Raw genomic sequence first — 54,323 nt, forward strand, 5'->3', positions numbered from 1 at the left:
CAAACGCAACACCATCAATCAGCGCCGCTTGCAACACTTCAGAAAAGCGGCATAATCAAATCAACGACGAACCAGAGCCTCCATTAATTTATAAGCTCACGTGTTCCAATTTATCTGACGACGGACAGAGTTATTGCGCCTTTCATGCGTTGAAACGAATTTACTGCAACAGAGTGGCTGAGCCAAGATAATATGGCGCTTTTGAAGCAAACATGGGCGGCTCTGGCTGTTTTGGGTTGGGGATCAGCCTCGATCGCAGGCAGTTGCCTGCCACCAGTGTCGCCATGGATGCCCACCGATCCCGATGATGTCAGGGCATATGCTGACCTGTTGAGGCGTGATGCTGAGGCGTATTTTGCCGAAGTCGAGCAGTACTTCCGTTGTCAGGATCAGGAGCGGCGAGAGGTCTTCGAACAAGCGCGCGAGGTCAGCGAAGGTTACGCGCGCGTTTTGGAGCTTCAGGGCCGCGTGAGGAAATGACGCCCGTCCTCACTGTAGAGAAAGCTGCCGTTCAAAAACGCGGCGGCGAAGGTCGCCAAGGCGGACGAAGCGCCCTTTCGCGGCGGTTGCGCCAAGGTCGGTTTTGAGGGTTTAGTCTCCGTCAAGAACGGTTGTTTTCGCCGGTGACAGAAACGTATGGGTTTTGGCTATCCAGCGACAAACAATGCGTGCCCGGCGTTCATTGCAAAGAAGCACGCTGACCCAGTCATGGCCATCAACATCAGTATAGCGATGCGCGTTGTGCTGCTGCGACGGAAACGCGCCCATCTTGTTTCGCTTTCCTCTCGATACTCTTGCTGTCCTGACAATGCCCATCCTCGCCATGCCCAGTACAATGCTAAGGCGAAAGCAAAGATTAGCAGGCTTGTTGATCCCAAGCGCGCCGAACTCGGAATTACGCCCACCAAGAACAGGAACACGCTCAGGACTAGAGCGACTACAGCAACGGCTATCGTCGGGAGGCTAAATCCAAGATACCTTCTGAATTCATCGATCCACGTTTGATCCGGCCTTCGATAGGCTAGAGCTGCCCAACTCGCATCGAACACATCGAAAACAAAAAGACCAATGACAACAGTCATTACGATCATCAAGCCTGACAGAACACCGACTTCGCTCCAAGTACCCGCGAGTATGGCCGTGACGAATGAAATCAAGACCCCAAGAACGAAGCGGATCGCAGCATGGGTGCGAGCTCCTGTATCCCAGTACGCCTTCGCTCGCGCCCCGAGATACAGAACCATAAGAACAAATACATCGCCCCAGTGTTCTGAAAGCTCGATATTTAGATTGAGAAATTGAGCGATTTTTGCAGCAATGAGCTCGGCAATTGGTTGCAAAGGTGACATCAAGGCTGACCTGAACCATTCATAGTAGTCGAGAACGATTTGCAGAGCTGGAGCAAGTCCAACATCTAGAGAATGCTGAACAAGCAAAGTGATCGACAGGGCTCCCGCCAAGAGACCCATCTTTCCAGCAATAGACCAAACAGCGTTCCACATTGTCAGTATATGGTGACGAGCATGAGGCCTTGCAAATTCTGACTAGCCCCCCCTGCCACAACTGGTGCGCCAAAAACGGTCGTTTTTGTCATATTTGATGCTGACGCCGGAATTGCTGAAAAATCCTGTGCCACAAACCCTTGGCAAAACTGCCTTTGATTTTGTCACGTTTTTGGCCACGCTCCACGGAGCAGACATTCGTGCATCATGCAGCATCCGGTAAAGTGGGCTCCATCCGGTCATTCTCCGCCTTGCAGCATCTTGGCCTCCGGTAGCGATATTGGCTGACACTCACGGCCCAAACCGGCCGTTGCCGCTGGCGTCAAGCGCTGCAATGCAGCTTCACCAGACCGGACCTTCGCTGCGATTGCATGATCTAGGTGCCATCGAACCGTCAGTCTGCAGGACAAAGCGCCAATTCGCTGAGTAGGCGCCAATGGCTGGTCTTGGCAGTTCACGACATGCGGGCCAGAAGCATACCTCAGCTATCAATCCCGATAGCAAACCCAGCCTTTGAATGTGAAGCCAGCATAGAAGAGTTGGACATCATCAAAACCGGCTTCGCGCAGGACGGCCACATCCTCTTCGGGTGAGAGTACTGGAAGACGTTCTTTCATGACCTGGATACCCTTCTCAGCCTTTGCAGGGTCGGCACCGCGCGAAATTAGCAGATCAGCATTGCGGCGAAGCCACAAATCGCGCTGTTGGTGCGATTGCGGAAAGCTGTGATGCGCCACAACAAATGGCGCGCCCGGTCGCAGGCGGCGGTGCACATCGCGCAAAGTGCGCAAACGTTCCTTCCGGTCGAGAAAATGCAAGGTCAGCAGACATGCCGCGCCGTCAAAAGGACCATCGGGTGCGTGCTGGATATAGCCTTCATGAAAGGTAACGCGACCCACTTGGTCGCCCAAAACGAGGCGAGCCTGATCGATCATGTCAGCGGCAGGGTCTACACCATCGAACCGCCAGTCCTGTTGCATGTCGACAAACGCACGCAGTTCGAGGCCACCGCCCGCACCCAAGACCAATACCCGACCATCCGCAGGGACACGCTCAGCCAGCAAGAGACCGGCCATATGGTGCATATCGCGCAGGCCCGGAATGTGTCGCGCGACACGGTCCCCATAGCCAGATAAGTCATCAGAATTTGTATCGACCGCCATCATTTCTCTCCATCAATTTCCATATTGGGCACTAGCGGCCAACCGTGACATCGAAACCGAAACGCGTCGGCAGCCTTGCGTTCTGGGATCTAGTTTAGCAAGCCATCGACAAGGCAGCGGAACGCTTCGACGGCCTTCGGATGAACGGCCTTCGGATCGTCACTGCCAGCAATCCACAACGCAGCGTTCAAGGCAGCACCATTGATCAGACGCGCAGCGGCCTCAGGGTCAATCGGCTTCATGATACCTTCGGAGACAAGCCGCCCAACCGTCTGCTCGGTCGTCCGAAGACAGGCATTCTGACTGGGCCACTGCGACGGATCTCCCAGAAACGCCGGTCCATCAAGCAAGACAATGCGCTGCACTTCGGGCTCAAGAGCCATTTCGATGTAGGCCGCACCTTCCGCCAACAAACCATTCCAGTCATCGCCTACCTTATGACCGATCTCCCAGGCGCGCGATGCCATTTCGCCATCGATCTGGTTGACAACTGCTGCGAGCAACCCGCGTTTGTCTCCGAAGTTGTGATAGAGCGCACCGCGCGTGAGTCCGACGTCCGCCGTCAGTTCATCCATTGACGCCGCTGCATAGCCTTTGTCGGCAAAGGCCTTTCGGGCGGCCGCAATCAGCTTTGAGCGATTCTCTTCCATCAGTTCGGCGCGCCGTCCAGCCATCCCATACCCCCATTTCTTCACATACGTCACGTATATGGATTGACATACGCCGCGTGTGATTCTACTTCATATACGCCACGTATATCAAAATTGAATGCTGCCTGTGAAGCTCTTCGAGCGTGAAACCGCGAGCCAGCACATCAGGCTGAACAAAAAAGGAAACCACCATGACAAAACCACACCCCGTTTTCCAGAAGGTCGGCACGCGCTCTACGAGGCGCACGGCTATTCCGCCGCTATACAGTCCGGCGACCTGCTTTTTGTCTCGGGCCAGGTTGGCATACGACCTGACGGAACTCCCGAACCTGTATTCGCAGATCAAGTCCAGCGTGCCTTCGACAATCTCAAGGAAACACTGGCCGCGGCTGGGTGCACTTTCGATGATATCGTCGATGTCACCTCGTTCCATACTGATCCTGAAAATCAGATGGAAGATATGATGTCCGTGAAGAACCGGATCTTTGGAAAGCCGCCTTTTCCAAACTGGACCGCTCTCGGCGTGACGTGGCTCTCCGGTTTCGATTTCGAAATCAAGGTCATCGCCCGTATACCCGAAACGAGCTAAGTAGAGGCGCAACGGCCGGTTTCCTGCGGAATTGGTCGTTTGCACACCGCCCAGAATCGGTCACTCTGGGCTCACTCCAGACCTTCTCCGCAATGCAGGATGTGCCAAAACTCAACCGTTTCTGTCACCTGCGGAATCAACCGATTTTGGCTCAAAAGTTCTGTGAGGGGGTTTATGTTCGCTGAGCGGACTTCAGTCGCTTTCGCCACATAATTCCCCAACCGCTGCTTATGATACGATCCTGCCCCCTCCCGGAATCGACCCCTTCCAACGCCCAACGAATGCGCATATCACGGGCGAAGGCCGACGCCCTTGTCAGGGGAGGTCTTGAAGGCAGTGATTGTCGGCATCTTCGACCCTCAGCCCTTCATACTTTGGTTTTCTGTATGCGCTTTGAAATTGTCGAGGATCGCTTGCCAGCCGTCACGCTGCATGTCGATGGCATTTTCGGTTTCGGCGTCGAAGGTGGTTGTAACCTTTGTGCCCGATCCCGCCGCCTCGAACGTGGTGCGTGCCTTACGTCCGTCTGTCATCGCCAGCGTCAGGGCCTTCTCTGGTTCCATTTCCTCGTATGTCGCCTCGAAATCGAAACCCATGCTGCCGTCTTTGGCTTCCATCCGTGCCCGGTGCGCGCCGCCGATGCGCAGGTCGGTTTCTGCACTCGGGCAACACCAGTCATCGGATGCAAAATTCCACTGCATGATGTCGGCAGGTGAAGTGTAGGCCTGCCAGACATGCGCGACCGGCGCGTTGACAGTGGTGCTGATGGTGATCTTCTGGTGCGTCATGGTCATGCCTCATTTTTTTGAGGTTTGTTATTAAGATCAACGACCTGTTCAAAACCGCCAAAGATCATCCGCGCGCCATCAAACGGCATCGGGTTTTTTGCGGGATCCATGCGTGGATCAATCTTTTCAGGGGCATTCATCCATTCTGCAATTTTGGCATGTGCGGCGTCGCGCGTTGCCTTGTCGGGCCATTCGATCCAAGCAAATGCAACTGTTTCGTCAAGCGTGGCCTGCACCGCTTTGGGAAAATCCGTGACCTTGCCGTCTGGAACATCGTCGCCCCAACACTCGACAACACGAAGCGCACCAAGCTCGACGAATATGGGATCAATCAGGCTGGCATGATCGATAAATTTTTGCCGGTTTGAAGTTGGAACGGCGATTACAAAACCCTCTACGTATCCCATGTTGGTCCCCCGTCAGCTGCTTGCAACCGCCGCTTCCAGCGCGGCAATGTCGATCTTGTGCATGGTCATCATCGCCTCGAAAGCGCGCCTAGCCTTGTCAGCGTCATCGCCAGTCGTCAGGTCCAGAAGAAGGCGGGGCGTGATCTGCCAGGAATGCCCCCAGCGGTCCTTGCACCAGCCGCAGGCGCTTTCCTTTCCGCTGTTTTCCACGATGGCGTTCCAGTAGCGGTCGGTTTCTTCTTGCGTTTCGGTGATGACCATGAACGACACGGCTTCGTTCGGGGTGAATACCGGCCCACCGTTCAGACCGACAAATCGTCGTCCGCAGACGGTGAACTCAACCGTCAGCTCATCGCCTTTCTTGCCGCCCGGAAAATCGGTGGCAGCAAGGTTTATGCGCTCGACGCGGCTGTCGGGAAAGGTTGCGGCGTAAAAGTCGGCGGCCTTCTTTGCTTCGCCGTGGTCATACCACAGGCAGTTCACGAGTTCGGGCATGAATTTCCTCCATTGTTAGGGGTAAGCAGCGGTTTCAGCCTCCGATGGTTGCTGACTCGGCGGATGGTTGCCAAAGTTCTACAGGATTGCCTTCCAGGTCGTGGATACGCGCAAATTTGCCCACTTCGCTGTTCCATTCTGCCTTCTGGAAAACCTGGATATTGTTCGCTTCAAGCTGTGAAATCATCGCGGACAGATCATTGACCCGGAAACAAATCATCCATTGCTGGGTCGATTTCCCGAAATAGTCTGTCGCCGCGTCGAAGGGAGAGAAAACCGTCTGGCCGCTTTCCTGAACCCAGGTTCTTTTCGAAATATCGACACCGAGGTTCCTTTCATACCAGTCAATGAGTGACTTTGGATCATTTGCACGAAAGAACACACCGCCAATACCTGTAACCTTCTGCATATTGTCGGTCCTCCAATCTCTACGATCTGCATCATTGTGCTGATAGACTCGTTGCTTCAAGCCAGTTTTTTCAACAGCTTGTCGAGACCGGAGAGGGTGGCTTCCATGCCTTCCTTCATGCCCATATCTATGACCTGTTGCAGCGCCTCGGGAGTCTCGTAGGTCGAGATTATCTGCACGAGTGTGCGCGGGGATGTGTCCTCGAACGTAACATCCCAGGTCGAGACGGGCATGTCGCGATTGATGCCGCCATCCACGTCGCTGAAAGCATCCTGCGCGTGATAGCCGTCTTTCGGCGTGATCGTCTTGTAGTCGAAGCGAACCCAGTGTTCGTTTCCGTCTGGATCGACCATCGCAAAATGCCAATGCCCGCCTTCCTCGAAAGCCATGGATTTGGTTTTGGCCGTGAAAGGCTCGGGGGCGAACCACTGATCCAGCAAGTCGGCCTTTGTATAGCAGTCCCATACCAAATCCTTCGGCGCATCGAATTCGCGCCGGATCGTGAGCCGGTTGGTCTGCATATCGGTTTGAAATGTGTAGTGGAGGTCGGGTTTCATCTGTCTTTGTCCTTCAGTTGTTCGAGCAGGTTATCGAGTTTTCGGTAACGCGAGGTCCATTGCCTGCGCTGTTCCTTGAGCCAGTCCTCAACGGCCGCATATCGCTCGGGGTTGAGTTCGCAGGTTCTGACGCGGCCAACCTTTTCGGTGGTGATCAAGCCTGCATTCTCCAGCGTCCTGATGTGCTTCATGAACGGAGGCAGTGCCATGTCGAAGGGAGCGGCTAGGTCGCTGACCGAGGCCGGACCATCACCAAGCCGTCGCAAGACCGCCCTGCGGGTGCTGTCCGCGAAAGCAAGGAAAACGGTATCAAGTTCGGGGCTATTGTTATCCATGGGGGTAAGTATAGAGTGATTCATTACTTACCACAAGAGGTAAGTTTTGATTGTAGTTCCAAGAAACAACACCAGCCATTCATGTCCGCCGCAGCATCCTGCAATTTGGGCTCATTCCGGCTCTTAGCCGCGATTTGCACCAAGGTCCGGTCCTGCCTGTTGCTCTGGGCAGATTGTCGATCGAAGCAGGCCGTCTTCGTGCAGCGCGGCCTGCGTGTCGCCGTTATCCCACAGATAAAGTAGGCCGATTTCGACGCCTGTTTTGATGCACGTAATGCGGCCGATGGCTTCGGCTGTTGTGCGACCACTCTCAAATTCGGGCAAAACTAGCCCCTCTCGTTAAACAATTTCTTGGGAGCGACCTCGAGAGCATGCGCGATCCGCTCTAGAACATCGATCGATGCTGAGAATTTCGCGAGCTCGATCTCGCTGATATAGCTGCGATCCAGGTCAGCAGCTAAAGCTAATTGTTCTTGGCTCAATCCTCTGGAATTTCTTAGATTCCGAATATTTAACCCTACTGTTTCCCTCAATTTCATGGCCTGTATTCGGCCAGATCACAAGAATTGCTCTACGGAATATATTCCACAAAATGCGCGCGAGTGGATCTAATCCCTTGCTCGCATATGGTGTGCGGGGCGAAGTTGGGCAACAACCATCAATATTATAGTAATGAAGTCGAAAGGCGCTTATTGATATGTGGCTCAAATCCATCCGAAATTTGCTTGGCGGGGTCGCCATAAGTGTCGTTTCCAGCTTGGCTCCGCAGGCAGCAAAAGCCTACCAAGTTGATTGCGCCATTCTGCTTTGCCTGGCTGGCGGGTGGCCAACTTCAGCAGAATGTGCCCATGCTCGTGCGGTTTTCATTAGGCGGATTACGCCTTGGCCGATCGAGCCGCCGTTGCAAATTTGGCGCTGCCCGATGGGTGTTTCTGAGCGGGTGCCTTTGCAAAGCACGGCCCCAAAGATCTGGGAGGCCAGCAACCAAACAGGTCAGACGCTCGGCCAAGTCATTCTGGCACAGATGGCTGAAGGCGGTGCCGATATCGACATCAGTGGTCTGGAATTCGATTTCGTGCGCTCGATCCGTGTCTGGGATGTTCGATACTACAGCCATCGCGAACGCGGTCGCGACGATGACTGCTCTGAGAGCTACAATATTCGCCTCGGGACCTATGGCACGCAGGGCGAATTCGGATGGCAACGCACGACACCGGCGGCCGCCCCGCAGTGGGTGCTGCCGTCGCGGCGCTGTTCGTCATCGAATTGGCGACGCGGGGTTGGCGTTGAATGGGAAGATCACGAAGGCAACCATGGATACGAGTGGGTGGCCTACTAAGGCTATTCCCCGATATCCTTCATGCGTTCCGATATATCGCCCGCAATACGCTCGTATAGGGCGGCTTGCTTGTCTCTGGGTGAGCCCGGTTGCGGGCTTCTCCGTCGGATTCGTTTGGCGAGCCAGAATAGCATTCGGGCTGCGGGGTCGCTAATGTTTTCCGGGACCGGCGCGGGGTAGTTTTCTTCAAGGACCGCAACGACCTCAGCGTTCATGCTACGGTGGTTGCTCTCGGCTGCAAGCCGTATCCGGTCACGAAGGCCATCCGGCAATCGCACGATGAACTTGTCCTGATTTTGAGCACTTTGTTCTGACATGGTGGCACTGTGCCATAAAATTCGATTGACGCAATAGTGGCTAAGTGCCACTAACGGGACATGTTTTCAACCTGGAGGCGTTTCATGAATAGTCGTAAACCAATGCAGCTTCGGCTTCCGCAAGAGCTCAAGGAGTGGATCAAGGCGGAGTCCGATCGCAATGGCAACTCCCAAAACTCTGAAGTTATCCGAGCCATTCGCGCGGCGAAGGACAGGCGTTCCGCACTCGGTTCAATTGGAAATATCAATATGAATCAGTGTGATAATGCGCGTTGTTAACGAGGTGAGAGAGGTGTCGAGACGATGACCAAAGCAAGTGCACAGACAAAAGCGAAACAAGCGGCCTCAGCCTTTATCCGCGAGGCGCGGGAGGCAGGTTGGCAGCGCGCAAAGTTCGAGATCAAGCCTGATGGCAGTGTCATCGTCGATGCGAATATGGTCGCGCCAGAGGCCGCCGACGACTTTCTCAACAGCGACTTGAGAATGGGCGAATGACCCGCAATAGCCTGCCAAAATACGTCTATAGTGACAGGGGTTACCTACGGTTCATCCGGCGATCGCGCGGCATCTCCGTCATGATGCACGAGGAAGCGGGCACACCGGAATTTTGGGATCACTACAATCGCTTGCTGAAGGGAAAACCAGCGCCTGCGCCGGTGAAGCGCAATTTTGAGGCGTTGATTCTTAGCTACTACGAGAGCGACGCCTACAAGAAGCTGAAGCCCCGGACGAGATCCGATTATCGGCGGTACATCAGCCACATTCGCGAGATCTGGGCCGACAAAGACCCGGCTAGGATCGAAACCCACCACATTTATGAACTGCACCGGGCAAATGCGGATCACTGGCGGCAAGCCAACTATCTCGTCCAGGTCATGGTCGTCTTGATGAACCACGCCCGTCTGATTGGTTTTATCAAGAAAGAGCATGGCAATCCGGCGAAGGGCATTCCGCTCTTCAAGCAGCAAAGCGACGGGTGGGAGCCTTGGCCAGACGATGTTCGAGCAGAGTTCGAAGCGCTGGCTTCAAAGCGTGCGCGGCTGGTCTATGAGCTTTGCGTTGGTACAGGTCAGCGCATTGGTGATGTCGTGAAGATGAAGTGGGCGCACTTTTCGGATGAGGGATTCGATTTCACTCAAGGCAAAACCGACAAGCCGCTGTGGATCCCGCTCACGGATCGCCTCAAGACCCATCTCGACGGACTCGCGCGAACGGATGGTACTGTCGTGACCGACCCCAAAGGTCGACCGGTGAGCTACCGCATCGTTGCGGAGGAAATGCGCACCATCAAAAAGAAGATGAAGCATGAGAAGGCGAGCTACTACAAAACCCACGGGCTCAGGAAAAATGCGACGATCGAGCTCTATCTAGCTGGATGTGATGACGAGATGGTCAAGGCGGTCACCGGGCACTCAGGCGTTGAGATGCTGAAAAAGTACGGCGGACCGATCCGGCAAAGGGAGCTCGCGAAGCGCGCTCAAGAGGCGAGAAATCAAATGGAACGAAGCAAGAGCGAAACGTGAAAGTTTCAACGGTTGTTTCAAAAATGGCAGTGAAGGAGAAGAAGGATGACGCAAGTCATTGATTTTAATGGAGGCGAGTACCGGAATCGAACCGGTGTACACGGATTTGCAATTCTTGTACACTTTGAATTGGTCCAATAAAATAAGGGCGCAATAGTCACGCTATTTTCATGTGTACATAATTGTGTACAGATTTGTTGGTGAAGTTTTGCAATATTTAGCTCTGCTGTCGACTAACAAGGCGGTTCAAAATAAGCGATGTGGCGAAGTGATTTGGAAGATCCTTTTAAGGATATAGGGCCATGTTCGACTCCGTTTGCTATAACTATAACGGACTTTTTTTCCATAAATAGTTCAGTCAAAAACTTCCACCGATCTTTGTCCCTTTCGGTTGGACCAAAACGCAAGGCAGCTTCATATCCTAAAATTTTATCTGCGTTGTCGTTGATGCCATACATCGGGCCAATATATAATTCGTTTGAATTGTCAGGTACCCACCGCACGGTTTTCCCAGTGTCAAACCTAAAGAGAAGTTCAGCCTGTTTAGTTTGTGGAAGAGGTTTTGAAATATAAGCAGTAAACGTTGGCCCTAAAAAATCAGAACCAGGTGGAGGACAAGCAAATGAAAGACTTTCATCGCCGGAAAGTGCAACTTGATTTTCGAACGCGTTATGCCAATTTGCAAACGCTGTATTTGAGAAAAACAAAGCTGAACTAATGGTTGCTATTGAGAGAAAATTAATGTGCATCTATAATCCTTACTTTGAAGTCCAAAAAGTTTATATTGCGACATTAATGACTTAAGTTGGCCAAAAGCAATATAGGTGAAAAGGTTTTAGTATTTAAATAAAGTTATAAATTTCGCCAAACGAGCTTAACCTCGCATTTATGGATGATCCGCTGCGAAGGAAGCTGGATTTCAAATTACCCTACCCAGCTAAAGTAGCGAGCGATGTTAAAGGGCAAGGAAATATTAATTGGTTTCTTTTGCAGGGTGCTTTAATAGCTATACGACTTGATGATCTAAAAATTGACGCGGACGAAATGGCACCCATATTAAGCAAAAACGAATTTATCAACAAAATTCTCGTCGGAGATGCAGTGTCTACAATGAAAAAACTTCCGCAAGGATGTGTGGATATTGTGGTGACATCGCCTCCTTATAATTTGAAGAATTCGACGGGTAACGGAATGAAAGATGGGCGTGGTGGAAAATGGTCTAACGCTGCACTGATGGATGGGTACGCCAATTATAACGACAATATGCCACACGATGATTATGTAGCTTGGCAACGCAAGTGCTTAACAGAAATGATGCGTGTTGTAAGCGATGATGGAGCTATATTTTATAATCATAAATGGCGTGTACAGGCGGGATTGCTGCAAGATAGGAGTGATATAGTTGAAGGTTTTCCAGTACGCCAAATTATAATTTGGCGTAGAAAAGGTGGATTTAATTTTAATCCGGGATATTTTGTACCTACTTACGAAGTCATTTATTTGATTGCAAAAAAAGGTTTCAAACTTGCCAAAGGTGGAAACTCGCATGGAGATATATGGGAGTTTACGCAAGAACAAAAAAATCCGCATCCGGCTCCATTTCCAGTCGCGCTGATTGACAGAATAATAACGTCCACAAATGCAAAGACCGTTTTAGATCCTTTTATGGGTTCTGGCACTACGGCCATTTCTGCAAAATCCCACAATAGAGATTACGTTGGAATTGAGCTTAGCGAAAAGTATGTTGTGCACGCAGAAGAACGAATCAAAAATTATTTTGATGAGGCTGATGAAATAAGCACAGGTCAAAAATAGCGAACCAAGTGTTTGCTGGCGCGTTTAACTATTGGGGTGTCTATTTGGCGACACTTAGTACAAGTAGTTCATGTCGTTTTTTACAAAATACTTTCATTCTACCAAATTGTTAGTACCTTTTTTTAAAGCAAAGCTTTTTAAAGAGATACTTTATGCAACAAGATAATGAATTTTCGAAACAGAAATTATTAGCCAAGCTAGATGAAATTGTAGGGGTCTGGCATTCAGGTACACGAGAAGGAAACGATGGAAATGCTGGGCATACCTTCGAAGACTTAATGGGAATAACTGAGAATAACCTTTCAATACCAGATTTTGGGATATTTGAAATTAAGACCCGACGGGTAGAAGCTGGTAGTTTGATAACCCTATTTCACAAAGAGCCTAAACCAGCTGCAACTATTCCAAAGTTAATAGTCGCAATGGGATGGCCGCATAAAAATCCAAATAATAAATATCCGGCTGGAGAAATGAGTTTTCGCTCTACTACGGCATCAGATCGGTATTCTGTGCGTGGCTTTAGAGTAGTGTTGAGTGAGGGGCGGATATCCTTAGAATTTAATAAAAATAAAGTAGCATCTGACACGATCGACCAAACTGGGCAGTACAAAACGTATGGTGATTGGCTAAGCGACATTGAGCAAAGGAACCCTCATTATCAATCCTTATTCCCTATATTTTGGGACGAAAGCAATTTCATTGCGAAATGTGTTGAAAAATTAGACAATACACTTTTTGTTCAATGTAAAAGTAAAAATGTAGGCGGGCGGATGATGTATATGTACACTGAAGCTGTTCTTCTAAAGGGGTTTAAACCAAAACGATTAATAGAGCTATTTACCAGCGGAGGATTATTCATAGATTTTGACGCACGTACCGGCCACAATCATGGAACTAAACTGCGAGTTAAGCTTTCTAAAGTTGCTGAACTGTTCGAAACACATGAGATAGTAGGGTGATTTGCAGGAGTCACCTATTGTTCAAATAAGTTCAATAGCGCTACGTAGTTTGTTCTCATTGAAATCAATGTAATTCATAGTGGTGCTTATGTCTTTATGTCGCGCTAGTGCCTGAACGACACGTACACTAATACCTTTATCCGCTAACTCAGTTAAGAACTGTCGTCTGCCGCTATGAGAACTTGCACCTCTAATGTTTGCGAGTGCGTAGAAACGTGCAAATAAATTGACAATGGTCTGTGGGCTGAAACCACCTCGTTTGGCGCTGAAAAACAGCGCTGCGTTAGGTGATATGATATGCTGTGGGTATTGGGCAGCAAACAGACACAGAGCTATTGTCAGGCGCTTGCTGACTAGCACGGTGTTTCCCTCACTACCTTTTGTTTGTCCCGCTTTTAAATAGATGGTGTTGCGTACTTTTCCGGTTTCATCAAATACATCACCAACTCTTAGTGAGGCAATTTCACATGCCCTAAGTCCGGCTAAAAAACTAAAAGCAAATATCGCATGGTTTCGTGCGCTGTAGCGGTGTGAATTGATTATTGCGGTAAGTCTTTTTTGTTCCGCTTGAGTTAATAGTTTTGCTTGTTTCATACGTCATCCAATATGTGTTTATTTACCGCAATGTATTGTAATTTCACATATTTTGGAAAACGACCTAAAAAGCCATTTTGGTTAAGTTGTTGTAATTTAACACTTATCGTTACATATGTTATAGAATGTGTATTATTTAACATTTGTATTCTATTAAATGTTAAATTTGCGTATTAATCACCCAATTTCTTCTAGTACATATTTTCAAACTTAGCCTGTGCGCTTCCCAGCTCGACTTAGTGTTTGAATTATGTCGTGCATTGCAGCCTCAATGCTTAAATTGTTTCCGAAGTGCTTTCAATGAGCAAACGAGCTTTGCTGCTTTTACACCAATTTTGACTTAGCTCCTTCACTGCTACTAGCTCGTCAATATCAATCAATAGGATTAAAATGTACTGTAGTAATTTCACTAAGTGTTCCTTTGGTTTGGCACATATTTTTGTAATTTTACATTGGCAACACCGTAGGATTTGCAACAAATGTGGATCTGTTGCATCTGACATTTCGCCCGGCTCACTTCAGTCAGCATTGCTGTTTTTCAGTGTTGTGCAGAACATGCTGCTATTTTTTTTTTGAAGTTCGCCTACGCGAATTTTCTATGATGATTTCATTTTTTTCTTGCTGTTTAAGCAATCTACGAATGCGATGTAAGGAATTTGACGACATTGCAGTTGGCTTGCGATGTGTTGCAGGTAAGTAAAGTGTATTTTCTCCGAGTTTAGGGTACTCGTGTAAGCAATAGCGAGTGGCTCCTTTCTTGCTACGAATTTCGTCAATTATTAAATGCTCGTACGGTACGCTATGTTTGCTGGTGGCTTCCCATAGACACTTAGCGGTCTTGCAGAAAAAATCGATTTGGCAGTTTGGTTTTGCAAGAAAGTGAAAATGAATATTGCTGCCACTTTTTCCGGTATGATAAAATACGAAACGTTCTATTCTATTGTTGTCTTTGACTAGGTTAGAACCCAAATAGGTTCTGTCTAATCGGTTAAAGAAATTGTTTATGTCCTTTTCAGCGATTTCTTTTGAAATAGAGTGCCCATCTAAAAACTTTAGGGTACCAAATACCTGCCAGTTTTTATCATTTAGCCAATCGATTATTGCCTCTTGTTGTTTGTAACTGTTTGAGTGGTTCATTGGGGCTTCTTAATCCTTCATTCATTTATTTATCATTTGTAAATCAACGGTACTGCAGCCAGCGAAGTAACCGAAATGAGGTGGCAAATTGAAATGAAATTGTCTGTATGCTGCAGTTTTATATAGGCAAATTATTCGGTAAACTGTCGCAAGCAACAAGGCAGACTTTCTTTGTCACGTCTGCAGTTCCCTAAAGAGACAATGTTGCTAATTTGGTGATTTTTGCGTTCACGCGTAAATTAAATAGGTTATGTCAAATTTGAATATGGCGATTTAATTGGACTAAATGCATATTGATTTATTCAAGCTTGGTTTTCTTCTCTGCATAATAGGAACGCCCACTGTGTGTATCAGCGTTCAATAGAGGGCTGTATTTACTATAATATTTTTCGATCATTTTTATGCTGGTGCCTAGTTGGCTAGCTAAATTAGCGGCTGATACTCCACGTGTTAAATCTTGCGTCGCGTAGAAATGGCGCAGGCTGTAGAGTGTGCGAGTTTTACCGTCAGCGCCAATTCTCAAGCCTAACTCGTCAAGTAATGCATCGAAGGAGCGCATAAGGTTGCGGAGTTTTGCTACATTACCCGTTTCAGTCGTAAATACGAACGCTTCACTTTTACTAGCAAGAAGGTGATCAAAATCACCGACGCTTGTGACCGGATTTAGTTTTCGTTGCCTATCCAAATAACCTTCCACTCGATCACGTGCAATGAGAGAACGTGTTCCTGTTTTTCCATCGACGCTTAACGCCAAATACGTCTGCCCTTTGCTTTGGTGCCGTGCAATATTTTTCCACTTTAAGTTAAGTGCTTCAGTGCCATGTCGCACACCAGTATTCGCTAAAAAAAGTACGTAGTTGCGCAAAGTTTTACGTGTTGCTCTTGTTGATTTGTTGTCGGTTTTTTGGTGCCAAGTTCTCAATTCGGTATAGATTTGAATGTACTCGTCTATTGTAAAGCTTCCCCTACTTTTACTTTTAACACCATTATTTAAAAGTTTTGGCCTCAATGTACCTAGCATCCAGCCATGTTTTTCGGCGGTATCAAAAACCTTTCCGAGTGCTGCATTATGATTGTTGATCCCACTTTTGCTAAATTTCTGATTGCCGTTGTTTTTGGTTCGCCACAGATCAAAATTTTCGAGCGAGTTATAACTAATTTTATCTATATTGGTTTTGCCAAAGTATGGAATTAGCCATTTTTCAAGCGCTGAAATATAGTCTTTGTAGGCCTTTTTTCCCGCCTTTCCATCTAGTTCAGCGTTTAGAGTTTCAATGAGAAAGTTAGCCACGTCTTTAAATTTTTTTGTGTTAACTGGCAGCCCATTGTCTATACGAGCTTTGATTTCGTATCGAAATTCACGCGCTATATCTTCGGCGTCTTCCAAAACTGTAGTCTTCGTACTTTTTATAATGCGTTTCCCGTTGGGCAGAGTAATACGTGCTTGCCAGCAGTTACTGCCTTTGCGCTTATCTAGTCTTAAATTCTTTGCAATTTTTATAGTTTTCAATGCGGAGTTTACCTTAAGTTATTGATTTATAACAATATTATATCACATTATTGATGTAAAAACAACAAGTTTACTACGTATAAACGTTCGGCATTTAGATTCTATGATTTTTTGTTGAGAACTGTTGAGAGGTATTGTGTACAAACTGTGTACGTAAAGTTCGGAGCTATATTTAGTTAAATTTCAGTGATTTTTTGCAGAAATTACTAGATTTAGTGGAGGCGAGTACCGGAATCGAACCGGTGTACACGGATTTGCAATCCGCTGCGTCACCACTCCGCCAACTCGCCGCCGTAATGGTGTTTCGTGGCTATAGCAATGCCAGACAGGGCGTGCAAGATGTTAAAGTAGCCAAGAAAACAATATCGTGGGTAAAATTTGAATTGTGGCCACAATTGCGATCACTGAGCGCGAAAATATTGATTTAAAACGGCGCCAAAGAATGACAAGCAGAACGACGCATAATGCATATTCTAACATTTCGATAGTTCCGCCAAAGTGGCCTTTGTCCCAATAACTAAACGGGCTGTGAAAAACCCAATCGGTGAGGGGCCAAAAATGTTGGCGTGCATCATCATGATGAAGTGGAAAATCAAAACACAGATGTAAAAAACCACCGCCACCCAATGCCCAAAGCCAGTGTTTTTTTAAATAAACGCCGATTGCGATGATAAGTGCCCAGACAAAAAAAGAATTGTCCACGGCAAAAATGGAGTGCCATTGTTGGGAAAAATATTGTTCGCGAAATATGTAACTGAACGAATTTTGGTCGATAAATCTGCTCCATGCGACCAAAGCATAGAGAGAAAAATCAGGTAAAAAGCCACCTGCGATTGCCCCCAAGGTAACTTTCGGTTTATCTGGCCGAGCAAACACGGCGGCGGCCAGAATTAAATGTGCGGGCGTATTCATGTTTTGCATCCTTTGTATGCTTTTTAGGGGCGCGAAATGGCAAAGTCCATTATGATCCAGGGGGCTGGTTCAAACGTTGGAAAATCAATGGTGGTTGCTGGCTTGTGTCGTGCGTATTCAAAGCGTGGATTAAAAGTTGCGCCGTTTAAACCCCAAAATATGTCAAACAATGCGGCCGTAACCAGTGATGGTGGCGAAATCGGGCGCGCACAGGCATTACAGGCGCTGGCTTGTGGCCTTGACGCCCATACGGATATGAATCCTGTTTTGTTAAAGCCTGAAACCGACATCGGTGCACAAGTGATCGTGCAGGGTCAGCGGCTTACCACGGCAAAGGCGCGTGAATACGGTGCTTTAAAACAAAAATTGATGCCGCGCGTACTAGAAAGCTTTGAACGTTTAAAAGCAAAAGCCGATATTGTGATTGTTGAAGGCGCGGGAAGCCCTGCAGAAATCAATTTGCGTGCGGGTGACATTGCAAATATGGGATTTGCGGGCGCGGCGAATGTGCCGGTTGTTTTGCTCGGCGATATAGATCGTGGCGGTGTGATCGCGCAAATGGTAGGCACACATGCGATTTTACCCAAGGATGACTTAGCCTTGATTAAAGGTTTCGCAATCAACAAATTTCGTGGTGATGTTTCATTGTTTGACGCTGGGCTGAACGAGATCGTTAGCCGCACAGGCTGGCAATCGCTGGGTGTTTTACCGTGGTTTGGCGATGCGCATAAATTACCAGCAGAAGATGCGAGCGATATTTCCAACACCATGGGGCAGGGCGCGTTTAAAATTGCTGTGCCACAGCTTTCTCGAATTGCAAATTTTGATGATTTGGATCCGTTGTCCGCTGAGCCCGATGTCGTGGTTGAAACTATCCCTGCTGGTCGTCCTCTTCCCAATGATGCTGATCTAATTTTGATCCCTGGAAGCAAATCAACAATTGGCGATTTGCAATTTTTCCGTGATCAAGGCTGGGATATTGATCTGGCCGCACATATTCGACGTGGTGGACGAGTGTTAGGCATTTGTGGCGGTTATCAAATGTTGGGGCGTGAAATTATCGACGATTCGGGGATCGAAGGTAACGCAGGGCGCTTTGCGGGCTTGGGGCATTTGGATATCACAACACATATGAAACCAGAGAAAAAGCTTTCACGTGTGATCGGGGCGGATTTGCAAACAGGCGTTTCGTTTGATGGGTATGAAATTCATATCGGTGATACCGACGGCCCTGATTGCAAAAATACGTGGTTGCAAGTTGGCGAAGACCGTGTGGGTGCAAGCAATGCCAATGGGCGCGTGCAAGGCTGTTACATTCACGGGCTGTTTAACAGTGATGCGTTTCGCACGGCGTTTTTAGCCCGTTTGGGCGTTGCGCAATCTGGGTTGAACTATGGCGCGGATGTTGATGCAACACTGGATAAACTGGCCGCGCATGTTGAACAGAATTTGGACCTTGATGCGATATCGGCGATTGCCGAATAACCAAATCTTCGGACTAAATTTCGTGATGTGATCGAAGCTTTGATACTTCGATGTGAATCAAAGATTTGATGTTTTCCGTTACCTTTGACCCAAACGAACCATGCAATTCTTGACGGACAAGCTGTTTTACCGATTGTTCAATTGCGATGGTCAAATTATCCATCTCCGCGTTTAACACATCTTCGGTTGTTGATTTGACCGCGCCTTCGATCATTTTTGGCGCTACTTTTTTGATCAGCTCCAAAATTTGCGCGGGCGCGTTTTGTGCAATCGCATTTTGAATTTTTTGTTCGCTGATTTCATCAAAAACCAAGCCAACACGCGCCCGTAATAGCGTGTCGATATAATCACTGATTTTATCTTCGGTTACATTTTGAATCACACGTTTCACCGCATCAGCGGCCAGTTCGTCTACCTCTGATTTGCCGAGTTTTAGCGGTTTTTGCTGAGGATTTGCCCCACGCATGCTGTGAAATGCATTTTGCAGCGTTTTGGCATTTTCACTTGGTACAAGCGCATCTGTTCCAAGCGCAAGTGTACCAATATTTTGGCGGCTGCTGGACGATTTTGCATTGTCAGTACCCGTTAACCCAACGCGCAGATCTTCGGCTTCGTGTTCATGTGCTGACACGTTGAACAGTGAATTATCGTTCGATTTTTGTTGTTGCGCGATCAGTTGAATTAATTTGGCGCGCGTATTCGCAGAATTTTTTAAATTATTACTAGACATAATGATTCCCCCACAGGAACTGCTAAAATACTGTTTTTAGGTGGGGAAATCAACTTGGATCAAGGTTAGGGATGATTTTAACGATTTTGAAGCTTGTCCAAAAGTTTCAATCGTTTTTCACCGAGTTTGCTTTTGCCATTTACACGCGTGTAATTTACATCAGGATTATATTGGTTAACCGCAAGTTTCAGATTGTCAGCCGTTAACAAACCCATTTCTGACAAAACTTGATATGCCGCAACGAATTCATTGCGGTTTGCTGCAATCAAATTGGATTGTGCGGTTAACAATTCTTGTTCTGCGTCCAATACATCCAGCGTGGTACGTGCGCCCAATTTTGCCTCTTCGCGCACACCTTCAAATGCGATGCGTGCCGAACGAATTTGGGATTGCACGGCCTTTTTGGCGGCAATTGACGTTTGCCAATTCACATAGGCGCTATTAACGTTTTGGCGTGTGGTCAGGCTTGCGAGTTGAACGTTTGCCTCTGCGTTTTGCAACGATGCTAGCGAAATACGACGATCACTATCCAAACGACCACCTTGGTAAATTGGCACGCTTGCGCCAATGGACGCGGTCAAGGATTCACTGTCACCCGTCGCACGATTGGAACGATCCACATCCGCACTGATTGATGCGCTTACGGTTGGGTGGCGGTTTAATTTTGCCTGTTCCAAATCATATTGCGCGGCCTTTACGGCAAACTGTGCCGCCAAAATACGCGGGTGGCCGTTGGTTGCAATTTGTTCCGCCGCACGCGCAGAGTTTGGCAGTTTTGGCGTTGAACTTGGTGTATGCAGCGAAGTTGGCGAAATCCCAACCGCGGAACGAAAGCTTTGTTGTGAATTGCGCAAATTACCCTTTGCCAATTCTAGATTGCTTACGGCGGATGCAAGGCGTGCCTGAGTTTGGCTCACATCTGTGCGGGTCACTTCGCCAACGTCAAAACGATCTTGTGCCGCGCGAACTTGTTCATTCAAAACGCGCACATTGTTTTGCGCCAAGCCAACGGCACGTTGATCGCGTTGTACATCAAAAAATGCCACAACAGCACCCAGCAATACGGTTTGTTCAACGTCAATCAGATTTTGACGCTGCGCCAACACTTGCATCCGAGCGGATTCGATACCAGCATTTGCACGCCCACCGTCATAGAGCATTTGCGATGCGGTGATGCCGACGTTTTTGCTGTTAGTTGTACCTTTGGTGGTGACTCTGCTGCCGTCCACCGCTGAATTGCTGTGGCCCCATGAGCGAGATGCGCCGACACTGACGTCGCCATCGAGCGTTGGTTTCCACAACGAGCGCGCTTGTGCCACACCTTCGTCCGCTTGGCGGAGCTGTGAGCGTGTGAGGGTGAGTTGATCGCTGTTGTTATACGCTTGCGCCAATATGCTCTGTAATGAAACGCCATCGGCTAGTGCCGCGATTGGTGATGCAAGGGTTAATCCGGTCGCCAGCAATATGGCTTTCATGGTTGTTTTCACTGTGTTGTCTCCTGTGGACAATTTGCGCACTGAGGAAGGTTACGCAAATGTGAATGTTTCTTCTGTCTGAAAACCTTCGAGCATTGGTGCCGTGGCATCAAATGCATCGCGCCAATCGATTTTCCCATGTGATTTATATCCAATACGGCACACGCCATATTTTCCGTCGGAAAAAATTGCAACGATACGTCCGGTGTCGTTCAATTGCTCGATCAGGCTGTCAGGAATTGTTGAAACACTGCCTTGTAACATGATCACATCATAGGGGCCGTGTTTTTTAGCACCTGCGGATAAATTACCCAACAACGTGATTGCGTTATCCGTTGATGACTGCGTTAAATTTTCAGACGCTGCATTGACCAAATCTTGGTCATTATCGATGCCAACAACGGCCTCGGACAAATGCGCCAAAATCGCGGTGGAATACCCCATGCCGCATCCGATATCCAATACCATTTCAGTGGGTTGGATGTTTGCGGCGTCCAACATTTTGGCGAATGTACGTGCATCCAACAGTGCGCGCGTATCAGACAGTGCAATATGTTCACCAGCATAGGCCACGGCCTTTTTGGTGCTGGGTACAAAATTTTCGCGCTCTATTTTTAGCAATGCATCGATGATGGGGAATTTTGTTACGTCTGATGGGCGTACTTGGCAATCCACCATTGCTGTGCGGGCTTTTGCAAAATCGGTCATTTATCAGCCTTTTGAATGTTTTGCATGAATCTTTGATTGCTTTTGTCACAGTTCGCAAGGCTGGGCAACTCGTGCATGATCAGATTTTTGTAACAACTTTCGGTGAAATTGCTTGCTCGGTGTCGATTATCGTATTGGAACTGACCGATGAATGTAATTTTTCACATGGGAAAGCGCCAAAGGTTCGTTTGGATCGCAGCAAGAAAAACTTGGAAATTCCGAGCCTGTCACCCTTGGGCGGGGCAAGTGGATCGCAATGAAACCGATCGCGCCAATCAACGGGCAGGGTCAGACCGCATTCTTCGGCCTTTTCCAACATCCAGACCAACGGAATATTGGACAAAGGGCGAGCATCGGGGAATTTCCAAACATGTCCCCCGATGTCAGAATGTGCACCGCGAAACCAGACTTGTTCCAAATGGCCATTCCAGCCAAATTCAACATCCCACAAGACAGGGGCATAGGCATTGCGTGTTTCATCAAGTGCAAGCGCATGAAACCCGTTTTTCACACCGCCACCGATTTTATCGTTGTGAAACTCCGTGGCCATGGGCGCAAGGCGTGACAATAACGGATATGACAGGCCAAGCGCCTTGACCGTGTCCCAAACCCCAATCATTTCGATCGGAATATCGCGATTGGTATAGGCATTGACAAAATGGCGCAACGTTACACCGCTGGATTTGCATTCGTATAATCGAAACGCCTGCGTCACGCGCCGTTCAATCGCATGTTTGCGCCGCAACAAACCAAGCTGTGCAATCATACCCGCCAATGATCGCACGGCATATGCACCGCGGCTAAACCCAAATAAATAAATCTTATCACCCGCGCGATATTGCGAGGATAGGCGGGCATAGGCCTGTCGTATCGTTGCATTGATCCCGATACCCGATGCAATGGTGATCCAATTCCATAACCCATGCCCCTGAACACCTGGATGATACCACAATGTTTCTTCACGTGCGTTTGGCGTTTCTTCTAGTAAACGATATAAAATTCCAGCGTTGGTTTCATGTCCGCTGTCAAGTTTGCTCTGCGTGCCATCAATAATTATGATGTGATTTCGGGGGCGTCTTTTGTTCATGGTTGGGATGATGATCGGTTTTCCCAGAAACGCAAGAAAACTGTGCAAAACTGTTTGTGATTTACGCCAACACCACGGATTCCATTGCGCCGTACCCGTTAAATTGGGTGGCGATGGATTGGACATAAGCGCCCATGCCCTTGAACAATATATAGTCGCCCTCTGATACGGTGTCGGGCAATGACAAGCATTCTGGCAATCGATCAATGGAATCACAGGTTGGGCCGAAAATGGTGAAATCGCGATATGTGCCACCACGAACGGTACCTTTGGCGGTGAACAGCGAATATCGTTCGCAATTCCCTATATCGCGAAATTCAGTTAATCCGCCATAAACGCCATCATTTAAAAACAACACATCGCGATCGCGTGCTTTGACACGTGTGACCAAGGTAAATGCCTCTGCCACCATCGCGCGGCCGGGTTCACAAACCAGTTTTGGCGCCCTGTCACCAAAACTATCTTTGCAAGATTGCGCGATACAGTCAAAAATTGGCGTCAATTCTGGTTTTATCGCACCGCGAAATGATGGAAAGCCCCCGCCAACGTTCAACCGTTCCAATTTCACATCTGTCGTTCGTGCAATATCGGCGCAGGTTGAAATGTACTGTGCCCAAGTTTGCGCATCCTCGCATTGTGTTCCTGGATGAAATGTCATCGACGTTTGAAAGCCCGCATCGCGTGCTTGGTTTAACAGCGAAATGCACTCTGGCGGGGTTGCGCCAAATTTATCGCCAAAATCATACGCAGCCCCTTTGGCGGGCAGCTTTAGGCGCACAGAAATTTCGCATCCTTTGGGTGCTAGCTTTACCAGCTTGACCATTTCTCCGTATCGATCCAGCGAAAATGAACGAATGCCGTTGTTCAGTGCATATTGAATTTCAGACACGGATCGCACGGGATTGTTGTAATGCATGGTCAAGTTGTCACCATGGCTGCGCACCATTTTCATCTCGGACGGGGATGCCACATCAAAACTGGTGACGCCCGCATTCACCAAATGGCTTAGCACCATTTGATCTGGGTTTGCCTTAACCGCATATGTAACCAACCCATCAAAGCCATTCAAAAACTGTTTGGCTGTCTGCGCCAGCGTATCTGCGTGGAAAAATATCACTGGACGATCTGGTTGCCGTTGTTCCAGATAATCCAATGGGTGCTGCCAGTTGGTTCGTTGAAATGTCATCTGTTCGCCTGTTTTTTCCCATTTTGCGGCGATTTGCTGTCAGATTGGAACGTTATTTTGTTGAAATGACTCATTTCTTTGGGCAATTTGACGAAAAATGGGACGAAAAGTGATGGATAAACTTGATAAACGACTTCTTTCGGAATTGCGCACCAATGCGCGGATACCGATTTCTAGCCTTGCGGCAACGCTGGGTGTGGCACGCACAACCATTCAGGCGCGTATTCAGCGCCTTGAACAAAACGGCACGATTGCTGGATACAGCTTGCGTTTGGGTGATGCATTTGCCGCGGGGCAAATCCGTGCGACTGTCTTGTTACAGGTTGATCCCAAAGCTGGGGCAAATCTGTTTTCGCGGCTGAAATCGATTTCTGCCGTGCAAGAGGCGCATACAGCATCGGGCCGATTTGATGTGATCTTGCAAGTGGTCGCGCAAACCACCGCCGAATTGGATGCCGTTCTGGATCATATTGGCGAAATGACAGGGGTTTTATCGTCCGAAAGCTTGATACAGCTTCGCTCCAAAATCAAACGCAGCGCGTGATTGGGTGACGGGGCTTTCCCTTCACGATTTGCACGTGTAAAAGCGCCATGAAATAAGACGTATAAGGCATGTGAAAATGGCGATGGAAAAGAATTTTGATGCAGCTTCTGCCGAGGCCGCAATTTACAAATCATGGGAAGACGCAGGCGCATTTAAAGCGGGTGCAAATGCACGCGAGGGTGCCGAAACCTTTACCATTATGATCCCACCGCCAAATGTGACCGGTGTTTTGCATATGGGCCATGCGTTTAACAACACGCTACAGGATATCCTGATCCGTTGGAAACGCATGCAAGGATACGACACGCTCTGGCAACCTGGCACCGATCATGCGGGGATCGCCACACAAATGGTTGTTGAACGCCAATTGGGTGAACAGGGCATCAAACGCACCGATATGAGCCGCGAAGATTTCCTTGCCAAAATTTGGGAATGGAAAGAACAATCAGGTGGGACAATCATTAATCAGCTGAAACGTCTTGGCGCTTCATGCGATTTTTCACGCACCGCATTTACCATGGCGGGTGCGCAGGGCGACACGCGTATTGGGCACGAAAATTCCCCAAATTTCCATGATGCCGTGATCAAGGTTTTTGTTGAAATGTATAACAAAGGCTTGATTTACCGCGGCAAACGTCTCGTTAACTGGGACCCGCATTTCGAAACCGCGATTTCCGACCTAGAGGTCGAAAATATCGAGGTCGACGGCCATATGTGGCATTTCAAATATCCGCTCGCCGATGGTGTGACATATACCTATCGTGAAAAGGACGAAGACGGAAACGTCACACTAGAAGAAGAGCGCGATTACATTTCCATCGCCACCACGCGCCCCGAAACCATGCTGGGTGACGGCGCGGTTGCGGTGCACCCTGATGATGAACGCTATGCGCCCATCGTGGGCAAGCTGTGCGAAATTCCAGTGGGGCCCAAGGAACACCGCCGCCTGATCCCGATCATCACCGATGAATATCCCGATATGAATTTCGGGTCAGGTGCTGTGAAAATCACCGGTGCGCATGATTTCAACGACTACCAAGTCGCCAAACGCGGCGGTATCCCAATGTATCGCTTGATGGATACCAAGGGTGCGATGCGTGCCGACGGAAGAGGATATACTCACGAAGCTAATCTTGCTGGTGAAATTGCTCAAGATCCGGAGAGTATTTTGAATATTCTTCAATCGGTTGGGCGCATTGTTCAAGATCCAGAAGACCCTGATCGAGCAATCCAAGGTGCGATTGATGAAATTAACCTGATCCCCAACGATCTGCGCGGCCTTGATCGTTTCGAAGCGCGCAAAAAAGTGGTGGAACAGATCACATCCGAAGGTCTAGCCGTGATGCACGACGTCACACGCAAGGTTAAAGGCGACGACGGCGTTGAATCTGAAATCACAGAAACCGTTCCGATGGTCGAAAACAAACCAATCATGCAGCCATTTGGTGATCGATCAAAGGTCGTGATCGAACCGATGCTGACCGATCAATGGTTTGTTGAAACGGATAAAATCGTTGGCCCAGCACTAGATGCCGTGCGGGATGGCACGGTTAAAATAATGCCTGAAAGCGGTGAAAAGGTTTATTATCATTGGCTGGAAAATATCGAACCTTGGTGCATTTCGCGCCAATTGTGGTGGGGACATCAGATCCCAGTTTGGTACACTATACGAAGATTTGATGAGGGAGAAAGCAAAGGTTGGGGCTCGTTTCATGAACGTGAAGTGTTTGTAGCTGGAAGTCAAAATGAAGTTGAGCTTTGCGCAGAAAAATTTCTTGGAACACAGGTTCGTTTTGTAAATATTTCGAACGAATTAGAATGGGACAGAGAAATACAAAAGTCGATTAATGAAGAAATAGAAACAGGTGTTTGGCGAGAGCCAATTTGGCGCGACCCCGACGTGCTTGACACATGGTTCTCCTCTGGCCTCTGGCCAATCGGCACACTTGGTTGGCCCGAAGACACACCAGAAATGCAGAAATATTTCCCAACCAGCACACTGGTTACAGGGCAAGATATCTTATTCTTCTGGGTTGCCCGTATGATGATGATGCAGCTTGCCGTCGTGGATCAGGTGCCATTCGACACCGTTTATCTGCATGGTCTTGTGCGCGATGCCAAGGGCAAGAAAATGTCCAAATCAACGGGCAACGTGATGGACCCGCTTGATATCATCGACGAATACGGCGCGGACGCCCTGCGTTTTTCAAGTGCCGCCATGGCCGCCCTTGGTGGGGTGCTCAAACTCGACATGAAACGTATCGAAGGCTATCGCAATTTTGGTACCAAGCTGTGGAACGCCGCGCGATTTGCCGAATTTAACGAATGTAAACCAGTTGCGGATTTCGACCCAAAATCTGTCGATCAAACGCTCAATAAATGGATTATTGGCGAAACTGCTACGGTGCTTGAATCCGTGAATAACAGCCTCGAACAATACCGTTTCAACGACGCCGCAAATGCGCTTTATGCCTTTGTCTGGGGCAAAGTTTGCGATTGGTATGTGGAGTTGTCCAAACCGTTGTTCCAAGGCGATGATGCGGCGGTAAAGGCCGAAACGCAGGCGACAATGGCATGGGTTTTGGATCAATGTTTGATCCTGTTGCATCCCATAATGCCCTATATCACAGAACAGCTTTGGGGTGATATCGCGCCGCGGGACAACCTGTTGGTTCACCAAGATTGGCCAACATACACCGTCGCTGATTTTGTTGACACCAAAGCCGCCACCGAAATGAACTGGGTGATCGGATTGATCGAACAGGTGCGTTCGGTACGTGCAGAAATGCGTGTGAATGCGGGCGCAAAAATCGCGATGATCAATCTCGGGCTTGATGCAAATGCGCAAAAGGCGTTGGATACAAATTTGACCATGATCAAGCGCCTTGCGCGGATCGAACAAGTTTCCACCGCCGATGAAGCACCCAAAGGCGCGATTACGTTACCCGTTGATGGCGGATCGTTTTGCTTACCTCTGGCCGATATTATCGATGTCGCAGCGGAAAAGGCGCGCTTGTCGAAATCCATCGAAAAGCTTGAAAAAGAGTTGAACGGAATTAAGGGCAAATTGTCGAATGAAAAATTTACCGCCAACGCACCCGAAGCAGTGGTCGCCGAAAATCGCGCCCGTGTGGAAACAGGCGGGGAAGAACTCGCAACGCTAAAAGCGGCATATGAGCGGGTAGAGTCGCTCAGCTAACTACTCCAAATGTTCTAAATATCCTCGCCGAAGGCGGCTGAACCAACGTCTGAATGCCTTCGGCGAGGATGTATTAAACATTTGGAAACGAATTTGTTTCAAATTGTAACTACGGAACAGGCGGGGACGCCGATGACCGTACATTTGGAGACGGCCTTGGGGAATCCTCGGGGCCGTTTTTTCGATTAGTGCGCGGCGACAAGTCGGCCAGATTGCGCATCATAACACAGGGTTAACACCGGCTCTCCGTTTTCGATTGGAGCGGCATAATACATGCCGAATTTCGTAAGATTTATTGTACGATAGCGAGATACTAGGGCAGTGTTTGATACGAATTCATCAGATTTGATCGGTTTCATGTCATAGATCCTTTGGCAGCAGTTACCAGATTGTGCGAATCGATCTGGTTGCAATGCAATATGTAGCAGCTCTATGTGAATTCTTTGTAACTACGGCACCAAACGTTCCACGGCACGCATTGCGCCAACTGTTTTGTCAAAATAGAGTGTAAGGATACGACGCCCACCCGTGCTGGCGGCGATCTTGGGCAAAAAACGTGCACCGACGGCTGCGCCACCCGTTGCCAACACACCGCGACGGGTCATTTTAACGGTTGGTTTCGAATTTGACATCTTTATCCCCCATTTAGTAATTGCGCCAAGTTTACATATGATGTGAAGTCGAAATTACAAGTTTGAACACCATTACACGGGACTGTCTCAATGAATAAAACTCCAGCGGGACCAAGGTTCACTAAACTGACTAAGTCGCTTGCGGCGAGCGTTCCTTTTGTGGGGCCTGAAACACAAGAGCGGCTTCGAGGACGCGCATTCGATGCGCGATTAGGGGCAAACGAGAGCGTTTTTGGCCCATCAGCAAAGGTTCTTGGCGCTATTGCTGATGCATCACAGCATATGTGGAAATATTCTGATCCGGAAAGTGCGGATTTGCGTGACGCGCTTGGCGTGCACCACGGTGTTGCACCAGAAAACATCGTCATTGGCGAAGGTATCGATGGTCTGCTTGGATATTTGGTGCGTTTACTGGTGGAAGCGGGGGATACGGTTGTGACATCGCTTGGCGCGTACCCGACGTTTAATTATCATGTCACAGGGTATGGTGGCGAATTGATCACTGTTCCATACCGTGGAGACTTTGAAGATCCTGATGCGTTGATTGCGATGGCGAATAAGGCCCAGCCAAAGCTAATTTATTTTGCAAACCCTGACAATCCGATGGGAACTGTGCATTCTTTAAATGCCGTGCAGAAAATGATCGATGAAGTTCCTGATGGCAGCCTGCTGATTTTAGACGAAGCTTATATTGAATGTGCACCGGACGGCAGCAGCCCAGCATTCGACACGGATAATCCAAATGTCATCCGCATGCGTACATTTTCCAAGGCTTATGGCATGGCGGGTGCGCGGGTTGGATATGCAATTGGTCATGTTGATCTCATTCGTGCATTTGACAAGGTTCGTAACCATTTTGGCATTCCAAAGATTTCACAAATGGCGGCTTTGGCTGCCTTGAACGATCAACAATATTTGTCGCAAGTTATTGCGCAAATTAATGATGCAAAACGAAAAATTACCGAGATTGGTGCGGCGAATGGTTTGACAGCGCTCACGTCTGCAACCAATTTTGTCACCTTGGATTGTGGGGCTGATGGCGATTACGCACGGCGCGTTGTTGGAGCACTTGGCGAATTGGGCGTGTTTGTGCGTATGCCATTTGTGCCACCACATGATCGCTGTATCCGTGTTTCGGCAGGAACAGCTGATGATTTAGCGTTGTTTGCAAAAGTGTTGCCGCAGGCGTTGGAAATGGCGCGGGTCTAACCGAAATTGTGACTAGCAATAACGGCACTTGCCGCAGAAAGTGCATCATCGCCATGCGGGATTTTGTTGCGTTTCAATGCAAAATCAATGGCGCCCAGCGTACCCATGACCATGTGCACATTCAAATGCCCCATATGCCCAATACGAAAATATTGGGCATATTCAGGTGTGTTGGGTTGCGCCATGCCAAGACCGATGCCAAGGGTCACACCCGCAAGATGTTCACAATCATGGCGCAATATGCCGCCAACGTCGGGGGTGGTTTGAATGGATGACACTGCCAACGATCGTTTTGATCGGTTCTCAATGTTGTGCCACATGGTTCCTGTGTCACCCCAACGCTCAATCGCCGACCAAATTGCATTTGCAAATGTTTCGTGGCGTGCCCAGACATTTTCGATGCCTTCTTCATGCACTATCATATCCAAGGCTTCGCGAAGCGCATACAAATGATGTGTTGGGGCCGTTCCGCCAAAGTGCTGGTAATACACATCGGGTTTTGCGCGTGTCGTCCAATCCCAATATAAACTAGGGCTGACGTTTTTATGTGCCTCTTGCGCTTTTTCGTTGAAAAAGACGAATGCCAAACCCGCTGGTGTCATCAAACCTTTTTGACAGGCCGAGACCATCACATCGACGCCCCATTGATCCATTTCATGTGGTTCACACCCCAAGCTGGCAATGCAATCGACCATGAAAAGAGCGGGATGATTGGCGTCGTCAATTGCCTTGCGCAGGGCAGGAATATCATTTTGAACCGAACTCGCCGTATCTGTTTGAACCGTTAACACGGCACGAATGTCGTGTGATTTATCGGCCAATAGGCGTTCACACACCTGCAAAGGGTCGGCATCGGCATGCATGCCAAAATTCATTAATTCCACATCAATTCCAAGGCTTTTGCCCATATCGCCCCAGCCAGGCCCAAACCGACCTGTGCCAAGAACCAGCACCTTGTCGCCAGCATTCAATGTGTTGTTTATCGACGCTTCCCAAGCGGCATGGCCGTTGCCAATATAAATCGCAACATTACCAGTTGTGCGCGCAACCTGTTTCAAATCTGGCAATATGGTTGCCGTCATATCAATCATTTCGCCTTCATATATATTGGGCGATGCACGGTGCATGGCGCGAATAACACGCTCTGGCATTACCGATGGACCTGGAATTGCGAGGATGGTGCGACCGTGGTGTAGTGACATGAATTCAACCTAATGTTTTTTCTTTTGTTAGGCTTCACAACAGCTTGCGTCAAACACTTGTTGCAAATGGACTGTTGGACAGTGCGATTTGGCGTGATATGACAAAACGAATTGACTGGGGAAAAGGCTGTATGTCCACAAAAACGACGGATCAAATTAGTGTTCGCGCGGCATATGGGCGGATGTGGCGCGATTGGTTGCGCCCACACGCGGGTGTTTTGGCTGGCACGCTTATCTTGATGATTATCGTGGCTGGCGCGGCCGCAGGATATGCCAAATTCATGCAAATGGTGATGTCTGCGTTTGAGCATGGTGCACAAGATGTGATTTATTGGGGCCCGATCGGGATTATCGTTTTGACCGCGTCAAAAGGGCTGTGCCGATACGGTTATCAGATCATTCAAAACAAAGTGCTGACCCGTGTTCAGGCCGATATGCAAGCAAAGATGTTTGATAGTTTGGTTTATATGGATCTATCGAATCTGTTGGCGGAATCGCCCGCGGCATTGGCATCGCGTTTTTCCGCAGATATCGAATTGGTTCGCACCGCGACAACAGAAGTGTTTGGTTCAGTTACCGCGATTTTAACTGTGATTGCTACCTTTGCGGTGATGTTATCGATCGATTGGGCAATGACGCTCGGACTTATCGTGATTTTCGCGTTGGCGTTTGGTCCTGTGGGAATTGCGGGATCACGGGTGCGTAAAATTTCGTCTGATACCCAAGAGGAAATCGCGGCGATGACTGGCGCAGTGAACGAAGGCCTGTCAGGTATCCGCATGGTGCGCACCTATCGTTTGGAAGAACGGTTAAAGGATGGCGCAAACCAAGTGTTTGAACGCCTATACAAACTGCGTGTCGATTTGATGAAATGGCAGGCAAGCGTTTCACCCCTAATGGAAATCTTGGGTGGTTTGGCCATCGCGATGCTGTTATTTTTGGTTGCACTTCGGATGCGTTCTGGTGCGATTGATTTGGCCGGGTTTATTGGGCTGTTGACTGCACTTGGCGTGGCCACAAATCCAGCGCGTAAATTGGGCAAGGCTTATGCCACTGGATTACAGGGGATGGGTGCGTTGGATCGTGTGTTTGCACTGTTCGATACGCCCCAAATCATCGCTGACGGTACGTTTGAATATGCTGATGGCACTCGTGCCAATGGCAGTATTTCATTCGAAAATGTGAATTTTAAATACCCCGATGGATATCATGCGTTGCACGATATGAATTTGGAAATTGGGGCAGGTAAAACCTATGCCTTTGTTGGGCGTTCTGGTGCTGGCAAATCTACCGTGTTTAACCTGTTGCCGCGTTTGTTTGATGCCACGGGTGGCGTGATCAAAATTGATGGCCGTGCGATCGATGAATTTAAACTGTCTGCACTACGCGATCAGATTTCGGTGGTCAGCCAAGACAGCGTGCTGTTGTCAGCGACCGTGCTGGACAACATTTCATTTGGCCGTACCGATGCCAGCCAAGTTGATTGTATTAAGGCGGCCAAGGCCGCAGCCGCGCACAGCTTTATCAACAAATTGCCCGATGGTTACAATACAATGATCGATCCATCAAAGGCTGCGTTTTCAGGTGGGGAAAAACAACGCCTGTCAATTGCACGCGCGATTTTGCGCGATGCACCGATATTGTTGCTCGATGAGCCAACATCTGCACTGGACGCGGAATCAGAAGCATCCATTCGCAAGGCGCTGGATGAATTATCAAGGGGGCGCACAACCTTGGTCATTGCGCATCGCTTGTCCACCATTTTGGATGCGGATCAAATCGTGGTGATGGATCAGGGGCGTATTGTGGATCAAGGCAGCCATGATGAATTGCTGGAACGTGGCGGTATTTATGCCGATCTGTTCAATCTGCAATTCGATACCACACCAATTCATGGCACAGAACGCAACACACGTTCATTCGCTGGGCGTGGCGCGCAAAAGCTGATGAAATCCCCGCTTGGGCGATTGGTGCGATTTATGGGAATTAACGGTGATACCGATGGCTAAGCAGTTTGGGGTCACGCCCCAAATAGTATAGTACCAGTGTGCCAATGTTTTTGGTGCCGCGGCGAAACCAGCCATCGTTGACAAACCGATCCGCATTTGTGGTTGCAGTGAATTTTAACGCCGTTTTCTGACGGCCAATTTTGTTGGACATTGCGACATCTTCCATCAACGGGATATCGCGAAAACCGCCTGTTGATCGATACATCGCCTTTGAAATCAACAGTGTTTGATCACCATATGGCAACCCAAACAATCGTGATCGTATGTTTGCCCAACCTGCCACGAACGATGCGCCAAATCCGCTTGCATCGAATTGCAACTTGCCAAATCCTGCTTTGCTGTTGGTTTGGACGTGTTGCAAAACGACATCGGCCCAACCGGTTGATAATCGCGTGTCTGAATGGACGAAAAACAACCATTCGCCGCGTGCTGCATTTGCACCCGCGGCCATCTGTGTTCCACGCCCCTTGGGGCATGAAATGATATTCACGCCCAACTCATCGCCAATTTTAATGGTGTCATCGCTGGAACCGCCATCGGCAAAGATAACTTCGCAGACCAATCCAGCGCTCATGCCTTCAAATAAACCGGCCATCATCGGGCCCAGCGTGTTGGCGCTGTTCAAGGTTGGAATAATGATGGACACTGGTGCGGGCATGGGTCATAGATTTTTACTGTTCCATGGCTTCATATCGGATATGAAGAAAAATATCATCCCAAATCGAAGGATTGCTACATTATGACAGGTGAATTGGCGATTGATCGCGGTGTTTTACGGATCAGCGGCGGGGATGCGTACAAGTTTTTGCAAGACACGATCAGCAATGACATGGGCGGAACCAAAACGGGTTTGGTGTACAGTGCGATCCTGACACCACAGGGGAAATACCTGTTTGATTTCTTTGTTGGGGCGGACGGTGATGATTATTTGATTGATATCGCCGTTGATCGCGCACCTGCGTTGGCCAAACGCCTGAGCATGTATAAATTGCGCGCGGATGTTCAGATCGAAGCCACTGAAATGTTTGTTAATCGCGGGCTGGGTGACATGCCCTCAGGCGCACATCTCGATCCGCGTCACACGGATCTAGGCTGGCGCAATTACAGCCCGAAAAAGGGTGGTGAACCAAAAATTGATTGGACAGCCATTCGTGTGAAACACTGTATCCCAGAGACGAATATCGAGCTGGTCGCGGATGATACCTATATCCTAGAGGCAGGATTTGAACGGCTTCACGGTGTGGATTTTCGTAAAGGCTGTTATGTTGGGCAAGAAGTCACGGCGCGGATGAAACATAAAACCGAGCTTCGTAAAGGGTTCAAAACCGTTGCAATTGATGGCGCCGTTCCGATTGGCAGCACGATTACCCGTGATGGTAAATCCATCGGACAGGTGTTTAGCCAATCAAACGGTCAAGCGATTGCATACCTGCGCTTTGATCGCGCAGGTGATGGGATGAAATCCGAAGATGTTACCGTCAGTTTAGTGTAATTTACGCGCTACGTAGCGTTTTTGCGAAACGATCGAACACTTCGTTATTGGCGGCGATGATGCTGCCCGTTTCTAACGGATCGGAATTCAATTTGATTCCTTGGGACAAACCGCCAGCCTCTTTAACGATCAACGCACCAGCAGCGATATTCCAGATGTCCAATTTGCGATCCCAACAGGCATCGTAACGACCTGCGGCAACATAAGCGAGGTTCAATGATGAACAGCCCCAGTTGCGCACACCCGTAACTGCGGGTGCGATATGTGCGATGTCTTTCAACGCTGTTGGCAGGCCAGATTTGCTGCCAGATGGCAATGTGGTGCCAACGATCAAACGATCCAAATCACGACGACCAGATACGCGGATACGTTGGTCGTTTAACCATGAACCGTTGCCTTTTTCGGCCACGAACAATTCTTCGTCGATAGGATTGAAAACCAAACCTGCAACGATTTCGCCTTTGTATTCCAAAGCGATGGACAATGCCCAATGGGGCAGGCCGTGCACGAAATTTTCGGCACCTTCCAGTGGGGCAACAATCCAGCGGCGTGTTGGGTCTGCGCCTGCAACCTCGCCAGCGCGTTCAGATGTCCAACCATAGTTGGCGCGCGCTTCTTCTAAATCTTCGCGCAAAAATTCTTCGGCGCGGATATCCGCACGGTTCACAAATTCGCCTGTTCCCTTGGTGGAAACTTGCAATTTATCGACTTCGCCAAAATCGCGCATCAACATGCGCCCCGCGCGACGCGCAGCCTTGATCATAACGTTAATATTTGCAGACCATTGTGCCATTGGAATACCTGTAGATGTTCGGGTTCCGCGCTCTATAGGGCGGTTGGGTTGTTGATGTAAAGGGATTGATGTGTAATCTGTTGCCAATTCGTGCCAAGCGCGCAGATTTTTTTAAATTTAACCCGCATGGCTTCGTCATTTGCGCCCAAAGGATAACGTTTGCCAAAATTTCAAATTGCACCACGCCTAGAAACCGAACGATTGGTTTTACGGGCTCATATCAAGGATGATTTAGATGCCAGTTTGAATATGTGGCGTGATGAACTGGTTTATCGACACATCTCGGGGCAGGCGGCAACAACCGAAACCGCATGGCAACGTTTGTTGCGCTTTTCGGGGCATTGGGTGTTGATGGGGTACGGTTACTGGTTGGTTGAAACCCACGCGGGCGAATTTATCGGCGAAGTTGGTTTTGCCGATTATAAACGTGACATGACACCACCGCTTGGTCATCGACCGGAGGCGGGTTGGGTTTTGTCACCATCCGCACATGGTAAAGGTTACGCCAGCGAAGCAATGTTTGCAGCACTGCAATGGCTTGATCAAATGGTATCGGATCCAAGCTCGGTCTGTATTATCGCCCCCGAAAATCAGACATCCGTCCGGTTGGCAGAAAAACTTGGCTATTCCAAAGACGGCATTGGTCAATATGCTGGCGAGGATACTCTTATCCTGTCGCGCCCGCGGTTTGGCTAAACCAGCTCAACCTTCATATTGAAACGCGGAATTAGAAGGTGGTTTTGCACCACATCAAATTTCGCCAAGCGTTTTTTATGCTTAACCCATGGAAAATCTTGGGCGAATTCCGAAAAGCGGTCGTTGGTAATCACCACGCCATTAGGTTTATCCGCAAACGGAAGAATAAAGTGATCGGCCTGACTACCACCTGGAACAATTGTGATGTCGGTGGTTGGGATGCCAAATGCCTCTGCTATTTGGTTGTGATGGTTGCCGTTGCCAGAAAATACGATGCCCGATTCCTCCATCACATAATAAATATTGGCATCAAAAAACACGTGCACCTCGTGCCCCATTTCCAAAAGCGTTACCACCATCATATGCATGACCAATAAATTGGGGTCGCGACGCAAAAACACATTGCTGCCGTCAATCGCGATGGATTTGAATTTGGATGATTTTGCTTTTTTGTGCGCCGTAGCCGTTTTTGAAGCTGAACTCGGCGATGTTTCAGGAGGATCAACCGCAATAGGTGCGGGGGGCGGTATGATGATCGAAGATTTGGACGCCGTTTCAACAGTTTTATGAAAAAACTGATTGGTGAAAAGCTGTGCTGCATTTCGCCCCATGAACCCAGCGATGCCAAAACCAACACCAGCCTCGATCATCATCGAAACAGCACTGTCGGCTTGTAATGCCGCATAAACTTTGCTGATCGCGAAAACGAGTGCGCCAAAAGACACGCCCGCGCAGAAAGCAAATGCCAACCATCGAAAGATTGCACCAAAAAATGATTTTATCATGTTGGAAACCACTTAAGTATTTATGCTGTTCGTGCCTTTGTAAAACCAACAAAATCTTTCATAAAGGCCGCATCGGTTTCGTTTTTACGCACTGCGGCATAAAGGCCACGCGTGATGCCAGTTTCGGTCAAACGCTTGGTCACAAAATCATGCCCGTATTTTTGATCGGCCACCACCCAATCAGGCAAAACTGAAACACCGCGCCCCGATGCGACCAACAACACGATTACGGCGGTTAATTCCGCCTGTCGGATGGCAGCGGGTTCAATGCGAGCGGGCATCAACAGTTGCGAAAACACATCCAGACGGGTTTTATCTACGGGATAGGTGATCAAGGTTTGATCGCGAAAATCCTCTGCTGTTATAAATTCTTTGTCGGCCAACGGGTGGTTGGATGCGCAAACGAATGTCGGCTCGTAATCAAACAGGTGGATGAATTCGATGCCGTCCCAATCTTCTGGATCTGACGAAATCACCACATCCACCTCTTCGCGTTGCAACGCGGGCAGGGCGTCAAAACTTAACCCCGGGCGGATATCAACGTCAATTTTCCCCCAATTTTTGCGAAAATCTTCCAGTACGGGGAACAGCCATTCAAAACAGGCGTGACATTCAATCGCGATATGCATCCGTCCATTGGTGCCATCATGAAGCCCTGCAAAATCTTTTTCCAGCTCTGCCACTTTGGGCAATATCTGATCGGCCAAGATCAACAATTTATGCCCCGCTTTGGACAGCTTTAGTGGTTTGGAGCGGCGCAAAAACAAATCCATGCCAACCTGTTCTTCTAGACCTTTCACCTGATGGGACAGGGCGGATTGGGTAATGTTCAACACATCGGCGGCGCGCGCGAGCCCGCCTTGTTCATGGATTGCTTTGATTGTGCGCAGGTGGCGAAATTCGATATACATTCTTAATTCCCGATATTTTCATATTAAATATTAGAAATATGAATTTGATTCAATATCGTTTTTTGACGACAACAGGGCATCGAAACAAAACTGGACGAATCCAATGCATATCTCTGACCCAAAATTTGGCCTCTCATTTGAACTGTTCCCACCACGTTCGCTGGAAGCAAGTTTCAAGATGTGGTCAACGCTAGAGGGTTTGGTCGGCTTGGACCCAAGCTTTGTTTCCGTCACATATGGTGCGGGTGGCACAACGCGTGATCTGTCAAAATCCGCCGTTGGTGTGATTGCTGACCATTACGGTTTGGATGTCGCGGGGCATTTAACATGTGTGGGTGCAACGCGCTCCGAAACATTGCAAGTGGCACAAGATTACGCCGCTGCTGGTGCAAAAGAGATCGTCGCATTGCGCGGTGATGCACCAAACGGAGCCACCAATTTTGAAGCACATCCAGACGGGTTTAGCGGTAGTATCGAATTGATCGAGGCATTGGCCGCACAAAACCAATTCAATATCCGCGTTGCCGCATATCCACATGTGCACCCTGACAGTACCAATGCCGATCATGACATCGTGATGCTACATTCTAAATTTAATGCTGGTGCTGACAGCGCGATTACACAGTTTTTCTTTGAGGCAGAAGATTTCCTACGTTTCCGTGATCGCGCCGAAAAAGCAGGGATCAAAAACAAAATTGTGCCCGGTATCTTGCCCGTTGAAAACTGGGCCAAGACCAAGGTTTTTTCACAACGTTGTGGTGCGCAAACGCCAGATTGGCTGGACAAGGCATTTTCCAATACGATGAACAAGGCGGAACATGATTTGTTATCAACTGCTGTGTGCACAGAGCTTTGTGATGATCTGATCAATGAGGGCGTTGAAGATTTGCATTTTTACACCCTAAACGATGCACGCCTGACCAGCGATGTGTGTCGCGCATTGGGGCGTAGCGTTACACCTCCCGCGGCGGCCAAAGTTGCCTAAGCCACTGGTCAAATAAAATTCACCCCCCTAACGTGGCCCCGAGAAAAGGAGCCACGTTAATGTTTTTTGCAAAATCCCCCGAAGAATTACCAAGCTTTGAAGAATTGCTCGCGCGTTCTGGTTTGGAATTTATGACTGATATGTTGAACGGCGTTTTGTCAGGGCCACCCATTGCGGAGCTGTTGAATTTCCGCCTCCATGCGGTGGAAAAGGGATCGGTCACATTCGCAGGTGCGCCAAAATTTGATGCAAGTAATCCAATGGGTACCGTTCATGGCGGTTGGTATGGCACGGTGCTAGACAGCGCGATGGCCTGTTCGGTTATGACCATGTTGCCCCAAGGTTCGATTTATACCACCGCCGAATTCAAGGTGAACATCATTCGCGGCATTGCGCTGGATCAAGACGTGTTGATTAAAGGCGTGGTCGATCATTGTGGGCGCACCACGGGCGTGGCCACAGCGCAAATCGTGGGCCGTGATGATGGCAAGCTATATGCCACGGGTTCCACCACATGCGTGATCATGCGCCCGAAATAACCCGTTCGATTCGCCAATAACCAAAAGACCCCGCAAATTTTGCGAGGTCTTGGGGATTTCTGTGTATCAGTAAGAGGTCGTATTATCAGGGTCGTAACGTAACTTTTTACATCAACGTAAATGTGGCGTTACGCGCGTTCGGAATATTCCATGGTTTCTGTGTGTACGACCACGGCCTGACCCACGTCGATAAACGGCGGAATCATGATGCGAATGCCATTATCCAAAATGGCAGGCTTAAAGCTGTTCGCGGCTGTTTGGCCTTTTACTGCTGGTTCTGTTTCTTCGATCACACAGGTTACCTTGGCAGGCAGGCTTGCGTTCAATGCTTCGCTTTCGTGGTATTCAATCTGGATGGTCATACCGTCTTGCAAAAACGGGCGGCGCTCGCCCAAAATATCCGCAGGCAATTCGATTTGTTCATAAGTTTCTGTGTCCATAAACACCAGCATACCATCGTTTTCGTACAAAAATTGCTGATCTTTTTGATCAAGGCGAATTTTTTCCACTTTGTCGGCAGAACGAAAACGTTCGTTCAATTTTGATCCATTGCGCAGGTTTTTCATTTCAACCTGTGCGAATGCGCCACCCTTACCAGGTTTAACATGGTCCACTTTGACGGCGACCCACAATCCGTTGTTATGCTCCAAAACATATCCTGGTCGAATTTCGTTACCGTTGATCTTTGCCATGCTAATAATGCCTTTACTGGGTTGAAGAATAATTTTGCATTCCTATATCTTTTGGACTTGGTTGTGACAAGTCACCAGCGAAAGAGGGTTACTTTTTGATAGTTATGCGCTATACGCATGGCTTCCATGATCAAACTGGGCTACCGAATCGTTACAAAATAGTCATATTGCCAAGACTTACCGAAATTAAAAATGTAAAGAGGACTTCGAGTTGTTCGACTACGTTGATGACACAGCATACACAAACGACCAGGGTAAACGTTCTCAGAAATTGTTTGCCGCAGTCGTGTTGGCCGCATTGGATGATGCGATTGCCGACGATAAAAAATATGGCAACGGCGTTGAATCAATCGCGCGCTGGGCACGTTCACGTGACGGGCGCGAAGTATTGATGTGCGCGGGCATTGAGCCAACTGAACGCTGTGTAAACGGCATGATGCAGTTTGTTGAAAAAGGTGTTCGTACATCTGTTGCCTTGTCACGCGAAGAAAGTGACCGCCAAGCTGCCGCGAAAGAGGCCGCTTAAACCAACCTTAAAATTTGGTTCAACAAACGCCGCCATTGTGCGGCGTTTTGTGTTTTTGCACAGAGTTTGCGCAAAAATTATATGCTCGCGCCCTTGATTAAAAACATGTTTTTGCGCAAGTTCGCATTTGATTATTCCTCCAGCGGTGCCTTGCCCAATGACAAAACAAAAATCCAACGGCAAAGCAGCCATGCTCGCGCTCTGCGCATTCGCTATTTTTGCAACCCATGACGTGATTGTTAAAGTGCTTGGCGCGCATTACGCTCCGTTCCAAGTTTCGTTTTTCAACGTCTTGTTTGGCTTTCCACTCGTTACTTTAATGCTCATGCGCGATGCCAATCCGGGGACGTTGCTGCCGGTGCATCCATGGTGGACTGCGCTGCGCACATTGGCTGCGGTGATGGGGGGGATCGGGGCATTTTTTGCCTTTGCGTTGTTACCACTTGCGCAGGCCTATGCGATTTTGTTTTCCATGCCGTTGATTATCACGGTGCTGTCCATCCCTGTCTTGGGCGAGGCTGTGGGCATTCGTCGTTGGATGGCGGTTCTGGTCGGGCTTTGCGGTGTGTTGATCGTCCTGCGCCCAGGTGATGTTTCGCTTGAACTGGGTCATTTGGCGGCATTGGTTGCGGCCGTGGGTGGTGCGACCGCATCCATTATCGTGCGCAAAATCGGACAAGAGGAACGCGTTGTCGTTCTTTTGCTTTATCCCATGATTGCCACCTTTGTTTTAATGGCGATATTGATGCCATTTTATTACAAACCCATGCCGATTGAACATCTGGGGCTGCAATTTTTGGTGGCTTTGCTGGGTACGGTTGCAACGATGTTTATGATTGCCGCTTATCGCACGGGCGAGGCGGTGATCGTTGCACCCATGCAATATTCGCAAATCATTTGGGCGACGATTTTTGGCTATGTCCTGTTTAACGAGGTGTTGGACATGCCAACAATCATTGGTGCGGCGGTGATCATCGCCAGTGGTCTTTATATCGTATTGCGCGAATCCACGTCTGGTTCGAAAAACACACCTGTGTTGCGCACGCGCTCACGTTTTGAAATGGGTGCTAATCTGCGCGTCAGCCAAATTTTGCGCCGTGATAAAAACAAAGAAACCGAGGATAAAACCACCCCCTAGGTTCCGCGTGGTTTCACCCGTTTTGTCGCCTCTGCCACGGTGGGGTCTTCGGGCCATGGGTGGCGGGGATATCGCCCACGCATGTCTTTGCGCACGTCCACATATGATGTGCCCCAAAAATTGGGCAAATCCGCCGTGGTTTGCACCACGCGGCGTGCGGGTGATAATAAATCAATGATTAATGGCAAACGATCTGGCCCCACGGTTGGGTGAACGGTCATGCCAAACAATTCCTGCAATCGCACGGCGATGCGGGGCTGATCGGCGCTGTAATCCACAGGCAGGCGTGTACCCGTTGGTGCCTTGATCGCGGCGGGTGCAAGGTTGTCCAACAATTGCTGTTGGCTGAATTCCAACCGCGATTTGATAATCGTCGTCATCACCAGTGATTTTAATCCATCAATGGATTTCACCCCGTACATATGGGGCAGCAACCAGTTTTCCATATCATCCAGCAACGCATCATCGGAACAATCGGGCAGATCGCTGCCACGCGCACGCAGCCATTCAATGCGTGCTTGAACAAAGCGTGCTGATTGATCCCACGGCAACACCTGTAATCCCAGTTCGCGAATGCCATCCAACAGTGCGGTTGCGATCCTATCATCGGGGCAATCGCGCCAATTTTGCTCGCTTAATACCAATGCGCCAAAACAAGTTTGGCTTTTGGCCAGTACGCGGCGATCGCGTTTTGACCATGTGCAAATGTTGCGGGTTTCAAAATCATCGCCAAATACATCGCGCAATTCGCTCTCACTTATCGCGATGCCCATGCGCAGGCGTGCCTCTTTCTGTTTGCCGTCCAGATCACTGGCGACGATTAAACGCTCGGCACCCATCGGGTCGTCGTCATTCACAAATGCGCCACTGCCACCTGATAACAAAAACCGTGGCGCATCGCCGGCGCGGTGCAATCCGATCCGATCTGGATATGCAAGTGCTGCCATTTGCGCGGCACTTAAATCTCGTGAACCCGTTGCACGTAATCGCTTGGTATCCACGCGTACCCGTTCCAATGCGCCGCGATTGATCCGAAAGGGGCGGTTTTGTTCAAATGTGCGCGGGTTTTGAAATGCCTCGATACGCAGGGAAAAGTCGCTGGGCGCACCCGCCATTAACACATCGCGCGATTCCAATAATGCGGCAATCCTTTCGCCGCCTTTGTCGGAGTTCAATAACATACGTGCCAATCGTGGATGCGTTGGCATGGCGGCAATTCTGCGACCCTGATCCGTGATACGATTTTGCGCATCAAGTGCCCCGATTTGGCGCAACAAACCTTGGGCATTTTGAAAATCCGTTTCGCGCGGTTGGGTCAAAAACGGTAGGTCATTTGGATCAACCGTACCCCAAGCGGCCAATTCCAACACCAGTGCCGACAGATCGGACGATAAAATTTCAGGCAAGGGAAATGGCTGTAATCCGCCATCTTCGCCCCGTGTCCAAAGCTTGTAACAGATGCCGCTTGCAACACGCCCCGCGCGGCCTTGGCGTTGGGTGGCCTCGGCCTTGGTCACGCGTTCGGTGATCAAGCGCGACATGCCAGAACCTGCATCAAATGCGGCGCGTCGTGCACGCCCGCCATCCACCACCACGCGGATATCTTCAATCGTAAGCGATGTTTCCGCGATGCTCGTGGCAAGTACCAATTTGCGCCGTTTGCTTGGCGCAATGGCGCGGCGTTGTTCGGCAAATGGCATCGCGCCAAACAATGGGCGGGTGTCCAGTGTGGGTTTTAACGTCGGCTCTACTAATGCCTGAACCCGTCTGATTTCCCCTTCACCGGGTAAAAACGCAAGGATCGAACCATCGGTTTCACTCGCCGCTTGTATAATTAAATCCGCCATCGCCTGTTCAAACCGCGGCCCGCGCTGATTGGGGCGTGACCACGGTTTATCCAAAAAACGCTGTTCCACGGGGTATGCGCGCCCCTCTGATGTGATCATCGGGGCATTATCCATCAATGCGGCAACGGGGCCTGCATCCAATGTGGCGGACATGGCGATAATGCACAGATCATCGCGTAGGGCTGCGCGGATTTCCAAACACAGTGCGAGCCCCAAGTCGGCCTGCAGACTACGCTCGTGAAATTCATCAAAGATGATACAAGATATACCTGCAAGTTCTGGATCGTTCTGGATCATGCGGGTTAACACGCCCTCTGTCACAACCTCGATCTGCGTGGACTTGCCAATTTTGCGTTCACCGCGCATGGCATAACCCACGGTTTCCCCCGCGGTTTCACCCAATTGTTCAGCTAACCGTTCGGCGGCGGCACGTGCTGCCAATCGGCGTGGTTCCAGCATGATAATTTTGCCATCAAACAATTTGGCATCCAGCAAAGCCAACGGAACCCGCGTGGTTTTACCCGCCCCCGGAGGCGCTTGCAGTACCGCACGATTGTGCAATTTTACCGCGTCAATCAATGCGGGCAGTACGGATTCAATTGGTAAATTCATGGGGGCAACAGATATGCGAAACCCAGTGTGGGTGAAAGAGCCTAGCCATTGATTCTTTGTTAAATTCATGATTTGTCTGAATTTCACAGTAACCCGTAGGTGGATTCCCATAGAATCTGCAAGGTTTTTGGCAAAACCCGCAGGTTGTTATCGCACAGCCCTTGACGGGTGTCGCGAAGCGGCCTAAAGGAAGGCTTCGAATTTTAGGCGCAGTCGGGCAGGGGTCTGGTCGCGCGCACCGCAAGGTTAAAGCAAAGGAATGTCCAATGTCTCGCGTATGTGAACTGTCTGGAAAATCACCGCAAACTGGCAATAACGTCAGCCATGCGAACAACAAAACAAAACGTCGCTTTTTGCCGAACCTGAATGATGTGACATTGATCAGCGATACGCTGGGTCGTTCATTCAAATTCCGCGTATCTGCATCTGCATTGCGTTCTGTTGATCACCGTGGTGGTTTGGACGCTTATTTGGCCAAAGCCAAAGATGTTGAATTGTCAGCAAAAGCGTTGAAAGTGAAAAAAGACATTGCAAAAGCAGCTGCTGCATAAGCACGCTTTTCAATGATGAATTTGGGCGGCCTCACGGGAAACTGTGGGGCCGCTTCATTTTGTCGTGTTTCTCTTTCTATATGGGCCGATTAGCTATGGCGCTAAAGGAGAATTTTTCATGAGCAATTTTAAAAATACATTTGGTGTGGTCATCGCATCCGCAATTTTATGCGCCGCGATCGTTTTTGTTTTTACAGGCAACGCCCCCAAAGAAATGATAGTCAAAGATGCCTATGCACGCGCCAATGGTGCCAGCGCCAAGGCAGGCGGTGCATTCATGCAAATCCGTAATAACACCGGCCACGATGACCGATTGATCGCGGTGAAATCCCCCATTGCGATGGCCGAAATTCACTCCCATATCCACGAAGCGGACGGTGTGATGCGTATGGTCGAATTGGAAGATGGCATTGCAATCGCCGCAGGTGAAACAATTGAATTGAAACGCGGTGGTGATCATCTGATGTTGATGGGTCTGCAACGCGGGCTGGTTCAGGGTGACACGGTTGATTTCACTCTGACATTCGAGCACGCAGGCGATGTAAAATTGACCGTGCCCGTTGATTTAGAACGCTAATCACGCCACCATCGCGCCATGCGTATTCTGTTCGTTTGTCTTGGCAATATCTGCCGATCCCCCACCGCCCACGGCGTATTTCGCCAAATGGCCGCGGATGCGGGGCTGGATGTTGTGGTTGATGGCGCAGGCACGGGGGCGTGGCATATTGGGAACCCACCTGATCGGCGTGCATCCGCGATGGCGGCAAAGCGAGGATACGATCTGTCTGATCTGCGCGCCCGCCAAGTGTCGGCGGGTGATTTTACCGATTTTGATTTGATTTTGGCGATGGATAACAGCAATCTGCAAAACCTACGCCAAATGGCACCAAACGGTGCCAGTGCCACGATAAAATTATTTATGGATTACGCGCCACAAAACCCACACCGCGAGGTGCCCGACCCTTATTACAATGACGGGTTTGATGTGGTGTTGGACATGGTTGAACAGGCCAGCAATGGCCTGATCGCATCGCTCAAGGCTTAGGTTAAGAACAAACCTGACCAGCGGTTGTACCAAACGCCTTGTAACGCAGCCAGAATTTTTCATTCGCAGCGTTGTCCGATTGGCGTATCACTTGTGCCAGATGCGGTTCTTTGAAAAATTTCGCCGCCTTGCGCTGATCTGTATAAGATAGCTTTTGGTTTGCCACTTGTTGAACACAGCTACATGTGCTGCGCGTTGCTGCTTTGCGGTCCATTTTATTACACGCACGTTCGATCACACCAGCGGATAACGGATTGGTGCAAACCAACAGCGCAACGATTGCCGCGATGGGTTTCATTGTTGTCTTCATGGGGATATTCCCTTTGCCTGCCATGCGCTCTTTCTCGGCGCTTTTGATGGCGTAACTATGGCATATCTCAGATTCTTCGCGCAAGCCCTTATAAATAAAAGGTTTTGCCGCTGTGGTTTTGATGTAAATCCCGATATTTCGTGGGGCGAACCCCACCGCGCCGCTAGATTTAGCGCAAATCAACCCAGCCGATCACCAAACCACCCCAAAACCCCTTTGTTTTATGCGTGGATTTTGCGCATGATACCCATTGACCAAACCCCAAATCCGTATCATATCCCTGTCCATGACAGACCTATCAAAAATCCGCAATTTTTCCATCGTGGCGCATATTGACCACGGCAAATCCACGCTTGCTGATCGCTTGATTCAGCTCACGGGAACCGTGGCCGAACGTGACATGTCCGCACAAATGCTGGACACGATGGATATCGAAAAAGAGCGTGGAATTACGATCAAGGCAAACTCTGTTCGCATCGAATACAAGGCGAACGATGGCGAAAATTATGTCCTCAACCTGATCGACACTCCCGGCCACGTTGATTTCGCCTATGAAGTGTCCCGCTCTATGCGCGCGGTAGAGGGTTCGTTGCTGGTTGTTGATGCCTCCCAAGGAGTCGAGGCACAGACATTGGCAAACGTTTACCATGCAATCGAGGCTGATCATGAAATCGTGCCAGTCCTCAATAAAATCGATCTGCCCGCCGCCGATCCTGATCGTGTTGCCGAACAAATCGAAGACGTGATTGGCATTGATGCCACCGATGCGGTGCACATTAGCGCGAAAACAGGCATCGGCATCGCGGATGTGCTCGAGGCCATCGTCACACGTCTGCCCGCACCCAAGGGCGATCCTGATGCCCCGCTCAAGGCGATGCTGGTCGATAGCTGGTATGACGCCTATCTGGGCGTGGTCGTTTTGGTGCGCGTCATTGATGGGCATCTGCGCAAGGGCGACAAAATCCGCATGATGAACACCAACGCCGCATATCCTGTGGATCGTGTTGGCGTGTTCCGCCCCAAGATGGAAAATATCGATGTATTGGGACCAGGCGAGCTTGGCTTCCTGACCGCATCAATTAAACAGGTGGCCGATACCCGTGTGGGTGACACCATCACGCATGAAAAAAAGGGATGTGAAAAACCACTCCCGGGTTTTGCACCTGCACAACCCGTTGTGTTTTGTGGCCTGTTTCCCGTTGATAACGCCGAATTCGAAGACCTGCGCGAAGCAATTTCCAAACTGTCCTTGAATGACGCATCATTTAGCACCGAAATGGAAACGTCCGCTGCACTTGGCTTTGGATTTCGCTGTGGTTTCCTTGGCCTACTGCATCTTGAGGTTATTCGCGACCGTCTGGAACGCGAATATGATATCGAGCTGATTACAACAGCCCCATCCGTGATTTATCACATCCACATGCGCGATGGCACGGTTGTGGATTTGCACAACCCCGCCGATATGCCGGATCTCACGCATGTTGATCATATCGAAGAACCGCGCATCAAGGCGACCATTTTGGTGCCTGATGAATATCTGGGTGATGTGTTGAAACTCTGCCAAGATCGCCGTGGTATTCAGCTTGACCTGACATATGCGGGCACACGCGCGATGGTGGTCTATGACCTGCCATTGAACGAGGTGGTGTTTGATTTCTACGACCGTTTGAAATCTGTGACCAAAGGCTATGCATCATTTGACTATTCAATGGATGGCTACCGCGAGGATAAATTGGTCAAGATGCAAATCTTGGTCAATGACGAACCCGTTGATGCGCTATCAATCATGGTGCACCAAGACCGCGCCGATATGCGCGGGCGCTCTATGGTGGAAAAGCTCAAGGAATTGATCCCCCAACACCAATTCAAAATCCCAATCCAAGCCGCCATCGGTGGCCGCATCATCGCCCGCGAAACCCTGTCGGCCCTGCGCAAAGACGTGACCGCCAAATGTTACGGCGGCGACATGTCGCGAAAACGCAAACTGCTTGATAAACAAAAAGCAGGTAAGAAAAAGATGCGTCAGTTCGGTAAAGTCGAAATCCCACAGCAGGCGTTTATTTCTGCGCTCAAGATGGATGACTAACTGCGCATAGGCGTAATTGTTATTTCAATTGCAAAGGGACGCGCCCGACCTCGGGTGGGTGCAAAGCGCCCTCCCGTGGGGGAGGTCGGGCGCGACCCGTGGTTTCCACGGGTGGTATACTTTTGGTTGAGTATTCGTAAACATTTTCTTTTTAGGATAGTTTATGAAATACCATTTCTTTATCGATGAGAGCGGCGACCAAGGGCTCGATAAAATTCGCACAAAAGAAAGAGGCGGCGCTACTGAGTATATGACGATGGGGGGCGTGTTGATCCCAGATACTCACCTCAATCGTTATCGCGACAAGCTGGATGCAATCAAGTCCATTCTAAAAAGAGAAGACCTTCACTGTAAAGAGATGAGCCACGTTCAAGTTGCTTACTTCGCGCGCGAAATATCCAAACTTCGTCTTCAGTGTTTTGCGTTGATCAGCAAGAAAGAAACACTCGAAGATTATAAGGAAAATATCGAAGGTAAAGGACAGGCGCAAAAATACTACAACAAATGCTCTCAAATTTTGCTGGAAAGGCTATGCCATTTTCTGGAGGTTGAGAAAATTGCCAGCGAAGACATATCCATAAAATTTGAAAAAATGCGCGGTCATAATTACTCTCAGATGAGAAAATATTTGTCCATTGTTAGGGAACATCCAAAAGATAAAAATGCTGCTTTACTTAAACATATAGAACCTTTTTCAATCGAAGCGTTAGACAAATCGGACGAAGAGTTACTCTCCATAGCTGACTTAGTAGCATACAGTTGTTACCAAATGGTGAATTACTCACCTGCGAATTTTTATACTCCTGAACAAAGATATTTCAGAGAGTTGAAAAACAAGTTTTGGAAAGACAAGGACACGGGAGGTATTGCTAACTTCGGGTTAAATATTTTCAAAGGGCCACGACAGTTAAAGTTAGATGAATGTGAGGAACAGTATTTTTTGAAATTGTATAACCGTGTCGGAAAGAAATGATTGCATTAGCACCCACCCAAGGCTAGGCGTTCCGTCGAAATCTCTCCAAAACATTCCACCAATCCCTGCCACCCACTTGTCCGCCATATGTCCTACGGATGTCCGACGCTTGTCCGACACCTAAACCCGAGCCTAAAAACACCGCTTCCCATTTGGGCGCGGGCGGGTTAGCACGGGTGTGAAAAGGGGATCGATATGCCACTCGCGACACTTCAAAACCGTTCGGAAAATGCCTGTGAATTTTGCGCAGATCAAATCGATCTTGCGCCTTATCCTGTGGGGCCAAACCCCGATGGAACGGCGAACACAGGGGTGTTGCTTTGTGCTACCTGCACACCGATGATTGATGGCGACATGGATGAAAATCACCTGCGCTGTTTATCCAGCGCAATGTGGTCCGAACACGCCCCTGTTCAGGTCCTCGCATGGCGCATGTTGGATCGCCTGTCAGACGCCGCTTGGGCACGCGATTTGATGGATCAAATCTATCTTGATGATGACAATTTGGCATGGGCAAAATCGGGCGTCATTCGCGCATCCGACCACAAAGACAGCAATGGTGCCGTGCTTGAAAACGGCGACAATGTGGTGTTGATAAAAGACCTACCCGTCAAGGGCGCTGGCTTTACCGCCAAACGCGGCACGGCGGTGCGTGGCATTTCCTTGGTGCCAGACAACCCCGCCCATATCGAAGGGCGCGTAGAGGGGCAACGTATTGTTATCCTTACGGAATTCGTCAAGAAAAAGTAGGATTGACGCACATTCAATGTGTGATTTGTGTCACTTCCATTTGGGCTATGTTTCACTATCCTTGGTGCTTTAACCAAAGGAGATTGCTATGCGTAAACTATTCTCAGTTGCTGTTGTTGCCTTGTTTTCCGCTCACGCCGCCCTTGCGGGGAGCTTGGTCGAACCCGATGTTGAGCCCATGATCGTAGAGGCCCAACCAGAGGCCAAGCGCGGGTCTGGTAACATCATCATTCCGCTGTTGTTGCTCGCGGTTGTTGCCGCCGTTATCGCATCCGATGACTCTGGCGGTGGAACCCCTGAACCTGTTCTTGAATAAATGTTATAAATCAATGTGGTAAGCGAGGCCGCTTATCACATTCTATAGCGTTCTCTTAACGTGATCTATCCCGCCCAAAACGCGTGATAGCGTTCGCGCACAAATGTATAAACAGCGCAAAGAAAAATCACCAAGGCAGGGATGCCTTGTTGCATGGGTGTGTGCGACAAATGATAATACATCGCCCCCACCATAATAAACGCAATGCCAAGCGCGGCAGGCGCCGCCATGCGCCGTATCCAAATCCCAATGGCGCCAGCAACTTCGCAGGTGCCAATAAACGCGCCAAACCAATCCGGCAATCCCAATTTAGTGAAACTTTCCAACATCATAGGGTTACCAGATAGTTTGGCGACACCTGCGCCAAGCAAGACCAAAGTAATGATAATTTTGGGAATATTGGCGAACATTTGGGGCATTTATTTATCCTTATTTGACGTTGAATATATCGGCAAAATATTGAAATTTCCACTGCGGTTTTCAGGGTCGGTGATGCTTTGCCGATTTTGGGATAAATAGGATTTTCGTAAAATGGGAAACGCTCGCAGGGCTGGTTTTTACCCTGTGTTAATGACCTTCGCCGACATAAGTGCGAGCTGTGTACAAAAGGTGTCTTATGCGTGTTGTTTGGGTTCTGAGTATCTGCCTGTTTGTATGCAGCGCTTGTGGTGTGGTTAACGACAGTAATCACACCAAATTTATGGAAGGGGATTATTTGGAGCATCATATGCCATAGCTTATCTTGTGATTATGTTCATCTGTCGTTAACCTTGGTGATCTGTTTGATTTGGTCTTGGGGGACACATGGCTGAACACGACATCGAACGCGCGAAAACCGATATTTCGAAGGCCTTGGAGGAAACATTCGAGGCAGACGGCAACGGGTTTGAGCGTAAATTAAAACAGGCGCGACAATATTTGCCGCGCCGGGCGCGCAAAGATGCGGCCTATTTGCTTGAGGCTGAAAAACAGCTTAAGCATCCAAAATTTCGCCGTTTTGTTGATCAAAATCGGATCAAGTCCGCGCGGGACAATGTTATCCGCCAAACGCGTGGTGTAGATTTACAAGCGGATCGTTCGCGTGCAAGGTTTCAATGGGGCGCAAGCCTTGTTTTACAACTATTGCTGGCCTGCGCCCTGATCTTTGCTTTTGCGCGATTTGTTGGCGTGATTTAATGCGCGGGCTTGATAAAGGTGCCGTTGTTTAATTCACTAATCGCCGTGCGTAATTCATCGCGTGTGTTCATCACAATTGGGCCATGCCACGCAACGGGTTCCTCGATCGGTTTGCCAGAAATGAGCAAAAATCGAATGCCTTCTTCACCCGCTTGCACGGTGACGCTGTCACCTGTGTCAAATTTCACCAATGTGCGGTTGCCCGACATATCGCGAATGTTAACTTCTTGGCCGAACACCTCTTTTTCCAGCAAAACACCTGTAGGGGTGGAGGCATAATCAAACATGCCTGATCCCTCAAACACATAGGCGAATGCCTTGCGATAGGTATCGACAGGAAATGTTTTTTTCACACCCGCTGGCACAAAAATATCCAGATATTGTGGATCGGCGGCGATGCCATCAACAGGGCCGGTTTTGCCCCAGAATGATCCTACGATGACCTTCACCACGGTTCCGTCATCCTCTTGGATCACGGGGATTTCCTTGGCTTCGACGTCTTGGTAACGCGGTGCGGTCATTTTTAAATCTGATGGCAAGTTCGCCCAAAGTTGAAAGCCATGCATTTGCCCATTCGCGTTACCACGGGGCATTTCTTGGTGCATGATACCAGACCCAGATGTCATCCATTGGATATCACCCGCGCCAAGCGTACCGGTATTGCCAAGGCTGTCGCCATGATCGACCTCGCCCGACAGGACATAGGTAATGGTTTCTATCCCGCGATGGGGATGCCATGGAAATCCGTTTTCATAACCGCTCGGATCTTCGTTGCGAAAATCGTCGAACAGCAGAAATGGATCAAGCGAGGTTGGATCGTGAAACCCAAATGCGCGGTGCAATGATACGCCAGCGCCCTCCATCGTGGGTTGGGCAAGGCTGGTTGATTTTACAGGACGTACAGACATAGTTGTGTTCCTTTCATATGTGAGCTTGCCACAGAGATAGCGCATCAGCGATAATTTTTACATTAAATACATGGAAATGCAGTGTTGCGACACTGGAAACGATGCGATCTGTCGGAATTGGTATTGCAATCATATCTCGTGTTTATCAGGCTGTGAAAAACAGGAGAGATTTCATGAAAATAGGATTTATCGGGCTTGGGAATGTTGGGGGTAAACTTTCGGGTAGTTTGCTGAGAAACGGATTTGATTTAGCGGTACATGATTTAAATGCGGATTTGGTCGCGGGGTTTGTCGAACGCGGTGCCAAGGCGGGTGAAAGCCCTGCGCAATTGATGCGCGATTGTGACGTTGTGATTACCTGCCTCCCATCACCGGCGGCCTGTGCGGTTGTGGTTGAGGGCGACAATGGTTTGTTGCAATCTATTGGGGCGGGCAAAATCTGGCTTGAAATGTCAACAACCGATGAAGCAGAGGTTAAACGTCTGGGTGCCAAGGTGATCGCAGCAGGTGGTGCGGCGGTGGATTGCCCCGTGTCGGGTGGGTGCCATCGCGCCGATACAGGCAACATTAGTATTTTTGCGGGATGTGATCGCGCCACCTTTGAACGGGTTTTGCCGATCCTGACCACATTGGGACGACGCGTATTGCACACGGGTGATTTGGGTACAGCGTCGGTGTTAAAAGTGCTTACCAACTATCTCGCAACCGCCAATTTGATCACGGTGTGCGAAGCATTGACCGTTGCCAAAGGTGCGGGAATGGATTTGAACACTGCATACGAGGCGATGGCGATTTCGTCGGGCACCAGTTTTGTGCATGAAACCGAAGGCCAAGTAATCCTGAACGGATCGCGTGACATCAGTTTCACAATGGATCTGGTATTGAAAGACATTGGATTGTTCCAAGACGTAGCGGATCGTGCAGGCGTGCCATTGGAAATGAACCCCTTGATGATTAAAATATTCAAGGATGGCATTGCGCGATTTGGCGAGCGCGAATTATCACCCAACATTATCAAACGTTTGGAACAGGCCACTGGGTTGGACATCACGGCACCAGGGTTCCCCGCAGAAATGACAGATGATGAACCCGAAGAACAGGGGTACGAGGTGATCCCAACAGGGCGGGGTTAACCGCGCCCCTGCTTTTTCTTTACGGCGCGATCCTTGATAATGCCAATCGCGTTGCGAAATCCAAGAGCGGCGAGCATTCCAAGCATGATCGCAGGCACATCAAGTGCCTGTGTCATTGGTGGAAGCGAGAGCAACAATTGCAAAACGTACCAAATCACAAGCGCCACCAAGGCGATCGCCAGAACGTAGAACACGCTGCGTTTTAACAGCGCGGTTTCGCGCATATTCCCAAAACGCTCGAGCAAGAAGACCAGTGCAATTGTGATGGCGAAACTGGCGGCGATGATTTGATAAAATGTCATGGCGCATCCATGCCGACCATACACAGAATTGTCAAATAAATCTGAATTGACCCTGCAATCATCCCCGCGTTAGGGTGGAGTGAAATTGCAAAAAGGAATGGCAAAATGCGCTATGTGCATACGATGGTCCGTGTGAGCGATCTGGATGAATCACTGGATTTTTGGATCAATAAATTTGGGTTGACGGAAACGCGGCGCAAGGAAGTGCCCGCTGGAAAATTCACCCTGATTTTTCTGGCTGCACCCGCAGATGAAACGACATCGCGCGAAACGGCAGCGCCTGAATTGGAATTGACATATAACTGGGACAGTGATGAAAAATTAGAAACGGGTCGTAGCTGGGGGCATCTGGCGTACCGTGTTGATAATATTTATGAAACCTGTCAGCGACTGGCCGATGCGGGTGTTGTCATCAACCGCCCACCGCGCGATGGATATATGGCGTTTGTTAAATCGCCTGACAATATTTCCATTGAATTGATCCAAGAAGGTGACGCATTGCCCGCGGCCGAACCTTGGGCATCGATGGAAAATATTGGCGATTGGTGATCGGGCGCACTTATTTACAAAATTAATCCGCCCTTTGGATTTTGGAAAACGGCGAACCTGTGGTTAAATCCACGGGTTCTTTTATGGTGGTGCTATGCGTTCCTTGACCAAGCCAAATCCAGAATTTATTTTTGATCCCGCGGCGCAGGTGGCTGCGCTGCGCGCGCATCGTGATCGCGTGCACGCAGATCCTGCCAATAGCCGCCAAATCCCCGATGTGGGGCAGGCGGGGCATGTTTTGATCGCCACATGGAATATCGCAAATTTTGGTCAGCATAAACGGCGTGATATTGATATTGCTGTTATCGGTGAAATGATCAGTTGGTTTGAAATTATCGCTATCCAAGAGGTTGCGGATAATCTGATTGATTTTGAAAAACTGATCGCGATTCTGCCCAATCATTTTTCATATATTTTTAATGATAAGGCGGGGAATGGCGAACGTGCGGCCTATGTCTTTGACACGCGGCGTGTATCGTTGGGTGCGAAAATGGGCGAGGTTGGTGTTGTTGAATCTGATCGAGATAACATCCATTTTGATGATGTTGACGGGCTGCCTGATCTGGCGTTTCAGGGGTATAACCGCAATCCGCTGTTATGTAGTTTTGAAATCGAAAACCATCGTTTGTTGATGGCGAATTGTCATTTGTTATACGGCCCACAGGATAGCGCGCAAAACCGTGCGTTATCGCTTAAACAACGCCAGTTAGAGGCATATGCCATTTCGCGCTGGTGTGATTT

At 49.1% G+C, this 54,323-nt stretch carries 66 protein-coding genes and 1 tRNA gene (1 of these 67 running past the window's edge); 31 read left to right on the forward strand and 36 right to left on the reverse strand.

What is annotated here, in order from left to right; translation table 11 throughout:
- Positions 1-192 precede the first annotated feature (192 nt).
- On the forward strand, positions 193-480 hold the full coding sequence (locus tag IE094_RS13665; RefSeq protein ID WP_229802354.1) for a hypothetical protein: 288 nt from the start codon (positions 193-195) through the stop codon (positions 478-480).
- Between the two features lie 167 nt (positions 481-647).
- Here the strand turns inward: IE094_RS13665 and IE094_RS13670 are convergent, their stop codons facing one another.
- A complete protein-coding gene (locus IE094_RS13670) occupies positions 648-1,502 on the reverse strand; it encodes a hypothetical protein (protein ID WP_229802355.1) in 855 nt (284 codons plus the stop codon).
- A 64-nt stretch (positions 1,503-1,566) separates the two neighbouring features.
- On the opposite strand from IE094_RS13670, the gene IE094_RS15560 reads away from it, so the two are divergent.
- The gene (locus IE094_RS15560; RefSeq protein WP_229802356.1) at positions 1,567-1,725 is read left to right on the forward strand and encodes a hypothetical protein; all 159 of its coding nucleotides are present in this window, start codon (positions 1,567-1,569) and stop codon (positions 1,723-1,725) included.
- A gap of 265 nt (positions 1,726-1,990) precedes the next feature.
- On the opposite strand, the gene IE094_RS13675 is transcribed toward IE094_RS15560, so the two are convergent.
- Together IE094_RS13675 and IE094_RS13680 are read right to left on the reverse strand one after the other, a co-directional pair.
- A complete protein-coding gene (locus tag IE094_RS13675; RefSeq protein WP_229802357.1) occupies positions 1,991-2,668 on the reverse strand; it encodes a class I SAM-dependent methyltransferase in 678 nt (225 codons plus the stop codon).
- A gap of 86 nt (positions 2,669-2,754) precedes the next feature.
- The gene (locus tag IE094_RS13680) at positions 2,755-3,339 is read right to left on the reverse strand and encodes a TetR/AcrR family transcriptional regulator (RefSeq protein WP_189641278.1); all 585 of its coding nucleotides are present in this window, start codon (positions 3,337-3,339) and stop codon (positions 2,755-2,757) included.
- A 94-nt stretch (positions 3,340-3,433) separates the two neighbouring features.
- On the opposite strand from IE094_RS13680, the gene IE094_RS13685 reads away from it, so the two are divergent.
- Complete coding sequence (locus tag IE094_RS13685; RefSeq protein ID WP_189641279.1) at positions 3,434-3,904, forward strand: RidA family protein; 471 nt, start codon at positions 3,434-3,436, stop codon at positions 3,902-3,904.
- Positions 3,905-4,263: 359 nt separating this feature from the next.
- On the opposite strand, the gene IE094_RS13690 is transcribed toward IE094_RS13685, so the two are convergent.
- From IE094_RS13690 to IE094_RS13725, 8 genes are all read right to left on the reverse strand, one after another.
- Positions 4,264-4,698 (reverse strand): SRPBCC family protein, encoded by a 435-nt coding sequence (locus tag IE094_RS13690; protein WP_229802358.1) that lies wholly within the window; start codon positions 4,696-4,698, stop codon positions 4,264-4,266.
- Positions 4,695-5,099, reverse strand: coding sequence for a DUF1428 domain-containing protein (locus tag IE094_RS13695; protein ID WP_189641280.1), 405 nt, complete (start codon positions 5,097-5,099; stop codon positions 4,695-4,697). The genes IE094_RS13690 and IE094_RS13695 overlap by 4 nt, the downstream gene beginning before the upstream one ends.
- A gap of 12 nt (positions 5,100-5,111) precedes the next feature.
- Entirely contained in the window at positions 5,112-5,594 is a 483-nt protein-coding gene (locus tag IE094_RS13700; protein ID WP_189641281.1) for a VOC family protein, read from the reverse strand.
- Between the two features lie 34 nt (positions 5,595-5,628).
- Entirely contained in the window at positions 5,629-6,003 is a 375-nt protein-coding gene (locus tag IE094_RS13705; protein ID WP_189641282.1) for a VOC family protein, read from the reverse strand.
- Positions 6,004-6,059: 56 nt separating this feature from the next.
- Positions 6,060-6,560 (reverse strand): SRPBCC family protein, encoded by a 501-nt coding sequence (locus IE094_RS13710; RefSeq protein ID WP_189641283.1) that lies wholly within the window; start codon positions 6,558-6,560, stop codon positions 6,060-6,062.
- Positions 6,557-6,895 (reverse strand): ArsR/SmtB family transcription factor, encoded by a 339-nt coding sequence (locus IE094_RS13715; protein WP_189641284.1) that lies wholly within the window; start codon positions 6,893-6,895, stop codon positions 6,557-6,559. Before IE094_RS13715 ends, IE094_RS13710 begins: the two co-directional genes overlap by 4 nt.
- Before the next feature lie 123 nt (positions 6,896-7,018).
- Entirely contained in the window at positions 7,019-7,219 is a 201-nt protein-coding gene (locus IE094_RS13720; protein ID WP_106607238.1) for a hypothetical protein, read from the reverse strand.
- Positions 7,220-7,221: 2 nt separating this feature from the next.
- Positions 7,222-7,434, reverse strand: coding sequence for a helix-turn-helix domain-containing protein (locus IE094_RS13725; protein WP_189641285.1), 213 nt, complete (start codon positions 7,432-7,434; stop codon positions 7,222-7,224).
- Between the two features lie 158 nt (positions 7,435-7,592).
- Between IE094_RS13725 and IE094_RS13730 the strand changes: the two genes are divergently transcribed.
- Positions 7,593-8,234 carry a hypothetical protein gene (locus tag IE094_RS13730; protein ID WP_189641286.1) on the forward strand — a complete coding sequence of 214 codons (642 nt, stop codon included), beginning with the start codon at positions 7,593-7,595 and terminating at the stop codon, positions 8,232-8,234.
- A gap of 2 nt (positions 8,235-8,236) precedes the next feature.
- On the opposite strand, the gene IE094_RS15645 is transcribed toward IE094_RS13730, so the two are convergent.
- Positions 8,237-8,551: an Arc family DNA-binding protein gene (locus IE094_RS15645; protein ID WP_138162252.1), complete on the reverse strand. Its 315-nt coding sequence runs from the start codon at positions 8,549-8,551 to the stop codon at positions 8,237-8,239.
- Between the two features lie 84 nt (positions 8,552-8,635).
- On the opposite strand from IE094_RS15645, the gene IE094_RS13740 reads away from it, so the two are divergent.
- Genes IE094_RS13740 through IE094_RS13750 form a run of 3 tightly spaced genes read left to right on the forward strand, consistent with a single transcriptional unit; the run spans position 8,636 to position 10,074 of the window.
- The gene (locus IE094_RS13740; protein ID WP_189641287.1) at positions 8,636-8,830 is read left to right on the forward strand and encodes an Arc family DNA-binding protein; all 195 of its coding nucleotides are present in this window, start codon (positions 8,636-8,638) and stop codon (positions 8,828-8,830) included.
- A gap of 24 nt (positions 8,831-8,854) precedes the next feature.
- The gene (locus tag IE094_RS13745; RefSeq protein ID WP_024096637.1) at positions 8,855-9,046 is read left to right on the forward strand and encodes a hypothetical protein; all 192 of its coding nucleotides are present in this window, start codon (positions 8,855-8,857) and stop codon (positions 9,044-9,046) included.
- The gene (locus IE094_RS13750; RefSeq protein WP_189641288.1) at positions 9,043-10,074 is read left to right on the forward strand and encodes a site-specific integrase; all 1,032 of its coding nucleotides are present in this window, start codon (positions 9,043-9,045) and stop codon (positions 10,072-10,074) included. The genes IE094_RS13745 and IE094_RS13750 overlap by 4 nt, the downstream gene beginning before the upstream one ends.
- Positions 10,075-10,307: 233 nt before the next feature.
- Here IE094_RS13750 and IE094_RS13755 read toward each other — a convergent pair whose 3' ends face one another.
- Positions 10,308-10,823 (reverse strand): hypothetical protein, encoded by a 516-nt coding sequence (locus tag IE094_RS13755; protein WP_189641289.1) that lies wholly within the window; start codon positions 10,821-10,823, stop codon positions 10,308-10,310.
- 139 nt (positions 10,824-10,962) lie between these two features.
- Between IE094_RS13755 and IE094_RS13760 the strand changes: the two genes are divergently transcribed.
- Complete coding sequence (locus IE094_RS13760) at positions 10,963-11,889, forward strand: DNA-methyltransferase (protein ID WP_229802359.1); 927 nt, start codon at positions 10,963-10,965, stop codon at positions 11,887-11,889.
- A gap of 152 nt (positions 11,890-12,041) precedes the next feature.
- Positions 12,042-12,848, forward strand: coding sequence for an MvaI/BcnI family restriction endonuclease (locus tag IE094_RS13765; RefSeq protein ID WP_189641290.1), 807 nt, complete (start codon positions 12,042-12,044; stop codon positions 12,846-12,848).
- 21 nt (positions 12,849-12,869) lie between these two features.
- Here the strand turns inward: IE094_RS13765 and IE094_RS13770 are convergent, their stop codons facing one another.
- The 5 genes from IE094_RS13770 to IE094_RS13790 all read right to left on the reverse strand — a co-directional run bounded on the left by IE094_RS13770 (position 12,870) and on the right by IE094_RS13790 (position 17,001).
- Positions 12,870-13,442, reverse strand: coding sequence for a tyrosine-type recombinase/integrase (locus IE094_RS13770; protein WP_189641291.1), 573 nt, complete (start codon positions 13,440-13,442; stop codon positions 12,870-12,872).
- Between the two features lie 561 nt (positions 13,443-14,003).
- The gene (locus IE094_RS13775; RefSeq protein ID WP_189641292.1) at positions 14,004-14,579 is read right to left on the reverse strand and encodes a hypothetical protein; all 576 of its coding nucleotides are present in this window, start codon (positions 14,577-14,579) and stop codon (positions 14,004-14,006) included.
- Positions 14,580-14,877: 298 nt separating this feature from the next.
- Complete coding sequence (locus tag IE094_RS13780; protein WP_189641293.1) at positions 14,878-16,089, reverse strand: tyrosine-type recombinase/integrase; 1,212 nt, start codon at positions 16,087-16,089, stop codon at positions 14,878-14,880.
- Positions 16,090-16,305: 216 nt separating this feature from the next.
- A tRNA-Cys gene (locus IE094_RS13785) sits at positions 16,306-16,379 on the reverse strand.
- Between the two features lie 52 nt (positions 16,380-16,431).
- A complete protein-coding gene (locus IE094_RS13790) occupies positions 16,432-17,001 on the reverse strand; it encodes a cobalamin biosynthesis protein CobQ (RefSeq protein WP_189641294.1) in 570 nt (189 codons plus the stop codon).
- 36 nt (positions 17,002-17,037) lie between these two features.
- Between IE094_RS13790 and IE094_RS13795 the strand changes: the two genes are divergently transcribed.
- Entirely contained in the window at positions 17,038-18,486 is a 1,449-nt protein-coding gene (locus IE094_RS13795; protein ID WP_189641295.1) for a cobyric acid synthase, read from the forward strand.
- A gap of 13 nt (positions 18,487-18,499) precedes the next feature.
- On the opposite strand, the gene IE094_RS13800 is transcribed toward IE094_RS13795, so the two are convergent.
- The 5 genes from IE094_RS13800 to IE094_RS13820 form a co-directional block, all read right to left on the reverse strand.
- Positions 18,500-19,216 carry a hypothetical protein gene (locus IE094_RS13800; protein WP_189641296.1) on the reverse strand — a complete coding sequence of 239 codons (717 nt, stop codon included), beginning with the start codon at positions 19,214-19,216 and terminating at the stop codon, positions 18,500-18,502.
- A gap of 77 nt (positions 19,217-19,293) precedes the next feature.
- Positions 19,294-20,703 (reverse strand): TolC family outer membrane protein, encoded by a 1,410-nt coding sequence (locus tag IE094_RS13805; protein WP_189641297.1) that lies wholly within the window; start codon positions 20,701-20,703, stop codon positions 19,294-19,296.
- 39 nt (positions 20,704-20,742) lie between these two features.
- A complete protein-coding gene (locus IE094_RS13810; RefSeq protein ID WP_189641298.1) occupies positions 20,743-21,399 on the reverse strand; it encodes a protein-L-isoaspartate O-methyltransferase family protein in 657 nt (218 codons plus the stop codon).
- A 79-nt stretch (positions 21,400-21,478) separates the two neighbouring features.
- Entirely contained in the window at positions 21,479-22,612 is a 1,134-nt protein-coding gene (locus IE094_RS13815) for a T6SS phospholipase effector Tle1-like catalytic domain-containing protein (RefSeq protein WP_229802360.1), read from the reverse strand.
- On the reverse strand, positions 22,548-23,672 hold the full coding sequence (locus tag IE094_RS13820; RefSeq protein WP_189641299.1) for a type III PLP-dependent enzyme: 1,125 nt from the start codon (positions 23,670-23,672) through the stop codon (positions 22,548-22,550). The genes IE094_RS13815 and IE094_RS13820 overlap by 65 nt, the downstream gene beginning before the upstream one ends.
- Positions 23,673-23,784: 112 nt before the next feature.
- Between IE094_RS13820 and IE094_RS13825 the strand changes: the two genes are divergently transcribed.
- Complete coding sequence (locus IE094_RS13825) at positions 23,785-24,216, forward strand: Lrp/AsnC family transcriptional regulator (RefSeq protein WP_189641365.1); 432 nt, start codon at positions 23,785-23,787, stop codon at positions 24,214-24,216.
- Between the two features lie 76 nt (positions 24,217-24,292).
- On the forward strand, positions 24,293-27,415 hold the full coding sequence (locus tag IE094_RS13830; RefSeq protein ID WP_189641300.1) for a valine--tRNA ligase: 3,123 nt from the start codon (positions 24,293-24,295) through the stop codon (positions 27,413-27,415).
- Between the two features lie 185 nt (positions 27,416-27,600).
- On the opposite strand, the gene IE094_RS13835 is transcribed toward IE094_RS13830, so the two are convergent.
- Positions 27,601-27,774 (reverse strand): hypothetical protein, encoded by a 174-nt coding sequence (locus IE094_RS13835; RefSeq protein WP_189641301.1) that lies wholly within the window; start codon positions 27,772-27,774, stop codon positions 27,601-27,603.
- A gap of 90 nt (positions 27,775-27,864) precedes the next feature.
- Positions 27,865-28,047, reverse strand: a complete 183-nt coding sequence (locus IE094_RS13840; RefSeq protein WP_189641302.1) for a Tat pathway signal protein — start codon at positions 28,045-28,047, stop codon at positions 27,865-27,867.
- A gap of 90 nt (positions 28,048-28,137) precedes the next feature.
- On the opposite strand from IE094_RS13840, the gene IE094_RS13845 reads away from it, so the two are divergent.
- The gene (locus IE094_RS13845) at positions 28,138-29,256 is read left to right on the forward strand and encodes a pyridoxal phosphate-dependent aminotransferase (protein WP_189641303.1); all 1,119 of its coding nucleotides are present in this window, start codon (positions 28,138-28,140) and stop codon (positions 29,254-29,256) included.
- On the opposite strand, the gene IE094_RS13850 is transcribed toward IE094_RS13845, so the two are convergent.
- Positions 29,253-30,458 (reverse strand): pyridoxal-phosphate-dependent aminotransferase family protein, encoded by a 1,206-nt coding sequence (locus IE094_RS13850; protein WP_189641304.1) that lies wholly within the window; start codon positions 30,456-30,458, stop codon positions 29,253-29,255. The two genes, IE094_RS13845 and IE094_RS13850, sit on opposite strands and share 4 nt — an antisense overlap.
- A 98-nt stretch (positions 30,459-30,556) precedes the next feature.
- On the opposite strand from IE094_RS13850, the gene IE094_RS13855 reads away from it, so the two are divergent.
- Positions 30,557-32,467 carry an ABC transporter ATP-binding protein gene (locus IE094_RS13855; RefSeq protein WP_229802361.1) on the forward strand — a complete coding sequence of 637 codons (1,911 nt, stop codon included), beginning with the start codon at positions 30,557-30,559 and terminating at the stop codon, positions 32,465-32,467.
- On the opposite strand, the gene IE094_RS13860 is transcribed toward IE094_RS13855, so the two are convergent.
- Positions 32,445-33,125, reverse strand: coding sequence for a TIGR04283 family arsenosugar biosynthesis glycosyltransferase (locus IE094_RS13860; protein ID WP_189641305.1), 681 nt, complete (start codon positions 33,123-33,125; stop codon positions 32,445-32,447). The two genes, IE094_RS13855 and IE094_RS13860, sit on opposite strands and share 23 nt — an antisense overlap.
- An 81-nt stretch (positions 33,126-33,206) precedes the next feature.
- Here IE094_RS13860 and ygfZ point away from each other — a divergent pair, with 81 nt between their 5' ends.
- Positions 33,207-33,959, forward strand: coding sequence for a CAF17-like 4Fe-4S cluster assembly/insertion protein YgfZ (ygfZ, locus tag IE094_RS13865; RefSeq protein WP_189641306.1), 753 nt, complete (start codon positions 33,207-33,209; stop codon positions 33,957-33,959).
- 1 nt (position 33,960) lies between these two features.
- Here the strand turns inward: ygfZ and IE094_RS13870 are convergent, their stop codons facing one another.
- Positions 33,961-34,752, reverse strand: coding sequence for an inositol monophosphatase family protein (locus tag IE094_RS13870; protein ID WP_189641307.1), 792 nt, complete (start codon positions 34,750-34,752; stop codon positions 33,961-33,963).
- A 159-nt stretch (positions 34,753-34,911) separates the two neighbouring features.
- Between IE094_RS13870 and IE094_RS13875 the strand changes: the two genes are divergently transcribed.
- A complete protein-coding gene (locus IE094_RS13875) occupies positions 34,912-35,448 on the forward strand; it encodes a GNAT family N-acetyltransferase (protein ID WP_189641308.1) in 537 nt (178 codons plus the stop codon).
- Here IE094_RS13875 and IE094_RS13880 read toward each other — a convergent pair.
- Together IE094_RS13880 and IE094_RS13885 are read right to left on the reverse strand one after the other, a co-directional pair.
- Entirely contained in the window at positions 35,445-36,233 is a 789-nt protein-coding gene (locus IE094_RS13880) for an NYN domain-containing protein (protein ID WP_189641309.1), read from the reverse strand. The two genes, IE094_RS13875 and IE094_RS13880, sit on opposite strands and share 4 nt — an antisense overlap.
- A 20-nt stretch (positions 36,234-36,253) precedes the next feature.
- Positions 36,254-37,144, reverse strand: a complete 891-nt coding sequence (locus IE094_RS13885; protein WP_189641310.1) for a LysR family transcriptional regulator — start codon at positions 37,142-37,144, stop codon at positions 36,254-36,256.
- 103 nt (positions 37,145-37,247) lie between these two features.
- On the opposite strand from IE094_RS13885, the gene IE094_RS13890 reads away from it, so the two are divergent.
- Complete coding sequence (locus IE094_RS13890; RefSeq protein WP_373295882.1) at positions 37,248-38,129, forward strand: methylenetetrahydrofolate reductase; 882 nt, start codon at positions 37,248-37,250, stop codon at positions 38,127-38,129.
- Positions 38,130-38,188: 59 nt separating this feature from the next.
- On the forward strand, positions 38,189-38,668 hold the full coding sequence (locus IE094_RS13895; protein ID WP_189641311.1) for a PaaI family thioesterase: 480 nt from the start codon (positions 38,189-38,191) through the stop codon (positions 38,666-38,668).
- A gap of 128 nt (positions 38,669-38,796) precedes the next feature.
- On the opposite strand, the gene efp is transcribed toward IE094_RS13895, so the two are convergent.
- Positions 38,797-39,360 carry an elongation factor P gene (gene efp / locus IE094_RS13900; protein ID WP_189641312.1) on the reverse strand — a complete coding sequence of 188 codons (564 nt, stop codon included), beginning with the start codon at positions 39,358-39,360 and terminating at the stop codon, positions 38,797-38,799.
- Between the two features lie 211 nt (positions 39,361-39,571).
- On the opposite strand from efp, the gene IE094_RS13905 reads away from it, so the two are divergent.
- Together IE094_RS13905 and IE094_RS13910 are read left to right on the forward strand one after the other, a co-directional pair.
- Complete coding sequence (locus IE094_RS13905) at positions 39,572-39,886, forward strand: DUF6280 family protein (protein ID WP_099594279.1); 315 nt, start codon at positions 39,572-39,574, stop codon at positions 39,884-39,886.
- A 157-nt stretch (positions 39,887-40,043) separates the two neighbouring features.
- On the forward strand, positions 40,044-41,024 hold the full coding sequence (locus IE094_RS13910) for a DMT family transporter (RefSeq protein ID WP_189641313.1): 981 nt from the start codon (positions 40,044-40,046) through the stop codon (positions 41,022-41,024).
- Here IE094_RS13910 and hrpB read toward each other — a convergent pair.
- Positions 41,021-43,483, reverse strand: a complete 2,463-nt coding sequence (gene hrpB, locus IE094_RS13915; RefSeq protein ID WP_189641368.1) for an ATP-dependent helicase HrpB — start codon at positions 43,481-43,483, stop codon at positions 41,021-41,023. The genes IE094_RS13910 and hrpB overlap by 4 nt on opposite strands.
- A gap of 266 nt (positions 43,484-43,749) precedes the next feature.
- Between hrpB and rpmB the strand changes: the two genes are divergently transcribed.
- The 3 genes from rpmB (at position 43,750) to IE094_RS13930 (ending at position 45,079) form a co-directional block, all read left to right on the forward strand.
- Positions 43,750-44,034: a 50S ribosomal protein L28 gene (gene rpmB / locus IE094_RS13920; protein ID WP_189641314.1), complete on the forward strand. Its 285-nt coding sequence runs from the start codon at positions 43,750-43,752 to the stop codon at positions 44,032-44,034.
- 118 nt (positions 44,035-44,152) lie between these two features.
- Entirely contained in the window at positions 44,153-44,611 is a 459-nt protein-coding gene (locus tag IE094_RS13925) for a copper chaperone PCu(A)C (RefSeq protein WP_189641315.1), read from the forward strand.
- A gap of 18 nt (positions 44,612-44,629) precedes the next feature.
- Positions 44,630-45,079: a low molecular weight protein-tyrosine-phosphatase gene (locus IE094_RS13930; protein WP_189641316.1), complete on the forward strand. Its 450-nt coding sequence runs from the start codon at positions 44,630-44,632 to the stop codon at positions 45,077-45,079.
- A 1-nt stretch (position 45,080) separates the two neighbouring features.
- Here the strand turns inward: IE094_RS13930 and IE094_RS13935 are convergent, their stop codons facing one another.
- Positions 45,081-45,389 (reverse strand): hypothetical protein, encoded by a 309-nt coding sequence (locus IE094_RS13935; protein WP_229802362.1) that lies wholly within the window; start codon positions 45,387-45,389, stop codon positions 45,081-45,083.
- Between the two features lie 286 nt (positions 45,390-45,675).
- On the opposite strand from IE094_RS13935, the gene lepA reads away from it, so the two are divergent.
- The 4 genes from lepA to IE094_RS13955 all read left to right on the forward strand — a co-directional run bounded on the left by lepA (position 45,676) and on the right by IE094_RS13955 (position 49,514).
- Positions 45,676-47,475 carry a translation elongation factor 4 gene (gene lepA / locus IE094_RS13940; RefSeq protein ID WP_189641370.1) on the forward strand — a complete coding sequence of 600 codons (1,800 nt, stop codon included), beginning with the start codon at positions 45,676-45,678 and terminating at the stop codon, positions 47,473-47,475.
- 163 nt (positions 47,476-47,638) lie between these two features.
- On the forward strand, positions 47,639-48,448 hold the full coding sequence (locus IE094_RS13945; RefSeq protein WP_189641317.1) for a DUF3800 domain-containing protein: 810 nt from the start codon (positions 47,639-47,641) through the stop codon (positions 48,446-48,448).
- Positions 48,449-48,643: 195 nt separating this feature from the next.
- Positions 48,644-49,198, forward strand: a complete 555-nt coding sequence (locus IE094_RS13950) for a PhnA domain-containing protein (protein WP_189641318.1) — start codon at positions 48,644-48,646, stop codon at positions 49,196-49,198.
- A gap of 88 nt (positions 49,199-49,286) precedes the next feature.
- Positions 49,287-49,514 (forward strand): hypothetical protein, encoded by a 228-nt coding sequence (locus IE094_RS13955; RefSeq protein WP_189641319.1) that lies wholly within the window; start codon positions 49,287-49,289, stop codon positions 49,512-49,514.
- 65 nt (positions 49,515-49,579) lie between these two features.
- Here the strand turns inward: IE094_RS13955 and IE094_RS13960 are convergent, their stop codons facing one another.
- Positions 49,580-49,933: a DoxX family protein gene (locus IE094_RS13960; RefSeq protein WP_189641320.1), complete on the reverse strand. Its 354-nt coding sequence runs from the start codon at positions 49,931-49,933 to the stop codon at positions 49,580-49,582.
- 385 nt (positions 49,934-50,318) lie between these two features.
- Between IE094_RS13960 and IE094_RS13965 the strand changes: the two genes are divergently transcribed.
- Positions 50,319-50,690 (forward strand): hypothetical protein, encoded by a 372-nt coding sequence (locus IE094_RS13965; RefSeq protein WP_189641321.1) that lies wholly within the window; start codon positions 50,319-50,321, stop codon positions 50,688-50,690.
- Here IE094_RS13965 and IE094_RS13970 read toward each other — a convergent pair.
- Positions 50,687-51,598: a pirin family protein gene (locus IE094_RS13970; protein WP_189641322.1), complete on the reverse strand. Its 912-nt coding sequence runs from the start codon at positions 51,596-51,598 to the stop codon at positions 50,687-50,689. The genes IE094_RS13965 and IE094_RS13970 overlap by 4 nt on opposite strands.
- Before the next feature lie 173 nt (positions 51,599-51,771).
- On the opposite strand from IE094_RS13970, the gene IE094_RS13975 reads away from it, so the two are divergent.
- On the forward strand, positions 51,772-52,731 hold the full coding sequence (locus IE094_RS13975; RefSeq protein ID WP_189641323.1) for an NAD(P)-dependent oxidoreductase: 960 nt from the start codon (positions 51,772-51,774) through the stop codon (positions 52,729-52,731).
- Here the strand turns inward: IE094_RS13975 and IE094_RS13980 are convergent.
- Entirely contained in the window at positions 52,728-53,033 is a 306-nt protein-coding gene (locus tag IE094_RS13980) for a hypothetical protein (protein WP_189641324.1), read from the reverse strand. The two genes, IE094_RS13975 and IE094_RS13980, sit on opposite strands and share 4 nt — an antisense overlap.
- A gap of 105 nt (positions 53,034-53,138) precedes the next feature.
- Between IE094_RS13980 and IE094_RS13985 the strand changes: the two genes are divergently transcribed.
- Complete coding sequence (locus IE094_RS13985; protein ID WP_189641325.1) at positions 53,139-53,582, forward strand: VOC family protein; 444 nt, start codon at positions 53,139-53,141, stop codon at positions 53,580-53,582.
- Between the two features lie 94 nt (positions 53,583-53,676).
- Positions 53,677-54,323: the 5' portion of an endonuclease/exonuclease/phosphatase family protein gene (locus IE094_RS13990; protein ID WP_189641326.1), read on the forward strand. It continues 349 nt past the right edge of the window; 647 of the gene's 996 nt are visible here — the first part of the coding sequence; it begins with the start codon at positions 53,677-53,679; the stop codon falls past the right edge of the window.

Source organism: Paramylibacter ulvae (assembly GCF_014652655.1).
Lineage (GTDB): Bacteria > Pseudomonadota > Alphaproteobacteria > Rhodobacterales > Rhodobacteraceae > Amylibacter > Amylibacter ulvae.

What these genes read in the sequence shown, in the direction of transcription:
- IE094_RS13665 (WP_229802354.1), top strand. Translation starts at nt 193, where the DNA reads ATGGCGCTTTTGAAGCAAACATGGGCGGCTCTGGCTGTTTTGGGTTGG.
- lepA (WP_189641370.1), top strand. Translation starts at nt 45,676, where the DNA reads ATGACAGACCTATCAAAAATCCGCAATTTTTCCATCGTGGCGCATATT.
- IE094_RS13795 (WP_189641295.1), top strand. Translation starts at nt 17,038, where the DNA reads ATGGCAAAGTCCATTATGATCCAGGGGGCTGGTTCAAACGTTGGAAAA.
- IE094_RS13690 (WP_229802358.1), bottom strand. Translation starts at nt 4,698, where the DNA reads ATGACCATGACGCACCAGAAGATCACCATCAGCACCACTGTCAACGCG.
- IE094_RS13950 (WP_189641318.1), top strand. Translation starts at nt 48,644, where the DNA reads ATGCCACTCGCGACACTTCAAAACCGTTCGGAAAATGCCTGTGAATTT.
- IE094_RS13935 (WP_229802362.1), bottom strand. Translation starts at nt 45,389, where the DNA reads ATGAAGACAACAATGAAACCCATCGCGGCAATCGTTGCGCTGTTGGTT.
- IE094_RS13710 (WP_189641283.1), bottom strand. Translation starts at nt 6,560, where the DNA reads ATGAAACCCGACCTCCACTACACATTTCAAACCGATATGCAGACCAAC.
- IE094_RS13775 (WP_189641292.1), bottom strand. Translation starts at nt 14,579, where the DNA reads ATGAACCACTCAAACAGTTACAAACAACAAGAGGCAATAATCGATTGG.
- IE094_RS13840 (WP_189641302.1), bottom strand. Translation starts at nt 28,047, where the DNA reads ATGTCAAATTCGAAACCAACCGTTAAAATGACCCGTCGCGGTGTGTTG.
- IE094_RS13700 (WP_189641281.1), bottom strand. Translation starts at nt 5,594, where the DNA reads ATGCCCGAACTCGTGAACTGCCTGTGGTATGACCACGGCGAAGCAAAG.
- IE094_RS13985 (WP_189641325.1), top strand. Translation starts at nt 53,139, where the DNA reads ATGCGCTATGTGCATACGATGGTCCGTGTGAGCGATCTGGATGAATCA.
- IE094_RS13945 (WP_189641317.1), top strand. Translation starts at nt 47,639, where the DNA reads ATGAAATACCATTTCTTTATCGATGAGAGCGGCGACCAAGGGCTCGAT.
- IE094_RS13890 (WP_373295882.1), top strand. Translation starts at nt 37,248, where the DNA reads ATGCATATCTCTGACCCAAAATTTGGCCTCTCATTTGAACTGTTCCCA.
- IE094_RS13850 (WP_189641304.1), bottom strand. Translation starts at nt 30,458, where the DNA reads ATGTCACTACACCACGGTCGCACCATCCTCGCAATTCCAGGTCCATCG.
- IE094_RS13685 (WP_189641279.1), top strand. Translation starts at nt 3,434, where the DNA reads ATGCTGCCTGTGAAGCTCTTCGAGCGTGAAACCGCGAGCCAGCACATC.
- IE094_RS13910 (WP_189641313.1), top strand. Translation starts at nt 40,044, where the DNA reads ATGACAAAACAAAAATCCAACGGCAAAGCAGCCATGCTCGCGCTCTGC.
- IE094_RS13705 (WP_189641282.1), bottom strand. Translation starts at nt 6,003, where the DNA reads ATGCAGAAGGTTACAGGTATTGGCGGTGTGTTCTTTCGTGCAAATGAT.
- IE094_RS13675 (WP_229802357.1), bottom strand. Translation starts at nt 2,668, where the DNA reads ATGATGGCGGTCGATACAAATTCTGATGACTTATCTGGCTATGGGGAC.
- IE094_RS13680 (WP_189641278.1), bottom strand. Translation starts at nt 3,339, where the DNA reads ATGGCTGGACGGCGCGCCGAACTGATGGAAGAGAATCGCTCAAAGCTG.
- IE094_RS13790 (WP_189641294.1), bottom strand. Translation starts at nt 17,001, where the DNA reads ATGAATACGCCCGCACATTTAATTCTGGCCGCCGCCGTGTTTGCTCGG.
- IE094_RS13965 (WP_189641321.1), top strand. Translation starts at nt 50,319, where the DNA reads ATGGCTGAACACGACATCGAACGCGCGAAAACCGATATTTCGAAGGCC.
- IE094_RS13730 (WP_189641286.1), top strand. Translation starts at nt 7,593, where the DNA reads ATGTGGCTCAAATCCATCCGAAATTTGCTTGGCGGGGTCGCCATAAGT.
- IE094_RS13815 (WP_229802360.1), bottom strand. Translation starts at nt 22,612, where the DNA reads ATGTCCAATCCATCGCCACCCAATTTAACGGGTACGGCGCAATGGAAT.
- IE094_RS13810 (WP_189641298.1), bottom strand. Translation starts at nt 21,399, where the DNA reads ATGACCGATTTTGCAAAAGCCCGCACAGCAATGGTGGATTGCCAAGTA.
- IE094_RS13925 (WP_189641315.1), top strand. Translation starts at nt 44,153, where the DNA reads ATGAGCAATTTTAAAAATACATTTGGTGTGGTCATCGCATCCGCAATT.
- IE094_RS13760 (WP_229802359.1), top strand. Translation starts at nt 10,963, where the DNA reads ATGGATGATCCGCTGCGAAGGAAGCTGGATTTCAAATTACCCTACCCA.
- rpmB (WP_189641314.1), top strand. Translation starts at nt 43,750, where the DNA reads ATGTCTCGCGTATGTGAACTGTCTGGAAAATCACCGCAAACTGGCAAT.
- IE094_RS13970 (WP_189641322.1), bottom strand. Translation starts at nt 51,598, where the DNA reads ATGTCTGTACGTCCTGTAAAATCAACCAGCCTTGCCCAACCCACGATG.
- IE094_RS13855 (WP_229802361.1), top strand. Translation starts at nt 30,557, where the DNA reads ATGACAAAACGAATTGACTGGGGAAAAGGCTGTATGTCCACAAAAACG.
- ygfZ (WP_189641306.1), top strand. Translation starts at nt 33,207, where the DNA reads ATGACAGGTGAATTGGCGATTGATCGCGGTGTTTTACGGATCAGCGGC.
- IE094_RS13670 (WP_229802355.1), bottom strand. Translation starts at nt 1,502, where the DNA reads ATGTGGAACGCTGTTTGGTCTATTGCTGGAAAGATGGGTCTCTTGGCG.
- IE094_RS13975 (WP_189641323.1), top strand. Translation starts at nt 51,772, where the DNA reads ATGAAAATAGGATTTATCGGGCTTGGGAATGTTGGGGGTAAACTTTCG.
- IE094_RS13870 (WP_189641307.1), bottom strand. Translation starts at nt 34,752, where the DNA reads ATGGCACAATGGTCTGCAAATATTAACGTTATGATCAAGGCTGCGCGT.
- IE094_RS15645 (WP_138162252.1), bottom strand. Translation starts at nt 8,551, where the DNA reads ATGTCAGAACAAAGTGCTCAAAATCAGGACAAGTTCATCGTGCGATTG.
- IE094_RS13715 (WP_189641284.1), bottom strand. Translation starts at nt 6,895, where the DNA reads ATGGATAACAATAGCCCCGAACTTGATACCGTTTTCCTTGCTTTCGCG.
- IE094_RS13930 (WP_189641316.1), top strand. Translation starts at nt 44,630, where the DNA reads ATGCGTATTCTGTTCGTTTGTCTTGGCAATATCTGCCGATCCCCCACC.
- IE094_RS13830 (WP_189641300.1), top strand. Translation starts at nt 24,293, where the DNA reads ATGGCGATGGAAAAGAATTTTGATGCAGCTTCTGCCGAGGCCGCAATT.
- efp (WP_189641312.1), bottom strand. Translation starts at nt 39,360, where the DNA reads ATGGCAAAGATCAACGGTAACGAAATTCGACCAGGATATGTTTTGGAG.
- IE094_RS13695 (WP_189641280.1), bottom strand. Translation starts at nt 5,099, where the DNA reads ATGGGATACGTAGAGGGTTTTGTAATCGCCGTTCCAACTTCAAACCGG.
- IE094_RS13825 (WP_189641365.1), top strand. Translation starts at nt 23,785, where the DNA reads ATGGATAAACTTGATAAACGACTTCTTTCGGAATTGCGCACCAATGCG.
- IE094_RS13750 (WP_189641288.1), top strand. Translation starts at nt 9,043, where the DNA reads ATGACCCGCAATAGCCTGCCAAAATACGTCTATAGTGACAGGGGTTAC.
- IE094_RS13820 (WP_189641299.1), bottom strand. Translation starts at nt 23,672, where the DNA reads ATGACATTTCAACGAACCAACTGGCAGCACCCATTGGATTATCTGGAA.
- IE094_RS13755 (WP_189641289.1), bottom strand. Translation starts at nt 10,823, where the DNA reads ATGCACATTAATTTTCTCTCAATAGCAACCATTAGTTCAGCTTTGTTT.
- IE094_RS13895 (WP_189641311.1), top strand. Translation starts at nt 38,189, where the DNA reads ATGTTTTTTGCAAAATCCCCCGAAGAATTACCAAGCTTTGAAGAATTG.
- IE094_RS13725 (WP_189641285.1), bottom strand. Translation starts at nt 7,434, where the DNA reads ATGAAATTGAGGGAAACAGTAGGGTTAAATATTCGGAATCTAAGAAAT.
- hrpB (WP_189641368.1), bottom strand. Translation starts at nt 43,483, where the DNA reads ATGAATTTACCAATTGAATCCGTACTGCCCGCATTGATTGACGCGGTA.
- IE094_RS13835 (WP_189641301.1), bottom strand. Translation starts at nt 27,774, where the DNA reads ATGAAACCGATCAAATCTGATGAATTCGTATCAAACACTGCCCTAGTA.
- IE094_RS13860 (WP_189641305.1), bottom strand. Translation starts at nt 33,125, where the DNA reads ATGCCCGCACCAGTGTCCATCATTATTCCAACCTTGAACAGCGCCAAC.
- IE094_RS13885 (WP_189641310.1), bottom strand. Translation starts at nt 37,144, where the DNA reads ATGTATATCGAATTTCGCCACCTGCGCACAATCAAAGCAATCCATGAA.
- IE094_RS13955 (WP_189641319.1), top strand. Translation starts at nt 49,287, where the DNA reads ATGCGTAAACTATTCTCAGTTGCTGTTGTTGCCTTGTTTTCCGCTCAC.
- IE094_RS13770 (WP_189641291.1), bottom strand. Translation starts at nt 13,442, where the DNA reads ATGAAACAAGCAAAACTATTAACTCAAGCGGAACAAAAAAGACTTACC.
- IE094_RS13745 (WP_024096637.1), top strand. Translation starts at nt 8,855, where the DNA reads ATGACCAAAGCAAGTGCACAGACAAAAGCGAAACAAGCGGCCTCAGCC.
- IE094_RS13740 (WP_189641287.1), top strand. Translation starts at nt 8,636, where the DNA reads ATGAATAGTCGTAAACCAATGCAGCTTCGGCTTCCGCAAGAGCTCAAG.
- IE094_RS13880 (WP_189641309.1), bottom strand. Translation starts at nt 36,233, where the DNA reads ATGATAAAATCATTTTTTGGTGCAATCTTTCGATGGTTGGCATTTGCT.
- IE094_RS13845 (WP_189641303.1), top strand. Translation starts at nt 28,138, where the DNA reads ATGAATAAAACTCCAGCGGGACCAAGGTTCACTAAACTGACTAAGTCG.
- IE094_RS13960 (WP_189641320.1), bottom strand. Translation starts at nt 49,933, where the DNA reads ATGCCCCAAATGTTCGCCAATATTCCCAAAATTATCATTACTTTGGTC.
- IE094_RS13765 (WP_189641290.1), top strand. Translation starts at nt 12,042, where the DNA reads ATGCAACAAGATAATGAATTTTCGAAACAGAAATTATTAGCCAAGCTA.
- IE094_RS13800 (WP_189641296.1), bottom strand. Translation starts at nt 19,216, where the DNA reads ATGTCTAGTAATAATTTAAAAAATTCTGCGAATACGCGCGCCAAATTA.
- IE094_RS13980 (WP_189641324.1), bottom strand. Translation starts at nt 53,033, where the DNA reads ATGACATTTTATCAAATCATCGCCGCCAGTTTCGCCATCACAATTGCA.